Origin of the sequence: Marinimicrobium sp. C2-29 (genome assembly GCF_038419845.1) — a bacterium.
GTDB lineage: Bacteria > Pseudomonadota > Gammaproteobacteria > Pseudomonadales > Cellvibrionaceae > Marinimicrobium.
Genome location: NZ_JBCAQT010000016.1, coordinates 57,672 through 115,342, shown reverse-complemented (window position 1 = coordinate 115,342; position 57,671 = coordinate 57,672). Strand labels below are relative to the sequence as shown.

Below are 57,671 nucleotides of genomic sequence, written 5' to 3'. Positions count from 1 at the left end.
TGCCGGGTAAGGGGCCGGACAAGCAGGACTGCCTGATCAATCGGGTGGTGCGGGCCTACCCGAATGCGCGGATTGTGCATCGGCTGGATCAGGCGACGTCGGGGCTGGTGATCATCCCGTTGGGGTATGAGCCGCAGAAGCACCTCTCGCGGCAGTTTCAGCAACAGCAGATGAGCAAGCTCTACACCGCCGTGGTCGGCGGGGTCGTCGCCGAGGACGAGGGCGAGGTGGATTTGCCCCTGATCTGCGACTGGCCCAATCGGCCCAGACAGAAAGTTGACCATACCGAGGGCAAGTGGGCCTTGACCCGTTACCGGGTGTTGGCGCGGGAGACGACCCATACCCGGGTGGCTCTGACGCCGGTGACCGGCCGCTCTCACCAACTGAGGGTGCATATGCTATCCTTGGGACATCCGATTCTGGGGGATGACCTTTACGCCACTCCGGAATTGATCGCCCGCTCTGAGCGACTCCTGCTGCACGCAACACGACTGCAATTTTCCCATCCAAGGACTGAAGAAACCGTCACCTGTGAGTCGGAACCCCCGTTCTGACGCGGGAATCTGCGGTTTTTATGGCAATAAATTAGAGCTGAGCGCCGCTCAAGACTGTTTTGCAATAAGTGCTATAGCGCTTATTGCAAGAATTTATATATTAGGTCAAACTTCAATCATTGACGCTTTTTTACCTTGGTGTTTCCCAATTCAGGTCCAGTTGTTATGAGAAAAACACTCCTCAGTCTCGCTCTTGTCGCCGCTTCCGGTTCCGTCGCCGCGAGCGATTACTTCAATGGCCGTTTGACCGGCATGTCCGGTGCCGGCTATGCCACCGGTGGTTATGCCGATGGTGTTGTCTTCAACCCCAGCCTCGGAGCCGGGTTTGGTGAGCGGGATGATTTCGCGCTCGTGGCCAACCTGGGCGTTCTGGGCGAGGACGAAGATGAGCTGGTGGATGGTCTGGAAGACCTGTCCGATTATTTGACCGAACTGGAAGAAACCACGGCCTACGACGTTTTCGACGAAGTAGGCGGCTTTGATCCCAACAACCCGGATCAGTTCGAGCGCGACGTGCGCGCGCTGCAGCAAGAGCAGGCCGACGAGGCGATTGCCCGTCTGGAAGCGGTCGCCAACAAGACCGCCAACGTTGGACCGGGTGGCAGCCTGGTACTGTCGATTCCCAACAACTGGCTCTCCCTGAGCCTGGTGGGCAAGGTCCGCGGCGAAGCAGCGGTACGCTCCGTGGTGGATGAGAACGACTACCAGGTGATTCGCGACGCCGTAGGCGAAACCAACTTTGATCCGAGTGTCCTGCAATCCTACGGCGTGGGTCGGGGTGCGGTCGTTGCCGAAGGGGGCCTGGCCATGGCCAAGAGCCTAAAGACCGGTGAAGACTCTAAGCTGCTGCTCGGGGTAACCCCCAAGCTGATGCATGTGACCACGTTCGTGTACACCGCGACCGTGGACAGTTTTGAAGAGGATGACTTTGACGCCGACGATTACAGTATCGACAACACCGATGCCAACGTCGATCTGGGCGCGACCTATATCAGCGGCAACATGCGCTATGCATTGACTGTGAACAATGCCATCAGCCGCTCTTACGAGACAATCGAGCCCGGTGACCACATCGAAATAAAGCCCCGTGCCACCACCGCCCTTGGCTACAAGAGTGACTGGTTCACAGCTGAAGGCGCGGTGGACCTGAACACCAGCCCGAATTTTGCTACCGGGCAGGAAACACAGTACGCCCGCGCCGGTATTGAGCTCAACGCCTGGCAGTGGGTTCAGGTACGGGCCGGCTACCGCATGGACCTGGAAGACAACATCGGAGATACCTATTCGGTGGGTCTGGGGCTGTCGCCCTTCAATGTGGTGAACCTCGATATTGCCGCTTTCAGCGGGGAAGGCAACACCATGGGCGCCTCCGCCCAACTGGGCCTGCGATTCTGATCTGATATCAGTAGCGCGCGAAGGGGGCCACTGGCCCCCTTTTTTTGGTCCGGCTTTTACGAATTCGCCAGAGACGCCAGCGCATCGGCCAACTCACGCTGCACGTCAGCCAGGGGCTGACCGGCATCCACCAAGGCATAACGCTCGGGCGCCCGCTCGGCCAGCCCCCGGTAAACCGCTCGTACCCGCTCGAAAAAAGCCAGGGTCTCGCCTTCAAACCGGTCCGGGTCGCTGCGTTGGCTGGCACGACTCAGGCCTTCCTTTACATCGATATCCAGCACCAGGGTCAGATCCGGTCGCAAACTACCCTGCACCAGATCTTCCAGCTGGGCGATCACCTGCTGATCAAAGCCCCGTCCGCCGCCCTGATAGGCATAGGTGGAGTCGGTAAACCGGTCGCACAGCACCCAGGTGCCGCGCGCCAGCGCGGGTTTAACGACCTGCTCGAGATGCTGCGCCCGGGCCGCGAAGATCATGAGCAGTTCGGTCATGGGCGTGACCGGCTCCTCCCGAGGGCTGAGCAGCAGCGTGCGGATGTCCTCCGCCAGCGGTGTGCCGCCCGGCTCGCGGGTCACCAGCACCCGCTGGCCGCGCGCTTCCAGCCACTGGCGGATGAACGCCAGATTGGTACTTTTACCCACCCCTTCGGTGCCTTCAATGGTAATAAATCGGCCCTGGTTCACAGTCGTCTCGTATTGGTGGTGAATCTCATTTGCCCCGCCATGAGGGCAAATCGTCGTGTTCAATTGAGGGCGCAGTTTAGCACTTTTACCCGGTTTTAGGATGGTCAGGCCTCCGTCCCGACCAGAGCCCCACGGCCACACCCTGCGCGAGCTCTATGGTACTATTGCCGCTTTTCAACAAAGCCAAGGGATACTCCATGAGCGCTGAATCGACCGTTACGCTGCACACCAACTATGGTGATATCACCATTGAACTGAACCACGAAAAGGCGCCCAACACGGCGGCCAATTTCAAGCAGTATGCGCAGGAAGGTTTTTTCGATAACACCATCTTCCACCGTGTGATCAGCAACTTCATGATCCAGGGTGGCGGCATGACCCGGGACATGCAGCAAAAGCCCACCCGCGAGCCCATTGAGAACGAAGCCGATAACGGCCTGGGCAACGTCATTGGCAGTGTCGCCATGGCGCGTACCGGCGACCCGCACAGTGCATCGTCGCAGTTTTTCATCAATGTGCAGGACAACACCTTTCTGAACCACCGCGACAAGAGCATGCAGGGCTGGGGCTATTGTGTGTTTGGCAAGGTCGTGGAAGGCATGGATACGGTGAGCAAGATCAAGGCCGTGGAAACCGGTAACCAGGCCGGCCATCAGGATGTGCCGGTGGAGCCGGTCATTATCGAGAAAGCCACGGTCAGCGAGTAACGGCTGATATGACACGGCTTTTTATTTCGGATACGCATCTGCACGAATCCCGCCCGGCGGTCACGGAGGGGTTTTTCCGCTTTCTGCAGGACCGCGCCGCCGGCGCCGAAGTGCTCTATATTCTGGGTGACTTTTTTGATGCCTGGATTGGCGATGATGAGGACAGTGACCTGTCCCGCGAGGTCATTGCCCGGGTGCGGCGGCTCGCCGACAGCGGCACCCGCATTTACCTGATGCACGGCAATCGGGATTTTCTGATCGGCGAGCGGTTTACCCGCGCGCTGGGCGCGGAGTTGCTCTCCGACCCGAGCATGATCAATCTTTACGGCTGCCCTACCCTGTTGATGCACGGTGACAGTCTGTGCACCCGGGATCAGGAGTATATGGCGTTCCGCCGCAAGGTGCGCTCGGCGCATTGGCAGGCGGAGGTGTTGGCATTGCCGCTGGATGAGCGGCGGGAGCTGGCCCGGCAGTTGCGCACGCAGAGCCGGGGCATGAACAGCAACAAGGCTCAGGACATTATGGATGTGACGCCGGATGAGGTGAGCCGGATGATGCGCAGCCAGGGGGCGAAGCTGTTGATTCACGGCCATACGCATCGCCCGGCCCGCCATCCGGTGTTGCTGAATGGCGAGTACGGTGAGCGTATTGTGTTGGGTGATTGGCACGATCGCGGTTGGTGTTTGCGCGCGGAGCCGGAGGGGTTGCAATTGGAATCCTGGGAGTTGTAGTTTTTCCTCCTTGGGTTGCGGCGGATGCGCCTTAGGCTTATCCGCCCTACGTATAGCACGGAGGTGGCGTAGGGCGGATAAGCGTCAAGCGCATCCGCCGTTCACTTCCATTTCCGTCCTTTACGCCAAACTCTTACTCACCACCTCGTACACATCCTTCGACAACTTCGGCTCGGCTTTGATGCGCTCAAGCTGCAGGTGCATCTGTTTGCGTTGCTCTTCGGGGTACTTGCGCCAGCGGGTGAGCGGCGTCAACAAACGCGCGGCTATCTGCGGGTTGGTGCGGTTGAGCCGCAGGATGTGGTCGGCCAGAAAGCCGTAGCCCTCGCCCGAGGGCACGTGGAAGTTGATCGCATTGGCATTGGCAAAGGCCGCGACCAGGGCGCGGATTTTGTTGGGGTTGTTGCGATCAAACGCCGGATGTTTTTCCAGGGCCCGGACTTTTTCCAGCGCATCCGACTGTTTGGTGGTGGACTGCACTCGCAGCCATTGATCGACCACCAGCGGCTCGTCTTCCCAGCGTTCGTAGAAGTCCGCCAGCGCCCATTCGCGTTTGGCCTGGGCTTCCGGTGCGGTGCTTTCCACCAGTTGGGTCAGGGCCGAGAGCGCATCGGTCATGTTGTTGGCGTCGCGGTACTGTTGCTCGCAGGCTTCGATGATGGCCGGCTCGTTAAGCAGCATCAGGTAACCCAGCGCCATGTTTTTCAGGCTGCGATCGGCAATGTCATCGGCCGACGGCTTATAGGGTTTGCTGTGATCGTACTGCTGGTAGATGGGCCGCAGGTCTTCGGCCAACGCTTTGGCCAGAGCCACACGTACGGCTTCACGGCTGTGGTGAATGGCCTCCACCTGAATTTCATCGGCCTGCTCGCCCAGATAGGCTTCCGAGGGCAGGCTGAGCATCAGCGCGACCATGGCCTTGTCGAGCGATTCGTCCTGCAGCAGACGGCGGTAGGCGTCGATCAGGCGCTGGTCGATTTCCACCGAACCCAGATCCTCGCCACGGTTGTAGGCGGCCATCACATCGTCAATCACCTGCGCGGCCAGTTGCTGGCTCGCGTCCCAGCGACAGAAGCCGTCGCTGTCCTGGCTCATCAACAGCATCAGGTCATCGCGACTGTAGTCGTACTTCAGTTTGACCGGCGCGGAAAAGTCGCGCAGCAGTGAAGGCACGGGTTTTTCGGGCAGCCCCTCAAACACAAAGGTCTGCTCCGGTTCGGTCAGTTCGAGCACCTGGTGGGTGTTGTCGCCGGTTTCCGGGTTGGGCTCTTCGCCTTTGAGCTTCAGTGGCAGAGAACCAGCGCTGCCCAGCAGCCCCATGGCGACGGGAATGTGGAACGGCTTTTTGGTGTCGCTCTCCGGCGTGGGCGGGCAGCTTTGCTTGATGGTCAGGTGATATTCGCCCGCCGCTTCGTCGTAATGGTCGGTCACCTCCAGGCGCGGGGTGCCGGCCTGGGAGTACCAATTTTTAAATTGGGTCAGATCGCGGCCGGAGGCATCTTCCAGGGCCGCGACAAAATCTTCGGTGGTGACCGCTTCGCCGTCGTGCCGATCAAAATAGAGGTCGGTGCCCTTGCGGAACAATTCGGGCCCCAACAGGTTGGCCAGCATGCGGACGATCTCGCAGCCCTTGATGTAAATGGTGAGGGTGTAGAAGTTGGAGATCTCGATGTAGGAGTCGGGCCGTACCGGGTGCGCCATCGGGCCGTCGTCTTCGGAAAATTGCGCGGTGCGCAGCACGGAAACGTCTTCCACCCGCTTGACCGTGGGCGAGCCCATGTCGGCGGAGAAGGTGGCATCCCGGTAGACGGTAAACCCTTCTTTGAGGCTCAGCTGGAACCAGTCGCGGCAGGTGACGCGGTTGCCGGACCAGTTGTGAAAATATTCGTGCGCGACCACGCTTTCCACCCGCTGAAAGCCGGCGTCGGTCGTGGTTTCCTGTTTGGCCAGCACGCAGGAGGTATTGAAAATATTCAGGCCCTTGTTTTCCATGGCGCCCATATTGAAATCATCCACGGCGACGACCATGAAGATGTCGAGGTCGTATTCCCGCCCGTAGGTGTCTTCGTCCCAGCGCATGGCATTTTTGAGCGAAAGCATGGCGTGATCGCATTTGTCGATATCTTTGCCTTCGACAAAAATACGCAGGGTGACTTCGCGGCCGGATTGGGTGACGAATTTGTCTTCAATGTGCTCCAGGTCGCCAGCGACCACGGCGAAGAGGTAGGCGGGTTTTTTGAACGGATCGTGCCAGGTGGCAAAATGCCGGCCTTTTTCAGCATCGCCCTGCTCAATCAGGTTGCCGTTGGAGAGCAGTGTCGGGAAGCGCTTTTTGTCGGCAACGATGGTGGTGGTAAATTCGCTCATCACGTCGGGGCGATCGAGGTACCAGGTGATTTTACGGAAGCCCTCGGCTTCACACTGGGTGCAGTAGAGGTTGCGGGATTTGTACAGGCCGTCCAGTGCTGTGTTGTTCTTCGGGTCGATTTCGCCGACGGTTTCCAGCTCGAATTGCTCGGGCGGGTTGCGCAGAGTGAGCCCTTCGTCGTCGAGGCGGTATTGGTCTTTGTCCAGCGGCTTGCCGTCGATGGCGACGGAGATGAGTTTGATTTCCTGGCCGTGGAGGGTGAGTTCGGCTTCGCCTCCGCTGATGTCGGGGTTGCGTCGCAGTTTGAGGGTGCCGGTGACCCGGGTGTTGTGGTCTTCCAGATCGATTGTCAGGTGGGTCTGGTCGATGAGGTATTCGGGCGGTTGGTAGTCTTTGAGCTGTATGGCTCTGGGTTGTGCGTCGCGTGCGGACATGGTGTCGTGCTCCATCGAATGAATTTGATTGCTGCTTGCGTATCTTTCTAGCGTGTTCTTTTCTGGGTCCGGGCCGCTTCGGGGTAAAGGCATCCCGGACACGGCGTGAACCCATCCCTGGGGCCTCTCCACCGACATCCTGTCGGTGACGGTCCGGGATGCCTTTACCCCAAATCGGCCCTCCGTGGTTGGCTGAACGTTTGGGGTCCTTTAGATAGCCTGCAAAGACTCTAAAGTGTGCCCGTTTAGAGTGAACGTCAGCGCCACTTTACGGGTTGTTCGGCGTCGGCTACTTCGCCTTCTCCGCCACAGTGGGTGTGGGGTTTGGGGGGGATGTAGCCGGTGCGCTCTTCCGGGGCGATGTTCTGGTGTTCGTAGGCGATGACCGCTTCGATGCACTGTTGCCGCTGTTCGGGGGTGAGTGCGCGGCCGTCGGGCCATTTGCCCAGTTCTACGGCGCTTTTGAGCCGGTTGTAGATGTCGGGTGTTAAGGACTTGAGTAAGTCTTGGTAGTTCATGACTTTTGCCTTGGTGTATTCAATCACTTGAGTATAACAAATGTACGTCGCCGCGAGGGGTTAACCTCGGGTGGTATCCGGTGGGCGGAGCCCACCCTACCGGAGCGATTGGGGCGCCGTCGTGTGGCCTATTGGTGGGCGGAGCTCACCCTACCGGAGCGGTTGGGGCGTTGTCGTGTGGCTTTTTGGTGGGCGGAGCCCACCCTACGGGTGGATTTGGTGCCATCCGTAGGGTGGGCTTTGCCCACCGAAAGAGCGGTAGGGTGGGCTCTGCCCACCAACTAGGCTCTGGAGGCTTTGCCGTAGGTGCCCAGGATGGCCCAGGCCATGCCGGCGAGCAGACCGCCGACGTGGGCGCCGTTGGCGACTGAGCCCTGGATGAACTGGTCTACGATGCCGGTGAGGCAGAGGATCAGCCAGACGAGCATGAAGCCGATGATGCCCGGGGGCACGGCGAGTACGGGGTGCGGGGCGAATTTCTGGCGCATCCAGAGGTAGCCGATGAGGGCGTAGACGACGCCGGACATGCCGCCGAAGACCGAGGGGCCGCCGGCGAATTGGGAAAAGTTGGCGGCGATGGCGGTCACGGCGACGAACAGGAGGTAGTGTTGCCAGCCGAGCACGGCTTCCAGGCGGCGGCCGAGTTCCCAGATCCAGAGGCCATTGAACAGGATGTGGAAGACGCCGAAGTGCAGAAAGGCGGGGGTGAGCAGGCGCCAGACTTCGCCCCGCCCCAGGGCCTCGGTCCAGGAGCCGAATTGTGCTCCCTGATAGGACATCTCTGTGGGCTGGAAGGTGAGCCAGGGGATGAGGTCGGCGCCGACGATGCGCATGCCGATCAGGGCGCCGATGGCGCTCAGTACCAGCAGGGCGATGGTGGCCGGGAACTGGGTCGCACTGGGTGTTCCGGGGTGCGCCCGGCGGCCGCGTGGGCCTGTTTCGCCCTCGGTGCTGGCCTCGGGTATTTCAAATTCACCGGCGAGCCAACGGTCGGTCAATTCGGCCATCGGTTCCACCAAGGCAGGGTCCTGCACCCAGATCTGTTGATGGGCACCCTCTTCGGTGATGCGGTGCACCAGGCCGCGCTGGTGCAGAAAACGGCTGAGTTGGCTCAGGTCCCGATGGACCGGCAGTTGTTTTACAGGTATCCAGTTCACTGACTCTCACTTGTGGTTGTTGCAAACAATACGGGTTATGGATCGACATAACTCCAGACAAATTTTTCCGGCATCAGTTGCCTTTCGTCGTCCAGGCGGTAGGCCACCAGACGGCCGAACTTCACCGCGCTGTAGTCCAGGCAGGCGATATTGGAGGCGATGGGCTCGGGAGAACCCTTGAGCCAGTAGTGGCCGACAAACAGCAGCTTTTCCGCCGGACCGTAGGTGACCATTTCTTCCCGATGCTCCGGCTCGATCGGCTTGCGGGCCACGCCCTCGGGTAAGGGGTCGGGCTGAAACAGCAACTCTCCGTAGGTACTGGCATCGGGTGCCCAGAATTTGGTGCGGAAGTTCTGGCGCTCTACGCCGTCGCTGGAGACAATGCTCATGCCCTCCGGCAGTGGCAGGTCAACACCGCTGGTGAGCCGCTGCTTGGTTCGGGCCGCCAGAGTTCCGCGCTGGGCGGACTCTACCAGAAATTGTCGATCGAAATGGCCGCCGCCGCAGCGGGCCCGGTGCCGTTCGATCAACTCCGCGTCCCAGCAGGCGTGAACCACGCGAAAATGCGGCCATTCGATGAACAGTGGCAGGCGCTGAAACCAGTCCAGGTAATCGGCCCACTCGGTCGGGTGATCGGCGAACTGCTCCAGGGTTTCGGCCATCTGCCGGGCGTTGCGCGGGGTGTGCGGGCGCAGGTAGTCACGTTCGAACTCCGGGGGCGCCGGGGTGCAATAGGCCAGAGCGTTGAATTCGTGGTTACCCAGTATCATCCGCGCGGCCCCGGAGTCCACCATGGCGCGCACAATCGCCAAAGCCTCGCGAATGCGCGGCCCGCGATCGATGATGTCGCCCAGAAAGACCGCCTGGCGCTCCGGGTGCCAGTAGCCCTGGTCACTGCGGCGGTAGTGCATTTTTTCCAGCAGGCGCGCCAGGGTTTCGCCACAACCGTGAACGTCCCCGATAATATCGTAGCCTTTAAAGCGACGGCCTTGCGGTACTGCCTCACTGCTCATCATTCAGTCCAGCAGATGTCCGCCCCACCCCAACTTGGAGCGGCAGCGCTCATAGAAATTGTGGTTGCGCGGGTGAATCAGCGTCAGCTCCTGGGGCTTTTTGGTGATGATCACTTCGTCGCCCGGATGGGTCATGAAGTGAATCTGGCCATCGCAGGTAACCTGAGGATTGGTGGTGTTGTTCTCACCCAGAAGAATCTTGATCTCGCTATCGCCCGGAACCACCATCGGACGGCTACTGAGGGTATGCGGGTTCATGGGCACCAGCCCGATGGCATCCAGCCGTGGATGCAGAATGGGCCCGCCGCCGCTCAGGGCGTAGGCCGTGGAGCCGGTGGGGGTCGACACGATCATGCCATCGGAGCGTTGACTGGTGACGAAGTGCCCATCGATGTGCAACTCAAATTCGAGCATGCGGATGAACTCGCCGGGGTGCAGTACGACATCGTTGAGCGCATTGCCGCCACTGACCATCTGCCCGCGGTGCATGACTTTCATTTCCAGCAAAAAGCGCTTTTCGGCCACATAGTCACCGGCGAGCACTTCGGCCACCTTCTCCTCGATGTCTTCCGGGGTGATGTCGGTGAGAAACCCCAGGCGACCGCGGTTGATGCCCAGCAGCGGCACGCCGCTGTCCACCAGTGCTCGGGCCCCGTTGAGCATACTGCCGTCACCCCCGACCACCATGGCCAGGTCGCAGTGGGAGCCGAGCTGCTCAAGGGTGACCACCTGCGCCGCCTCCTTGGCCATCAATTCGTCGGTCAACAACTCGGCGGTGGCATCTTCCAGCACAAACGCCCGCCCCTGGCTCTGCAGAAAGCGGATTAGTCGCTTCAGGGAGTAAACGGCGCGCTCACTGTTCTGGCGGACGATCAGGCCAATAGTGGCGAATTCAGACATTGAGACTCTCTCTCATAGTGCGTTGATGACGGGCGAGGCCCTTCTGCGAGTATACCGAAGGTCTACCGCGATGGGGGCACTCGGGGAAAGATGGAATGAAGATGAAATAGAGGAAAGAGAGAGACCGGCTAGCGTCTCTCCGGTTGTGGGCGCCCCTCGCGCAACACCTGGGGGGCATTGTGCACGAGTTCATCGCGCCATTCGGGGTCGGTGAACAGGCGCGGGCAATCGGCCAGTGAGCGCGCCCGGTAACCCTGCTGACGCAGCAAATGGGCGGTGGCGCGGCTGCGCCGGCCGGTGTCGCAATAGCACAGGTATTCCACCGGATCGGCCAGCAACCGGGATTTGATGGCCAACAGGCTCAGCGGGATGTTGGCCGCTTCGGGCAGGTGGCGCTCGCTGTATTCCTCTTCGCTGCGGGTATCGAGCAGTACCGCCCCACGTTGACGCGCCGCGTTCAATTCGCTGATCGGTACCGAGGGCACTTCCGGCTCTTTCAACAAATGATAAAAGTCCTGCTTGTCGAGCACCATCAACACCCCGTCAGTGCGCATCTTTACCCGGGCATTGCGGGGCGCATCGTTCACCAGGGCGTCCTCCCCGAAACACCGGCCCGGTCCAATATCGGCCAGGTGGGTCCAGTGACCGTCATTGTGACGGTCCACGGAGGCTTCACCCTCCTTGATGAAGTAACAGCAATCGCCAATTTCCCCCTGGCGGATCACGGTGTCACCGGCATGCACCACGCGCGCCTCAAGCCGGTAAAAAATCTGCTCCACATTGAGCGGCGGCACTTTGAAAAACAGGTTGGAGCGAAGCACTGTGGTCATCCAGCCAATGTCTTCATCGAGATCGCGCTGCCGAGAGATGTTCAGTTGGAGGTAATCCGACACCTGACTCCAGGTCAACAGCTGGTCCAGGCGTTCGCTGTCGATGCGCAGCAGGCTAACGTCGGTCTCGGCGATGGCGGTCACCTGCCTGGGCTGGACGTGGGCGAGCGGCATCAGGGTCGAACGGCCCTTGACCTGCTCTTCACCCGAGTCCGACTGGAGAATCACATCGCCATGCAATAGATAGAGGTGTTGCCGATCGTAGTCTCCGGCTTCGAACAGTGTCTGCCCGGCAAAGAACACCTCGGCCTGACTGTTTGCCAGCAGATCCAGCAAGTGGCTTTCGCTCATGTCTTTCAGGGGGACCAGCGAGCGGGTGAGAGCCAGATCGAATTCCATCGCCGGGGAGGCTTCTGCGGGCTGCGATAACAACATGGGTTGCGTTCCTTTCTATGACTCAAGCTATGACTCAACGGGCTATGACTCAGCGGGCGGCGAGCGACCTGATTATTGTGGTTTATAAGAAATATTGTGCGCCATTTGCGCTATTGTGCCAAGCGTTGGTTGACCACCATCTGATGCTGCGAGCACCGGTCGCTTTCGCCCGGATGAAAGTCCGCCGGGCGGGCCACCTGGGGCAGCGGATGGCCGCAGGGCTTGCCCTCCTCATCCTGAGCGCCGCACTCGGGCCGCCGGGAGTGTTTCAGCCAGCGCTTGTACAGCTCCGTTCCGACGCCGGCGGTGTTGGCGGCAAAGGCGTCCGGGTCATCCAGATAGGCGGACATCTGTGACACCGGCACCGTCAGCTGGCCCACGCCGGGATGGAAGGCCACAAAACTGATGCCGGCCTGATCCAGCCGGTCGAGCAGTTGACCGCCTCCCTGCCCCATCAGTTTCTGGTTTTCCTGCCGCAGTCGGGCGATTTCCTCTTTCAGGTTGCTCTCTTGCTGGTGCCGGTAGAACAGCTCCATTTCGCGCATTTCCAGGCGCTCCTCCAGCTCGGAGGTGGCACTCTGGACCCGAGCTTCGAGCTCCATTTCGTAGTTTTCCTGCAGTGCCTGCAGCTGGAGGTTTTCGTCCTGGTGGGCCGCGCGCAGTTTGTGCCCGAAGTATTCGCGCATGCCCTCGATTTTCTGCACCTGGGCGTCAAAATTCTCTTTGAGCGTGTCCAGCTTCCGGCTCAGTTCGCTCTTCTGTTCCTGCAGCTGGCGCACCTTGTCCCGGTAGGCCTGCAGCCGCTGCTGGTGTTCATGCTGAAGGGCGTCGACCTTGCGGGCCTGTTCGCTGGAGAGGGTGGCAATGCGCAGCCGCTGCTCCTTGAGCATGCGGGCCATGCGGTCGCGCATTTCCTGGGAGTAGTGTTCGTGCAGCTCACGCTTCAGGCGTTGAGTGGACAGTCTGTCGGGCTCCGGCTCTCTGGCCCCCGACACGTCGCTCTCCTCCGGTTCCTGCACCACCAACCCCAGACGGTTGCGGCGGACGGCCTTGCGCATCAGCACAAAGCTGTTGCGTCCGGGCTCCATCTGCGGGTCCCAGAGCTGGTTCTGCAGCCAGCCGACCGGACACTGGCTGAAACACACCAGCCTGATCGGCCCCGCCCCGAGATCGGGGCCTCGCGAGGCCTGCTGCAGGAGCTGCTCGACCGGCAGATTCCAGCGGGGGTCCGCCATGCCCCGTTCGTCAAAGTCGATGACAAAAAAGACCAGGGCCGAGAGGTTGAGTTGACCGTCAATGGTGGCATAGACGGCCTTGGCCGTGGTGCCGGCGTATTCGGGAACGGGCACAAAGCCATCCAGAATCGCTTCGAATTCCGGGTACCGCATTTCCCGGGCGAGGGTGTCGCCGGAAAACAGAAAAACGGCTTCGGTGTGCTCAGGGGGTCGGCTGGACATAATTAGGACCGGCAGATTGCAACGTATCGGTATCAGTTAACGCCAAAAAGCGCTGACACTCAAGCATTTCGGAGGATTATGACGCCTGATCGGCACCAACTCTGTGATGTAGTCGGCAGAATGTGGGGTTGGTGCGAAAGTGAGGGGTATTTCGGAGGGTAGAATTCAGGATTTTCGAAAAACGGGGCTCAGAGGTCTGAGTAGTCCTCTGCGCCATCGTCTTCGGTAAATTCCACGCTCAGTTCGAGCAGGTCTTCAAGATAGTCTTCCACGGTGTTTCTCCTGTGGCTGGTTGGGTTTGAAAGAAAGAGTCCTTTCCCTGCGCCGATCCGTCATAGTGACGATAGCGCGGGAATGTGACAGCCTGATGATACAGACCGCCATGTTTGAATTTTGTTCAACCCCGCGTGCCCAACCTATCCGTAGGGTGCGGTAAGCGACAGCGCACCCACCTTTGCGTCACGTCCGGCCCGCTCAGGGGTAAGGTCTTCCGCACCCCGTAGAACCCGCCGTGGGGTCTCGTAGGTCTGGTCGGTCCGACGTTTCGGAGCGACAGCGCACCTGACAAATAGGGTATCCATCACCAAGCTGTTTCTGGAGGGATAGTCTCTACAAGGCTCGAGGACCGATTTGGGGTGGACCGTTCCAAGACCGTCAACCGCGGGACTAGTGTTGACGAGTTACAGGGATGTACTCGCCACGTGTCTTGGAACGGTCCAGCCCGAAGCGGGCCGGACGTGAAGCTGCGGCATCACGTCCGGAAAAGGTGGGTGCGCTATCGCTTACCGCACCCTACGGGGAGTTACATCAGAATTTGGAGGCGGTTTCTTACAGGCATAAAAAAAGCCCCAACGTTGTGGGGCTTTTTTCGTAATATGGCGGACCGGACGGGAATCATGAATGCCATCCCTGGCATTCACCCTGCGGGCAGCCTTCGGCTGTGCCAATCCGTTCCCGACGGATTAGTCGAACCCTGAGGTTCGAGCCCCGTCCGCACCCGGGCCACGGCGGCTTTTTACGGGCATAAAAAAAGCCCCAGCGATGTGGGGCTTTTTCGTAATATGGCGGACCGGACGGGACTCGAACCCGCGACCTCCGGCGTGACAGGCCGGCATTCTAACCAGCTGAACTACCGATCCGCGTTACCTCTGGCGAGGGGCTTTCTCCAACTCTTGAAAGAGATGGTGGGTGGTACAGGAGTCGAACCTGTGACCTACGCCTTGTAAGGGCGCCGCTCTACCAACTGAGCTAACCACCCTCGCCATGGGCTGCGCATTCTACCGAATTCCCCTCGGGTGTCAAACACTTTTAAACCAATCGAACAAAAAAAGCCAAGATATTGATTGTTGGGCATTTTTTGATCATATCGGCATTCGGGATTAGAGTTTCCCACCCGCTGGCGCTAGACTATGAAGCGCGGGATATATCCGCCACCTCTTCGACCACAATGGGAGCCACCGGTGAGCCGAGATCACGATTGCACAAGCGGCCGGCGCGGCGGGCCTTCCCTGCCGGCGCTACTGGCACTGTGTCTGTGCTCACCCCCCGCCTGGGCGCAGAACGGCGATGCCCGCTGGCCCCTGCTGGTCTGGATTGCGATTGCCATCTTTCTGGTGTTCCAGACACTGCTGATCATCGGGCTGCAACGCAGCCGCCTGAACAATAAGCGGGCGCGCAAGGCATTGAAACAGACCCAGCGGGAGCTGGAGCAGCGGATTGTGGAGCGGACCGAGAGCCTGAACCAGATCAATAACCAGCTTCAGGATGAAGTCGGCCAGCACCAGGCCACCGAGATACTGCTGCGCGAAACCCAGGATTACCTGCACAGCATCATCAACTCCATGCCCTCCATCCTGATCGGCGTGACCCCCGATGGCACCGTCACCCACTGGAACACCGCCGCCGAACTCAGTACCGGCCTGACGCCGGACCAGGCGCTGGGCAAGCCGCTCAATCAGGTTTACCCGCGCCTGCCCATCTCCATGGACACTGTCAATCGCACCATCCGAAGTGGTGTGCCCTACGTCAACGAAAACATTCAGGAAGGCCACGGCAGTGACGCCCACTACACCGACCTGAGCATCTACCCGCTGATTGCAGTGCAGGCCATTGGGGCGGTGATCCGCATGGATGACATCACCAAACGCGTGCGCATTGAAAACATGATGATCCAGAACGAAAAAATGATGTCACTGGGCGAGCTGGCGGCGGGCATGGCGCACGAGATCAACAACCCGCTGAGCACGGTACTGCATGGCGTTCAGAACATCGGGCGGCGCCTGTCACCGGATCTGGCGCAAAACCGGGCCGCCGCGCAGGAGCTGGACCTGGAACTGGGCAAAATCAATGAGTACCTGGACCGGCGGCAGGTGTCCCACTTCCTGACCGATATCCGCGAAGCCGGTGAGCGCTCAATGCATATCGTCAGCAATATGCTGGAGTTCTCGCGCGGCAGCAGCCGGGTGCACGATCATTTTGATCTGCTCAGGATTGTGCAGCACAGCCTCGAGCTGACCGACAACACTCTGAACCTGCAAACGGCCGGCAGCCGACGCCGGCCGGGCGTGATCACCGAACTCGCCCCTTCGATTCCGCCAGTGCTGGGCTCGGCGGCGGAGATCCAGCAGGTCATTCTCAATCTGCTGCGCAATGCCGTTCAGGCGTTTCACAGTGAAGAGTCGGACCGCGACCCGGTCATCAGCCTCAGAGCCTATGCCGAACCCAACAGCGCCGTGCTGGAGATCGAAGACAACGGCCCCGGCATGAAAGAAGAGGTACGGCGTCACATTTTTGAACCTTTCTTCACTACCAAGGAGGTCGGCCAGGGCACGGGGCTGGGATTATCTGTATCCTATTTCATCATCACCGAACACCACTCCGGGACCATTGAGGTCGACTCAGTGCCCGGTGAGGGAACACGCTTTATCATCCGACTGCCTCTGGCCCGGCGCACCGAATCGGGCTCCGAGGCGACCAACCCGGGATATTGATTTATGAGCATCGCAAGTCAACGGCTATTCCGCCCTATCCAGCGCATGGCGCTGCCCATTATCACTGCCGCCTTATTGGCGGCCTGCGCCAGTCCGGAAATCGCTCCTCCGACGGATGACGAGCTGAACCGGGTCTCTATGGGGCTGCTGGAAAACGCCGTGTACACCGATAGCATTCTGCGCGAGTGCAGCCGGGTCGGACCCGAGGCCAAGGCCTACGGCGCGGACCTGCGGGAGGTGTGGCAGAGTCTGCACGGCGATGCACTGAGGGGCGCTGACGAGCAATACCAACGCTACCTGCAGGCCGGAGTGGTCGAGTATCGAGGCCGCACGTTGGCGCTCAATGCCATCCACTTTGCCCATGAGCACCAGGGCCGGGCGCGCGAGGAGCTGCGCCTGAACACCCGCAGTGATACCAACCAGCGGATTGTGTGCGAACGCCGACTGGAGGAACTGGAGCAGACCATCGACACCCGGGATTACATTGACTCCGAACGCGACCAGCTGGCCCTGGCACAGCTGCGAGAGGCTTCAACCGGCGAGCTCGCACTGAGCGACGTCCCCACTCTGGCCGGCGGCGTGCCTCTGGAGCAGGACCCCGGACGCAGCTACCGCGAGGTCGAGGCGAAGGCCAAGGAGCAATGCACAGGACAATCTGAACTGGTGGTCATTCACACCGACTGGCCCTACGAGGCCTATGGCGCCTTTTGCCAGGATGAACCACGCGCCTTTATCGAGTGTGAGTGGGGGCAGTGCCGAGAGCGTTGAACACTGTTACAATCGCGCCCTTTTCATCCGGCGGCGTTGTGACTATGGCCATTCACCAGGTATTTCCCGAGCAGTACGAGCCACAGCTCGAGCAGAAACTGGCACAATTGAAGCGGGATTTTGCCCGTTTTACCCTGCCTGAGATCGAGGTGTTCCGGTCGCCGCCGGAGCACTATCGACTGCGCGCCGAGTTCAAAATCTGGCATGAAGGCGACCGCGCCGATTACGCCATGTATCAACCGGGGGAATACAAAAAACCCTTCCTGATTGAAGACTTCCCCGTTGCCTCCCGACTGATCAACGACCTGATGGGGCCACTCCTGTCAGAACTGAACGCCGACCCGGTGTTGCGCCACAAGCTCTTTCAGGTCGAATTTCTGACCACCCTCTCGGGCGAGGCCCTGATCACCCTGCTCTACCATAAACGGCTGGATGAGCAATGGGAGGAAAAAGCCCGCCCCCTGAAGGAGCGCCTGAACGTTGACCTCATCGGGCGCAGCCGCAAGCAGAAAGTGGTGATGGACCGGGATTACGTGATCGAGAAACTGCAGGTGGGTGAGCAGACCTTTCAATACCAGCAGGTGGAAACCGGCTTTACCCAGCCCAACGGCCGTGTCTGCGAGAAGATGTTGACCTGGGCCGTGGAGCACAGCCGTGAGTTTGGCGGCGACCTGCTGGAGCTCTACTGCGGCAATGGCAATTTCACCCTGCCCCTGGCGCAGAACTTTCGACAGGTGCTGGCCACCGAGCTGGCCAAGAGTTCACTGGCCTCGGCCGAGTACAATCAACGATTGAATGGGGTCGAGAACCTGACCCTGGTACGAATGTCGAGTGAGGATTTTGCCCAGGCACTGGACAAGGTCCGCCCCTTTCGCCGGCTACGCCATGTGGATCTGGACAGCTTCGAGTTCAGCACGATCTTTGTCGACCCGCCCCGGGCCGGGCTCGACCCGCACACGACGCGCATCACTCAGCGCTTCGACAACATTCTGTACGTCTCCTGTAACCCTGACACCCTCAGGCACAACCTCGACAGCATTACCCAGACGCACCGCATCAAGCACTTCGCCGTGTTCGACCAGTTCCCCTACACCCACCACCTGGAGTGTGGTGTGGTGCTACAGCGGAAATAATCAGAAACGGCGGCCACGAATTCGCTGGGCCGCTTCCACCACCGCCTTTTCGTAAAACTGCTCCTGGGTGCTCCGATCCCGGTTGTACTCCAGCTTTTTCTTTTTGGGCAACTCTTTCCAGGCGTCCAGTATGGGAATGTGGCTGGTCGCCTCGGCCAGCTGATAAAAAGCCGCAAACTCCTCACGCACCGAGTCCTCTACCGACATACTGTCGAGCAACACGCTGATGCGGATACTCGCCTCGGTCAGCGACAGATCGTCGGACCCGACCGATTGCGCCAATATCTGGATGCTCTTGTTGAGCCGTTCCCGCTGGGCGTCACTGTCGGCCTGCTGCTGTTGCGCCACAGCCTGGCGCGCCTGTTTCTGGAGATAGACCTTGTATTGCAGTACCGCCGCTACAACGGCGAGTGCCATGACAATAATCACGGCCAGAATGATCAATAGATTGGTCAGGGTCATACATCGTTCCTGTTTAATCGAAAATATTCAAAACGCGACTGATCAGTGTGTGAATCGTCAACATAAAGTGCGCGGCTATTCATTGTCGCCCCCTTGGCTCGAGGCCGCTTCGAGCTCGGCGCGACGCTCATCGACGTCGGGCGCTTCAGACTCTGAGGCCTCATCGCCCTCGTCGGCGTCTTCCACCCGGTCGCGGGCAATGGTCTTTTTGGTTTTGGCGCCCAGGCGCCGGATGTTGTCGACCCGCCGCAACAGATTGCCTTTGCCGGTCGACAACCTTTTGTGGGCGGTATCAAAGGCTTCCTGCGTTTTGCCGATATGCGCGCCCACGGTTTCCAGCGACTCGAGCAGCAATACAAACTGATCGTGCAGGCCACCGGCATCCCGGGCGATCCGCTCGGCGTTTTTGTTCTGCTTCTCGTAGCGCCAGATATTCTCCACCGTGCGCAGAATCGCCAACAGCGTGGTCGGGCTGGCCAGAATGATGTGTTTGTCGTAGGCGTCGCTATAGAGCTTGGGGTCCTGCTGCAGCGCGAGCATGAAAGCGGCTTCAATCGGTACAAAAATGAACACGAAGTCGAGGGCGCGCACGCCTTCGAGCCTTTCATAGTCTTTTACGCTCAGATTGCGGATATGGTTGCGTAGGGACTGAACATGCTGCGCCAGAAACTGATCGCGCTCGCTCTGGTCTTCACTGTTGCAGTACTTTTCATAGTCCACCAGTGAGACCTTGGCGTCGATGATGATGTCCTTGTTCTCCGGCAGACGCACGATCACATCGGGCATGCGCCGGCTGCCGTCGGCGCCGCTGAAGCTGACTTGGGTTTCGTATTCACGCCCTTTCTGCAGGCCCGACTGCTCCAGCAGCCGCTCCAGCACCACCTCGCCCCAGTTGCCCTGGGACTTGGTATTGCCCTTGAGCGCCTGCGCCAGGCTGACCGCATCCTGGCCGATCTTCTGGGCCTGTTTCTGCAGCTCCACGATCTGCCCGGCGAGGCGGCTGCGCTCGGAGTTTTCCTTTTCGTACACGTCCTCGACCTTGCGGCGAAACTCGGTCAGTTGCGACTTGAGTGGATCGATGGTGGTTTCGAGCAGATTTTTGCTGCTATTGGAGAACTGTTGCTGCTTGCTGTCGAAAATCCGGTTGGCCAGGTTTTCAAACTCGCCGGTCAGCTGCTTTTTGGCATCCTGCAGCAGTGCCAGTTGCTCTTCAAAGCGCTCGCGTTCCTGTCCCAGCCGGGTCTGCAGCTCGGTCACCTGGCCTCGCGCCTCGGACAATTGCTGCTCGCGCGCCCGCAGGTCCTCGTGCAGGCGGCTCTGGTATTGCACTTTCTCCCGCGCGGCCGCCAGTTCCTGCTGAACCTCGCTCAGGCGGGTGCGCAGTTGATCCGACTGCTGGCGAGCCTCGCGCAGCTGCTGACGCTGCTCCGTCAGCTGTTCGCCCGCATCGCTCAACTGTCGCTGCACCTGGAGCCGTTCATGCTGCAGGCGCGCTTCGGTCAGTGCCCAGTCGCCTTCCCGGCGCTGCAACTCATTTTCCAGCTCCCGGGTGCGGGCCGAGACCGCCTCGCGCACCCGTCCGCGGAACAGCAGCAGGGCCATCAGCAGGCCGAAGGAAAAACCACCGGCGGCGGTCAGGGGCAGTATCAGTTCAGTCAATTGCAAGTGTCGATTCCCATTTTCCGGTTTGCCCGCTTGTGTCGGGCCTCTTGTGTCAGGCCTCTTGTGTCCGGCCAAAGGGCAAAATACAATCTCGTTCCAACTAGTGTGCTGTAACACCCTATATGGACCTATCAGAGCCCCCCGAAAGTGTCAGGACAAGGCGCAGTGCGCAGGCAATGGCGGGCCCTTGTCAAGCACTGCAACGCCGTCATGGCGCTTTCGGGGGGCTCCCTTCGGGCGAGCCGCTGGCCGGCCATCTGCGGTGTTGCGCTTGTTTGAAAGGGAATGACCCTTCCGGCACAAGCGCGCCTTGCATCTGACCGGCCAGCGACTCGCTGATAGGTTCATATAGGGTGTTACAGCACACTAATTCTATCAAGGCCGGAGCCTTGTCTCATACGGCCCAAGGGTATGAGCCAGACCAGCCGCCTCAGTCAGCCGGAGAAACGCCAGTGCCAACCGATTCACACGATCGCAACCCGCGCGTCCTGGTGTTCGATTCGGGCGTGGGCGGCCTGAGTGTGGTGGCCGAAATCCAGCGCCAGCTCCCCGGTTGTGATCTGATTTACGCCTCCGACAATGCCGCCTTTCCCTACGGTACCAAAAGCGAGGCGACGCTGATCGAACGGGTCGATGTCGTCCTGCACCGGCTGCTGGCCCGGGAGGCGGTGGACATCATTGTGGTCGCCTGCAACAGTGCCAGCACCCTGGCTCTGCCGGCGATCCGGGCGCGCTTCAGCCAGCCCATCGTGGGCGTGGTGCCCGCCATCAAACCGGCAGCGGCTCTGTCCAGCACCCGGGTGATCGGCTTGCTCGCGACCCCCGGAACGATTGCGCGCCAGTATACACGGGATCTGATCCGCGAATTTGCCAGTGACTGCGAGGTGATTTCGTTGGGCTCTTCCGAACTGGTGCAGATGGCGGAGCAGCACCTGCGCGCTCAGCCGCTGGCGCCAGGCGCACTGGCGCGCATCCTGGCGCCGCTGCACAGCCACCCGCGCGGCGCCGAGATGGATACGCTGGTGTTGGCCTGCACCCACTTTCCGCTGTTGCGCCAGGAGCTGCGTGACGTGCTGGGAGAGACGGTGCGCCTGGTGGACTCGGGAGAGGCTATTGCCCGGCGCGTCCAGCACTGGTTGGCGACCCTGCCATTATCCGCCGGGGCGCGGCCTGTCCACCACGAAGCCTGGTTCACCCGGGATACGTCCGAGGTGCGGGCACTGGCGCCCGCGCTGGCGCGCTTTGGAATTCAGGATCTGTCGGTGGAGCCGGTCCCGTTTGCCGACTCGAACAACAGCTGCATCAACTGATCGGCCGGCATGGGGCGATGGAAATAATACCCCTGCGCATAATTGCAGCCGCAGCGGCGCAGAAACCGCAGCTGGGGCTCGGTTTCAACCCCCTCGACAATCACCTGATAGTTCAGACTGGCGGCCATCGCGACAATCAGCGAAGTGATGGCCCGGTCCTCCTCATCGTCAGGCAGATCCTGCACAAAGCTGCGATCGACTTTCAGACAATTCACGGGCAGGCGTTTGAGATAGCTCAGTGACGAATAGCCGGTGCCGAAGTCGTCAATGGCCAGCCCCACACCCAGCCCGCGAATGGCGTGCAGGTGCGCCAGTGCCACATCCGCATCGGCCATCAGGGTGCTCTCGGTCACTTCCAGCACCAGGCACTCGGGGTTGATCCCGCTGTCGGCAATTACCGCCTTGAAGTCAGAGACAAACTCACGATCGTTAAGCTGGCGCGCGGAGATGTTGATCGATACCCTAACCCCCTTGAGCTTTGCTTTCTGCAGGCAGCGGGCCTGTTGGCAGGCACTGCGCAGGACCCACTTGCCAATGGGCACGATCAGGCCGCAATTTTCCGCGATGGGAATGAATTGATCGGGCGGTATCAGGCCCCGCTCGGGATGATTCCAGCGAATGAGCGCCTCCGCTCCGATCACCTTTCCCGTACTCACATCAAGCTGGGGCTGGTAGTAGAGCTCAAACTCGTGCTCTTTCAGCGCGCGCCTCAACTCACGCTCCATTCTGATCCGGTGCTCCACCTGAAAATTCAATTCCGGGCGATAGAACTGGAAGATGTTGCGCCCCTGATACTTGGCCTGGTACATGGCCAGGTCGGCGTTTTTCATCAGGGTATCGATGTTTTCACTGTCATCCGGCGCCAGGGTAATGCCGATACTGGTTCCAACCACCACTTCCTGCGCCCCCAGATGAATCGGGTCGCGCAGGGTTTCTATGATTTTTCCGGCCACCACAGAGGCATACTGCCCTTCCCCGATGTGGCGCAGCAGCACGGCAAACTCATCGCCCCCCAGACGGGCAACCGAGTCCTCCTCGCGCAGACACAGACACAGCCGACGCGCCACCTCGACCAACAGCTTATCGCCCGCTTCGTGGCCCAGGCTGTCATTGATGTCCTTGAAGTGGTCCAGATCCAGATAGAGCAGCGCCACATGGTTGTTCTCGCGCATCGCGCTGTGCAGGGCGGTGCGCAGTTGCTCCTTGAATAACAGGCGGTTTTCCAGGCCGGTCAGCTGGTCGTAATAGGCGAGCTTTTCCATATCCTGAATACTGGTGTTGAGCCCGCTGAACAGCTCATTGATCTTGTCGAGCATCCGGTTGATGCCCTGCGCGAGTTGGCTGATTTCGTCATTGCCTTTCTCACTCACCCGCAGCGTCCAGTTATCCGAACCGATGCGACCGGTGAACTGGGCCAGCTTCAGAATCCGGTGGGTCACCAGCCATTTGAGCCCATAAAACAGGGCCACCACCAGAAACAACACCATGCCGAAGATATTTTTGTATATCACCGCCATGGTATCCCGGTATTTGGCGGCGATTGTGGATTCGGGGTAAAACAGGCTGACGTGCCAGTCCAGGTTGGGCATTTTGCGATAGGTGATCCGATGCGTCGTTCCCTCGAAATCGCGCGAGTACACCTGCCCCGGCTCCACCTCGTCATTGACCACCGACAACAGGTAGTCTTCCTGATTGGCATCGGCCCCGCCACGGAACAGCTCATAGTGGTCAAGCACGTCCTGCGGTCGCTCCGGGGGCTTGGAGCTTTGCAGTATCACCTCGCCGTCGGCGCTGAAAATGAACGCTTCGAGCCCATCAAAATCCGCTTCCAGCTGGTTAAGCTGCTCGAACAGAAACGCCATTTCCAGATCGGCCCCCATGACCCCAATAAACCGGTCATCGCGATACATCGGGACCAACAGGGACGTGGTCCAGGCATGAGAGTAGACGTCAAAATAGAGCGGGGTCCAGCAGGGTTCCCGCTCGGGATTGTTCTCCGGGGCCGCCTTGGTATAGAAAATCTCCCGGGTGACATCGTGATCCGGCCGGTGGCCGGCAACCAGGCTGGCGGGCCAGATCCGGCTGACCCGGTTCGGCGTGATGAAGTAGAAAGCCACAAACTGTGATTTGAGCAATGGCTCGATATTCAGCCAGGTGTTGTTGGTGTGATAGACAAAGCGTCGGGTCCACTGATCGATTTCCGTGTCCCGATGAACGAAAACGCCGGACTCTCCGAGGTAATTACGGTGCGCGCCATCGGGATCTTCATCCAGTGAAAACGCCAGAGGCACCGGCTCAGTCTCGCTGCGCTGTAGCGCCGCTTTCATCGAATCACGGGCCGCCACCAGCAATTGCTGTCGCTCAGCCATGGCCGTACCAATCCGGTCCCGATAGCGCCCACTGAGCGCGTCGAGCCTCTGATCATAGGATTGCTGTAGGCGTCGGTATTCCTCCGCCCCCTGCCACAGCCCGATCAACAATCCACTAAGCGCAACGAAAAACACCACGATCAGCAGCAGCTTGGTGTTGAGCGATTGTATCACTGGCATGCATCTACCTCAGGAGCGGCGAGCCGTGGAGCCGCTACCACGACCTTTTCGTTATCTCGTTGTAATGTCACCTGCGTCTTTTGAGACTAGCACAAATTCTGGCATCCATTTCCCTTTGGATGGAGAGCGTACCCTGTCGGTCGCGTGCTATCCTTCGCTCTTTGACCCGCGCTTCGCACCCGACGGGCGCGCTTCGACCACCCGACGCCGGAAACCGACCCCATCGCCATGGTTCAAGCCCTCTTTGATCTGCACCCGCTGCTCCCTGCCCTGGAAGCCGACGAGCCCATCATTACCGCCAATGACCGCCTGCGCCGGCACCTGGTCAAGGCCTGGGATGAACACCAGCTGGCTCGGGGCAAGCAGGCCTGGCCGGCCCCAAGCGCGACCCCTCTGAACCGCTGGCTGGAAAACCACTGGCAGACGCTGGTGGAACGGGGCTACCCGGGTTGCCAGTTCGCGCTGGCGGGTCGTCCCCAGCGCCAGTTGCTCTGGGAGCAGGTCATCGCCCAGTCGGATGAAGCCAGCCAGTTGCTGCAGGCCGAGCCGCTCGCGCAACAGGCCGATGCCGCCCTGCGCAGCCTGACGCTCTGGCAGATTGACATTGAGCAACTGAGAGCCGACTCCTATACCAGCGGGAATACGGAGAGCTTTTTGCGGTGGCTGGCGGTGTTTGAACAACGGCTGGAAGCGCGCGGGCTGATCACCCCCGAGGCGGCGCATCAGATTGTGGCGCGCGCCTTTGACGATGGCGCCCTGCCCCGCCACTCGCGACTCTGGCTGACCGGCTTTGATGACCTGCCACCCCTGCACCGGCAGATCATCGAGTCGGCCTGTGATGGCTGGGTTGAACAGGCCGGCGGGATGGCGAGCGCCTCGGAGCCACAGCGGGTCCAGCTGCCGGACGCGGAAACCGAGCTGCGCGCCGCCGCACTCTGGAGCTTTGAGCAGCTGCAACAGACGCCGGACGCAACCCTGGGCATCATCGTGCCAGACCTGGGGCAGCGCCGGGATCAGGTCGAGCGGGTCTTTGCCGAGGTGTTCGAGCCCACCGCGGCGCTGCCCGATCGCACCCGCTACACCCTGCCGTTCAACTTCTCCGCCGGGATCCCCCTGGGCGGGACACCCCTGGTGCACAGTGGCCTGAGCCTGCTGGAGCTGCTGCGCGACCATTGGCCGCTGAACAACCTCTGTACCCTGTTGCAGTCGCCCTTCTGGGGCGATGCCGAGGCCGAGCTGGTGCTGCGCACCCAACTGTGCGAGCGTTTGCGGCGCCTGGGCAAGTTCGAGCTGACCGGCAGCGATCTGCGCTTTTACAGCCAGCAGCTGACCGAGAAGCAGCCCGATGCCGAGTCGCTACAGCTGGCGCGCCGACTGCAACAGCTGGACGAGCAGCGCCGCCGGCTGCCGCGCAGCACCAATGCCCGCCAGTGGGCCCAGAGTTTTCGCGAGAGCCTGGCACAACTGGGCTGGCCCGGCCCCCGCCGGCTGGACAGCCAGGAGTTCCAGCAGCTGGGTCAGTGGTTCGAGCTGCTGGAGACCTTCGCCACCCTGGAAGCCACCGGCACCGACCTGACCCTGGCCCAGGCGCTCAAGCAGTTGTCGCAACTGGCCGGACAGACCCCCTTTCAGGCCCAGACGCCGGACTCGCCCATTCAGATACTGGGCGCCCTGGAGGGCGCCGGGCTGCGATTCTCCCACTGCTGGGTACTGGGGCTGCACCAACGCCAGTGGCCGCCGGTCCCCGCGCCCAACCCGCTGCTGCCGCTGGATCTGCAACGGCGCGAACAGATGCCCCACGCCACCGCCGAGCGGGAACTGTCCATCGCCCGCAGCCTGACGGAGAATTATCAGCGCTGCGCCGAGCAGGTGGTGTTCAGCTCGCCCAGCGCCGATGACCAGGGCGATCTCAGCCCCAGTCCGCTGATTCGCTCGATGGCCGAGATTCCCCTGGAGGAACTGCTGCCACAACCACAGAGTCATCTGCAGCGCTACCGGCAGGCGCTGCGCCGCTCGGCCCGTTTGCAGCCGGTGCGGTGCGAGCGGGGCCCAACTGTGGACCTGAGCGCCAAAGCGCCAGGGGGCAGCGGTCTGTTCAAACACCAGGCCGCCTGCCCCTTCAACGCCTTTGCCCAGTTGCGCCTGGGAGCGCGCGCGCCCGACGCCCCGGTGGTCGGTCTCTCGGCCGCCGAGCGGGGCACGGTTCTGCACGGCATTCTTGCGGCGATCTGGGGAGAGCTGCGCAACTCTGAGCAACTGCATGCGGCTGAAGAGTCTTACCTGCGCCAGCAGGTGGAGGCCGCCTGTACAGCCAGTCTGGAGCCCATCCGCCAGCGCCGGCCGCGCGAGCTCGGGCCCGAGTACTGCGCCCTGGAGCATGAGCGTCTGACCGACATGGTGTTGCGCTGGCTCGCGCTGGAAAAAACCCGCCCGCCCTTTGAAGTGATTGCCCGGGAGGAGCGGCGCGATATCGATTTTGCCGGCCTGAAACTCACGCTGTTCATCGACCGCATCGATCGGCTGGACAACGGCGAACAGCTGTTGATCGACTACAAGACCGGCGCCGATCTGAATCCCCAGCAGTGGCTGGGCGAGCGGCCGGATGAGCCCCAGCTGCCGCTCTACGCGGTCACCGCCTCGGACGAAGTCAAAGGCGTGGCCTTTGCCCAGCTCAACCCCAAGGCCCTGCAATGGATTGGTCTGGGCGAACTGCAAAGCCCCCTGCCCGGCCTGAAGCCCGCCGACCCGGACTGGGCCGGCCAACGGGCCGACTGGCAGCAGGTGCTGGAGCAACTGGCGGAGGACTTCATTGCCGGCGATGCCCGGGTGGACTTCAAGGACGCCAAATCCCGACGCTACAGCGAAGAGCTGATCCCCCTCAACCGCGCGCTGGAGACCGACACCCTCCAGGACTACCTGCGTCAGGAGGGCCGCTGATATGGAGGACCCGAGCATTCAGGAAGCACTCGATCAACTGCCGCACGGCGATTTCAGCCCCGACAACCCGCCCGACCGGGAGGCGCGCCTGGCGGCGCTCGACCCCACCGGCTCCTTTGCCGTGGCCGCCCCGGCCGGCTCGGGCAAAACCGGCCTACTGACCCAGCGGGTACTGACCCTGCTGGCGCTGTGCGACGAACCGGAAGAAGTCCTGGCCATCACCTTCACCCGCAAGGCGGCGGGCGAAATGCAGGAGCGGATCATGGCCGCCCTGCGCGAGGCGGCGGAGACACCGGAACCAGAGGATCCTCACGCCCGGCGCACCTGGCGCCTGGCCAGCGCGGTCCTCAAGCGCGACCGGGAGCGTCAATGGCAACTGCTGTTCAGCCCTCAGCGCCTGCGCATCCAGACCATCGACAGCCTGTGCCGAGCGATTACCCGGCAACTGCCCCTTGAGAGCCAGTTGGGCGCCCAGCCGGATACCCTCGACACCCCGGAGCTCGCCTACCGGCAGGCCGTGCACCAGTTTCTGGCCCGGCTCGAGACCGACGAGAGCATTCGCGAGGATCTTAAACGCCTGCTGCGCCACCTGGACAGCAACCTGGGGGCGGTGGAAACCCTGCTGATGCGCCTGTTGGCCAAGCGCGACCAGTGGCTGGGGGTGATGCTCGAAGCACGGACCGAGCACGCGCGCTCCTATCTGGAGGCGGTGCTGCAGGATGTGATTGAAGAGCAGCTGCAGGCGGTCGCCGAGCGCATCGGCTACCAGGCCAGCGAACTGTGCCTGCTGGCCGACAAGGCCGCCGCCAATGCCGCCGAGGACAACCCCGAGAGCCCCATCGCGGGCCTGAAGGGCATCACCGGACTGCCCGAATGCGAACCCGCCGCGCACACTCAGTGGTTGGGCCTCGCCGACCTGTTGCTCACCGGCAAGGGCGAGTGGCGCAAACGCCTGACCAAAAAAGAGGGATTCCCGGCCGGTAAACCCGGCGCTGAGCTCAAAGCGCTGTTTGCCGAGGTCGCCGGTCAGTTGCAGGAGCAGAGCCCGGACCTGGCGGAGCAGCTGCACGCGGTGCGGACCCTGCCGCCGGCGGAATACACCGCAAGCCAGTGGCAGCTGCTCGACAGCCTCACCCGCCTGCTGCCCCAGCTGGGCGCCGAACTGACCCTGGTGTTCAAGCAGCTGGGTGCCACCGATTACAGCGCCATTGCCCAGGCCGCCAGCCTGGCCCTGGGCGACCCGGACAACCCCACCGATATCGCCCTGAAACTGGATTACCGCATCCAGCACATTCTGGTCGATGAATTTCAGGATACCGCCGCGCCACAGTTGCAGCTGCTGGAACAGCTCACCGCCGGGTGGCAGCCGGACGATGGCCGCACGCTGTTTATTGTGGGCGACGGCATGCAGTCCTGCTACGGCTTCCGCGACGCCAACGTTGGCCTGTTTCTGGATGCGCGCGAACACGGCATCGGCCAGGTACCGCTGACCGCGCTCGATCTGCAGGTCAACTTCCGTTCCCAGACTGAAGTTGTGCGCTGGGTCAACCGGGTGTTTCAACAGGCCTTTCCGGCACGGGACGACATCGGCCGGGGCGCGGTCCGCTATGCCCCCTCCATTGCCTTCAACGCGCCGCTGGAGGGCGAGGCGGTCCAGTTTTACGGTTGCCTCTACCAGAATGAGACCGACCAGTCGGACCCCGAGGTGCTCAATCCCGAGGCCAGCCCGGACCGGACCCTGGCCCAACTGCAGGAAGCCGAATCCGTGGCCCGGATTGCCGAACAGTCGCTGGCCGATAATCCCGAGGGAGAGGTGGCGATTCTGGTAAGGGGGCGCCCGCATCTGAGCTGGATATTGCCCGCTCTCGCGCGCCGGGGACTGCACTGGCAAGCCACCGAAATTGACCGCCTGGCGACGCGCATGGCCATCGTCGATCTAATGTCCCTGACCCGGGCCCTGCTCAATCCGGACGACCGGATCGCCTGGCTCTCGCTGCTGCGCGCCCCCTGGTGTGGCCTGGACCTGCACGACCTGCACCGGCTGATCACCGCCGATCTGGGCGAAGCCAGCCCGCGCCAGCGCGGCGGCTGGCCCGTGATCTGGCAGCAGCTGCGCCAGCGCGAGCAGATCGAGGGGCTGAGCGCGTCCGGCCGCCAGTGTCTGGACCGGCTCATGGCTGTGCTCGAGCCGGCCTGGCGGGAGCGCCAGCGCAAACCATTGCGACTCTGGCTGGAAGGCATCTGGCTGGCCCTGGGCGGCCCGGCCCTCTTGCTGGACCCGGCGGACGATGAAGATATCCCCAGCTACTTCGCCCTGATCGAGCGGCATCAACTGGGCACCGGCCTGCGCGACTGGGAGAGCTTTGAGCGCGCGGTCCAGGGCCTGTTTGCCGCGCCGCGCCCCGACGCCGACCCGCGCCTGCAGGTGATGACCCTGCACAAATCCAAAGGGCTGGAATTCGATACCGTGATCATCCCCGGCCTGGACCGGGGCGGCAACAGCGATGACAAAGAGCTGTTGCTCTGGCAGCAGCGCATCAACCACCAGGGCGAGCGGCAGTTATTGTTGGGCCCTCTCGCACCTATCGGCGCGGATGTCGATCCGCTCTACCAGTTCATGCGCGACGAGGCCAAGCGGCGCGACAGTTTCGAGGCCACCCGCCTGCTCTACGTGGGCTGCACCCGGGCGGTCAAGCGCCTGCACCTGCTCGCCTGCGTGGGCCTGGACCCGCGCAGTGGCAAGGCACGGGCCCCGAGGCAGGGCTCGCTGCTGCGCACCATCTGGGAACCCATCGAGCCGGAGATGCAATCGGCCCCGGCGCCCATCGTCGAGTCCACCGAGCCGCCGGAGTCTGCCCCGGATCAGCGCCCCGGCCTGCAACACCTCTTGCGCCTGCCGCCGGACTGGCACGCACCCGAGCTCGAAGAGGTCACGCTGCTGGAGCGCTACCGGGGGCACGAGTACGACGACGAAGAGAACCTTCCCGAAGAGGAAACCCCCGGCGCGCGTCTGGCCCGGCACACGGGCACGGTGCTGCACGGACAGTTACAGCAACTGACCGAGAGCGGGATGAACGAATGGTCGGAGGCCTGGGCCGACACCCGGGAGCCCTTCTGGGCGTTGCAGCTGCGTCAGTTGGGCTGGGAGCGGGACACGATTGATCAGGCACTCCACAAAATCCGGACCGGCCTGCAACGGACCCTGAACGACCCGGACGGACGCTGGCTGCTGGACCCCACTCACGAGGGCAGTGTGTGTGAGTGGGCGATCCGCCATCGAGTCGGTCAACGGGTTCAGGAGTCGGTGATCGATCGGAGCTTCATCGACCGGGGCGAGCGCTGGATTGTGGACTATAAAAGCAGCCAGCCCGAGAGCGGCGAATCGACGGAGGCCTTCATCGCCCGGGAGGTCGACAGCTATCGCGAGCAGTTGCAGCGCTATGCGCGGGTACTCGAGGCCTTGGGCGAAGATCGTCCGCTCAGGACCGCGCTCTACTTCCCACTGCTGGATCGGCCCCAGCGGTTGGTTAAGGTAGAGCATAGTGGGTCCTGATTAATAAAGGACCCCAAAAATAATAGATTGATGCTATGGACGCCATCGCTAAAAATCTCCCAAAAAGCACTCTAATTTCAGTAGAATAGAGCTGAATTCTCAATAAATCTCTATGGATTGACCAGCTAATGACCAATACTCAAATAGACGATCTCAATGTAGTCTCCCAGGAGCTGCTGATCTCGCCGGATGACCTCAAGCGCGAGTTGCCCATGAGCGACAAGGCTCGGGAGGTTGTCACCCAGGGCCGGGAAACCATTCGCAATATCCTCGATCGCAAGGACCACCGGATATTCGTGGTGATTGGCCCCTGCTCCATTCACGATGTGGAAGCCGCCAAGGACTATGCCCAGCGGCTGAAAAAGCTCGCCGATGAGGTCAGCGATACCATCTATATCGTGATGCGCGTCTATTTTGAGAAGCCCCGGACCACCACCGGCTGGAAAGGTCTGATCAACGATCCCTACCTGAACGACTCCTTCAAGATTCAGGAAGGGCTGCATATCGGCCGCAAGCTGCTGCTCGATATCGCCGAAACCGGCCTGCCCGCCGCCACTGAGGCGCTGGATCCGATTTCGCCCCAGTACATGCAGGATCTGATCAGCTGGTCGGCCATCGGCGCGCGTACCACCGAATCCCAGACCCACCGGGAAATGGCCAGCGGCCTGTCCGGCGCGGTGGGCTTCAAAAACGGCACCGACGGCAGTCTGACGGTGGCGATCAATGCGCTCAAATCCGTTTCCAAGCCCCACCGTTTCCTGGGCATCAACACCGGGGGTCAGGTCTCCATTGTGCATACCCGGGGTAACTCCTACGGCCACGTGGTGCTGCGCGGCGGCAACGGCAAACCGAATTACGATTCGGTCAGCGTCACCATGTGCGAACAGGAGCTGGAAAGCGCCGGCGTCAACCCGCCCAACATCATGGTCGATTGCAGTCACGCCAACTCCAACAAGAACCATGAGCTGCAGACGCTGGTGATCGACAATGTCGCCAACCAGATCATGGAGGGCAACCAGTCCATTATCGGGCTGATGGTCGAGAGCCACATCGGTGCCGGCAATCAGAAGATTCCGGACGATCTCAAGGACCTGAAGTACGGCGTGTCCATTACCGATGCCTGCATTGATTGGGATACCACCGAGAAAGCCATCAAGGGCATGCGCGACAAGATCAAGGACCACCTGAAAAAACGGGTCTGATGCCTGTTTTTATCGTCTCGCACGCTTCTGAAAAGCGCCCCCACCGGGCGCTTTTTTTTATACAAGAAACTTCTGTTTTCCTGCATTCGGGCCCTAGCACGGCCGCCCACGCCCTCTCCCCCCTCAATTTGACGCAACAGCAGATCGTGTTAGTCTGAAAAAACAGTTTTGCAATCACGTTACGTTTTTCTCCCATTTTTATTGTCTTTGATCCAATCAAAGGGGCATAGAGTCATGGCAGAAAAGAAGGAGCCAACACCCGCAAACAAACCGTATGTATTGATCACCGGTGCCGCTGGCGGGATAGGAACAGCCCTGACCCGTGCTCTGCGCGATCAATATCGCATCATCGCGCTGGATATGTTCGAGACCGATGAGGCTGACGCCAGCTATACCTTCGATCTCACTTCTCTGGACTCAGTCAAACTGGCATTGCAGACAATCGCCGACGATCATACCCGGGAGCTTGCGGCCGTTGTGCACCTGGCCGCTTACTTTGACTTCTCCGGCGAACACTCTCCGATGTACGACAAGGTCAACGTCGAGGGTACGAAGAATCTCCTCGAAGCACTGCAGGCATTCAATGTCGAGCGGTTCATTTATTCAAGCACCATGCTGGTCCATCGCCCCACCTATCCGGGCCAGAAGATCACTGAGGACTCACCCATTGGTCCGCGCTGGATTTACCCTCAATCCAAGGCCGATACGGAAGCGGTCATTGAAGAGAACGCCGGCGATATTCCCTACACCCTGTTGCGTCTGGCGGGCCTCTATGATGAGAACAACTGCGTTCCCACTCTGGCTCATCAGATTGCCCGCATTTACGAACACAATCTCAAAAGCCATCTGTATGCCGGCAACACCGGCGTCGGTCAGGCCTATGTTCACAAGGAAGACATGATCGACGCCTTTCATCGAACCATTGATCGGCGAAAGGAGCTGCCCAAAGCAGACGCCATTCTCGTGGGGGAAGAGCGTAGCGACACCTACGAAGCCATACAGAATCGTCTGGGTGAACTGCTTCACGGCAAGGAAAAGTGGGCGACGGTGTCGGTCCCCAAACCCGTCGCCAAAACCGGAGCGCTGGTGGAGGAGAAGTCCGAGCCGGTGGTACCTGATGATTTCGATAAGGGCGAAAAGCCGTTCATTCGCCCCTTCATGATTGATCTGGCCAGTGACCACTATGAACTGGATGCCAGCCGCGCCCGGGAGCAACTGGACTGGAAGCCCAGGCACAGCCTGTTCGACACCCTGCCCGCCATCGTGGACAACCTGAAAAAGGATCCACACGGCTGGTATGAAAGCAACGGGGTCACGCCGCCCGACTGGCTCGCCGAGGCGGACGAACGCGGCCACCACCCCGAGCGGGTACTCAAGCAACATCACCGTCAGTTTCTGAGCCAGCACAATCAGAACCTCTGGGCGCATTTCGTCAATATGGTGCTGGGTCTGTGGTTGCTGTTCTCCCCCGCCCTGCTGGGCTACACCGATACGGGTCTGGCCTACAGCGACTGGGCCTCCGGGGCACTGCTGATCGGCTTTGCCGGGCTGTCGCTTTCCTGGAAGCTCGCCTGGGCACGCTGGGTGTGCGCCGCCATCGGCCTGTGGGTGCTGTTCGCGCCACTCGCTTTCTGGACCGAGAGTGCGGCCGGGTACCTCAACAGCACCCTGGTCGGGATGCTGGCCATCGGCTTCGCCGCCGCGCTGAGGCCCGCCCCCGGCGTCTCGCCCGTGGCCGCCACCACCGGGCCGACTACGCCGCCGGGCTGGGACAACAACCCCTCCAGCTGGCTTCAACGGGCGCCGGTCATTGGCCTGGCGCTGGTGGGTTTTTTCCTCTCACGCTATATGGCCGCACTTCAGCTCGGTCATATTGACGCCGTCTGGGATCCGTTTTTCGCCGGGCTCGGCGGAGCGGGCAATCAGAACGGAACCGAGGCGGTCATCACCTCGGACCTGTCCGAATCCTTTCCGGTGTCCGACGCCGGGATGGGTGCCATTGTCTACGCTCTGGAAATTCTCATCGGCCTGATCGGGACGACTCAGCGCTGGCGCACCATGCCCTGGCTGGTGGCCTCCTTTGGTGTTCTGATTGTTCCCCTGGGTGTGGTGTCCATCACCTTCATCATTATCCAGCCAATACTCATTGGCACCTGGTGCACGCTGTGCCTGATTACCGCTGCCCTGATGCTGTTGCAGATCGCTTACGCCTTTAACGAATTTGTCGCTACCGGGGAATTTCTCCACCGGCGGTACAAGGCCGGGGCACCCGTCCTGAAGATTTTCTTCACCGGCGACACTGACGAGGGCAAGTCCGAACCGACCGGGGAAAACTTCCAGAGAAATCCGCTCTGTATCCTGCGCGACAGCCTGGTGACCGGCGTCAATCTGCCGTGGAACCTCGGCCTCTGCCTTCTGATCGGTCTCTGGCTGATGTTTACCCGGGTCACGCTGGGCAATGAGGGCGGCATGGCCGACTGGGACCATCTGATCGGCGCGCTGGTGATTACCCTCGCCGCCATCGGTATGGCCGAGTCCGCACGCCCCGTGCGCTGGTTGATCGTGCCTTTGGCGGCCGTATTGCTGGTAACCCCGTTTATTTACGTCGTGGGCCTGAAGGCCATTGTTTCGAGCATCATCTGCGGTCTCGCCCTGATGGCACTGAGTGTCCGGCGCGGCCCGATCAACGGGCGTTATGGTCGCTGGAGCCGCGCTCTGAAGTAACACAGATCAGCGGAAATACCGAGGGGGTTGAATTCTCGATAAACACCATAAGGTCAAAGGTAGACACAACAGAAAAGAGTTCATCAAGTCCAACACTGATGGACTCTTTGTTTCTACTAATTGCCAATGGAGGTCGAGTTATGCGCACCACCTTGTGCACGATAGGTTTTGTCGCGGCCGCGTCGCTGTCAGGCGCCGCCCTTGCCGCTCCACCCTACCTTGATCCGGACAGTTCCTGGATCACATTGAGCGGGGAAGTCTCCAGCACCGCCGATGAGAGCTTTACCCTGGACTATGGCGACGGAAACGTGACCGTCACCATGAAAGATTGGGAATGGTATGACAACAATGAGGCCGTGCTGGAAGACGATAGCGTTACGGTGTACGGCAAAGTCAACGACGAGACTTACGAGAAAACGACCATTGATGCCAGCAGTATCTTTGTCGAAGGGCTGGGCACTTACTTCTATGCCAGTGCCGAAGACGAAGAGAGTTTCGAAGACATTGATATAGCGCCCAGTGTTCCCGTGGTGGTCGGTGCCCTCTCCGTGACCGGAACGATCACCGAAGTGGACGGGCGTGAATTCAAAATTGACTCCGGCCTCAGAGAGGTCACGGTCGATACCAGCTCCATGGATTACAACCCCATGGATGAGAGCCGATTCCAGACTCTGGAACAAGGTGACCTGGTTACGGTCACGGGCGATATCAATACCGGCGTGGGAATCTTCTCGAACCGGAAACTGATGGCAGAGCACGTGATGACGCTGTCAGATGAAAGCGCCAATTAGGCCGGTCCGTTATGCGGCTTAAAAAGACGGTGGGCGGAGCCCACCCTACAACCTGAAAAGCCCGCTTTTGACGGCGGGCTTTTTAGATGGGCACCGGCCACCCACGTAGGGAGGGCTCCGGCGTTTTTCTTCGTAGGGTGTGCTCCGGCGCTTTTCTTCGTAGGGTGGGCTCCGGCGCTTTTCTTCGTAGGGTGGGCTCCGGCGCTTTTCTTCGTAGGGTGGGCTCCGCCCACCACAAAGCCCAATACAGGGCGGGCAAGGCGAAGCCTGACCATTGTATTAAATATAGGCGTTGGTGCGATCCGAGTGGTCGGTGACATCGCGGATGCCCTTGAGCTCCGGCAGCTTGTCCATCAGCGCCACTTCCACTCCGTTTTTCAGGGTCACTTCCACGGCGCCACAGCCTTGGCAACCGCCGCCAAACTGCAGAACGGCGTAGTTATCGTCGGTGATCTCCACCAGGCTGACGTTACCGCCGTGGGAGGCGAGCCCCGGGTTGACCTCGTTGTACAGCACGTAGTTGACGCGGTCTTCCAGCGGGCTGTCGTCGTTCACCTGGGGCATCTTGGCGTTGGGGGCCCGGATGGTGAGCTGTCCGCCCATGCGATCCGGTGAGTAATCGACCTTGGCATCTTCCAGATAAGGCAGGCTGCGCCCTTCGAAAAAGGCCTTGAAGCCCTCCAGCTCGACGATTTCATCGTCTTCCTTCTCTTCACCGGGCCGGCAATAGGCAATACAGGTCTCGGCCTGGGGCGTGCCCGGGCTGGCGACAAACATGCGGATTCCGACGCCCTCGCTGTCTTTCTGCTTGTCCAGAAGCTCTTTGAGGTACTGCTGGGCGGATTCTGTGATATCTACATTAACCATGGCGGTAATAGTGATTCTCCGATACCTGATTGATTTACTCAGGTATTTTACGGCATATCGGGGCAGGACACAAAGGGCCAGCAGGACCAATACCTGCGCGCGGCGCCCATATCTGCTAAAATTCCCGCCCTTTTGAATGACTTCGACCCTGAACTTCAATTCCTGTTAATAGGTACTCCATGAGCTCCAATCAAGACCGCACGGCCCGCCTGGACACTCTGCACCGCCTGATCCGCGAGCGCATCCTGATCCTGGATGGGGGCATGGGCACCATGATCCAGAACCTCAAGCTCAGCGAGGCGGAGTACCGGGGTAAGCGGTTTGCGGACTACCACCAGGATGTGGCCGGCAACAACGACCTGCTGAGCATCACCCAGCCCGTCATGCTGCGGGAGATCTACCAGGGGTACCTGGACGCCGGCGCGGACATCATCGAGACCAACACCTTCAACTCCACCCGGGTGTCCATGGCGGACTACGATATGGAAGATCTCGTGCCGGAGCTCAACCGGGAGGCCGCCCGGTTGGCGCGGGAGATTGCCGATGACACCACCGCTGACAACCCGGACAAACCCCGCTTTGTCGCCGGGGTGCTCGGCCCGACCAGTCGCACCTGCTCCATCTCCCCGGATGTGAACGACCCGGGGGCGCGCAACGTCACCTTCGATCAGCTGGTGGAAAACTACCTGGAAGCGGTAGAAGGCCTGGTGGAAGGTGGCTCTGACCTGATCCTGATCGAGACGGTGTTTGACACCCTGAACGCCAAGGCGGCCACTTTCGCGGTGCAGAAGTACTTTGACCGGCTCGGCTTTGAGCTGCCGCTGATGATCTCCGGCACCATTACCGATGCCTCCGGCCGGACCCTCTCGGGACAGACCACCGAGGCCTTTTACAACTCCCTGGCCCACGCTACGCCCTTCTCCATGGGCCTGAACTGCGCCCTGGGCGCGGAAGAGCTGCGCCCCTACGTGCAGGAGATGTCCCGGGTGGCGGAGTGCTTTGTCTCCGCCCACCCCAACGCTGGCCTGCCCAACGAGTTCGGCGAGTACGATCAGTCGCCGGAAGAGATGGTATCGGTGGTGGAAGAATTCGCCGCCAGCGGCCTGGTCAACATCATCGGCGGCTGCTGCGGTACCACCCCCGAACATATCAGGGCCATTGCCGAGGCGGTGGCCAAGCACCCCCCACGCCGCCTGCCCGAGATTGAGCCGGCCTGTCGTCTCTCGGGCCTGGAACCATTCAACATCACCAAAGACTCCCTCTTTGTGAACGTGGGCGAGCGCTGCAACGTGACCGGCTCAGCGCGCTTCAAGCGCCTGATCATGGAGGAGGACTACACCACCGCCCTGGAGGTGGCCCTGCAGCAGGTTGAGGGCGGCGCCCAGATCATCGACGTCAACATGGACGAGGCGATGCTGGACTCCGAGAAAGCCATGGTGCGCTTTCTCAACCTGATCGCCGGCGAGCCCGACATCGCGCGCGTGCCGGTCATGGTCGACTCCTCCAAGTGGAGCGTCATCGAAGCCGGCCTCAAGTGTGTCCAGGGCAAGGCCATCGTCAACTCCATCAGCATGAAAGAAGGCGAGGAAGAGTTCATCGAGCGCGCCCGTCTGTGTCGTCGCTACGGCGCGGCCGTGGTGGTGATGGCCTTCGACGAAGATGGCCAGGCCGACACCGCCGCGCGCAAAAAAGAAATCTGCGAACGCTCCTACCGGGTACTGGTGGACAAGGTCGGCTTTCCGCCCCAGGACATCATTTTTGACCCGAATATTTTCGCCATTGCCACCGGCATCGACGAGCACAACAACTACGCGGTGGACTTCATCGAAGCCACCCGCTGGATTCGCGACAACCTCCCCCACGCCGGTGTCTCCGGCGGGGTGTCCAACGTGTCCTTCTCCTTCCGGGGCAACAACCCGGTGCGTGAAGCCATTCACTCGGTGTTCCTGTACCACGCCATCAAGGCCGGCCTGAACATGGGGATCGTCAACGCCGGTCAGTTGGCCGTGTACGATGACCTGCCCGCCGAGCTCAAAGAGAAAGTCGAGGATGTGATCCTCAACCGCACCGACAACGGCACCGAAGCCCTGCTGGATATCGCTGAAAAGTATCGCGGCGACGGCAGTACCGGTGAGAAAAAAGAAGACCTGGAGTGGCGCAGCTGGACGGTGGAGAAACGCATCGAGCATTCGCTGGTCAAGGGCATCACCACCTTCATTATCGAGGATACCGAAGAGGCGCGCGAGAAAGCCGACAAACCGCTCGAGGTCATCGAAGGCCCGCTAATGGACGGCATGAACGTGGTGGGCGATCTGTTTGGCGAAGGCAAGATGTTTCTGCCTCAGGTGGTCAAATCCGCGCGCGTGATGAAGCAGTCGGTCGCCTACCTGCAGCCCTACATCGAGGCGGAGAAAACCGAAGCCAGCAAGCCCAACGGCAAAATCCTGATGGCCACGGTCAAGGGCGACGTGCACGACATCGGCAAGAACATCGTGGGCGTGGTACTGCAGTGCAACAACTACGAAGTGCTCGACCTGGGCGTGATGGTCCCTACGGAGAAAATCCTGAAAACCGCCGTGGAAGAAAACTGCGATATCATCGGCCTGTCCGGCCTGATCACGCCCTCGCTCGATGAGATGGTCAACGTCGCCCGGGAAATGCAGCGCCAGGGCATCGACAAGCCCCTGCTGATCGGGGGCGCGACCACCTCCAAGGCGCACACGGCGGTCAAGATCGACCCGGCCTTCAACCTCAACCAGGTGGTGTACGTGCCCGACGCTTCCCGCGCGGTGGGCGTAGCCGGCAACCTGCTGTCGGACGTCAACCGGGGCAAGTTTGTCGAGGACCTGGAAGCCGAGTACGAAAAAGTGCGGGTGCGCAACGCCAACCGCAAACCGCGCGGCACCCTGCGCGCCTACCCCCAGGCCATCGAGCACGGGGTCAAATTCGATTGGGATAAATACACCCCACCGGCGCCGACCTTTACCGGTCTGAAAGTGTTCGACGACTACCCGCTTGAAGACCTGCTGGATGTTGTCGATTGGACACCCTTTTTCATGAGCTGGGACCTGGCCGGCAAGTACCCGAAGATTCTGGACGACAAGGTTGTCGGCGAAGCCGCACGCAGCCTGTTCGACGATGCCCAGAAAATGCTGCGCAAGCTGATCGATGAAAAGCGGCTGAAAGCGCGTGGCGTCATCGGCTTCTGGCCCGCCAACCGGGTCAACCACGACGACATCGCCGTCTACAATGAGGCGGGCGAGCAGATCGATACCCTGCATCACATCCGCCAGCAACAGCAGAAGCCGGGCAACGACGCCGCCAACTATTCACTGGCCGACTTTGTCGCGCCCAAAGAGAGCGGCAAAACCGACTATGTCGGCGCCTTTGCGGTCACCGCCGGTATCGGTGCCGAGGAGCTCGCCCAGGAGTACGAAAAGGCCGGTGACGACTACAACAGCATCATGGTCAAGGCTCTGGCCGACCGTCTGGCAGAAGCCTTCGCCGAACACATGCACCGGCGCGTGCGCAGGGAGTTCTGGGGTTACCAGCCCGAAGAGCAGCTGAGCAATGAGGAGCTGATCCGGGAAAAATATCAGGGCATCCGCCCCGCCCCCGGCTACCCGGCCTGCCCGGACCACACGGAAAAAGCCACCCTCTTCCGGCTGCTCAACGCCGAAGAGAACAGCGGCCTGGAGCTCACCGAAAGCTTCGCCATGTACCCCACCGCCGCCGTCTCCGGCTGGTACTTCTCCCACCCGCAGTCCAAGTACTTCAACGTGGGCAAGATCCAGAAGGACCAGGTGGAAAGCCTGGCCGAGCGCAAGGGAATGGACATCGTGGAAATGGAGCGCTGGCTCAGCCCCGTCCTGGGCTACGAACCCGGCGCCTGAAAAAGGGGACGGAGGGAATATTTTTTGATCAATTTGATCAAAATTAAATCCCTCCGTCCCCTTTTTTGCGGTGGGCGGAGCCCACCCAAAAAAAAGGCCGGCAAATGCCGGCCTTTTTTAATGGAAAACGCAGACTGGAACTTAGTCTTTGTTTTTCATTTGCGCCTTGATCAGGTCGCCCAGTGTGGTCGGGGAGGCTTGCTCCGCTGACTTGGCACTGTGCTCCTTGACTGCGGCCTTCTCTTCAACCACGTCTTTGGATTTCACAGACAGGTTGATGGAGCGGTTCTTGCGGTCAGCACTGATGATCTTGGCTTCGACTTCGTCACCTACGTTCAGAACGTTGCGCGCGTCTTCGACTTTCTCGCGGCTCAGTTCAGAGGCTTTCAGAGTCGCTTCCACGTCTTCGGCCAGGGTCACGATCGCCGCTTTGGCTTCCACTTCCTTCACGATGCCTTTAACCACAGAACCTTTGTCGTTCTCGGCCAGGTATTCGGAGAAGGGATCGGTTTCCAGCTGCTTGATGCCCAGGGAGATGCGCTCGCGCTCCGGATCGATGGCCAGTACCACGGTTTCCAGCTCGTCGCCCTTCTTGTACTTGCGTACGGCTTCTTCTCCGGTTTCGTGCCAGGAGATGTCGGACAGGTGAACCAGACCGTCGATGCCGCCGTCCAGGCCAATGAAGATACCGAAATCGGTGATCGACTTGATCTTGCCGCTGATCTTGTCGCCTTTGGCGTAAGTGCGCGCGAAGACGTCCCAGGGGTTTTCCTGGCACTGCTTCATGCCCAGCGAGATACGACGACGCTCTTCGTCGATGTCCAGGATCATGACTTCAACTTCGTCACCTACCTGTACCACTTTGGAGGGGTGGATGTTCTTGTTGGTCCAGTCCATTTCGGAGACGTGAACCAGACCTTCCACACCTTCTTCCAGCTCGGCAAAGCAGCCGTAGTCGGTCAGGTTGGTCACCACGGCCTTGACCTTGGTGCCTTCCGGATAGCGACCGGTGATGTTGACCCAGGGATCTTCACCCAGTTGCTTCAGACCCAGAGATACGCGGTTGCGCTCGCGGTCGAACTTCAGAACTTTCACATCAATGTCGTCGCCGACATTCACGATTTCGCTCGGATGCTTGATGCGCTTCCAGGCCATATCGGTGATGTGCAGCAGGCCGTCAACACCGCCCAGATCGACGAAGGCGCCGTAATCGGTCAGGTTCTTGACGATACCCTTGATGGTCATACCCTCTTGCAGGGTTGCCAGCAGCTCTTCACGCTCTTCAGAGTTGGCCTGTTCCAGCACGGCACGACGTGAGACCACGACGTTGTTGCGGCGCTGATCCAGCTTGATTACCTTGAATTCCAGCTCTTTGCCTTCCAGGTGAGTGGTGTCGCGCACGGGGCGTACATCCACCAGGGAGCCGGGCAGGAATGCGCGGATGCTGGAAACGTCGACGGTAAAGCCACCTTTGACCTTGCCGTTGATGACGCCTTTAACCACTTCGTCCGCAGCGTGTGCCGCTTCCAGAACTTTCCAGGATTCGGCACGCTTGGCTTTTTCACGAGAGAGGCGGGTTTCACCGAAGCCGTCTTCGACGGATTCCAGTGCTACTTGTACTTCGTCGCCAATTTGCAGGTCCAGTTCACCTTCTTCGTTCAGGAACTGGTTGGCGGGAATGACACCCTCGGACTTGAGGCCGGCGTGTACGGTGACCCAGTCCTTGTCAATGTCGATTACAACGCCGGTCACGATGGTGCCGGGCTGCATATCAACGGTTTTTAAGCTCTCTTCAAATAGATCAGCAAAACTTTCACTCATGGTCATTAATAAAGCTACCTGTTTAGTTACCCGGTTGCGCCGCGAGTTCTGTTGGTGCGGGCATTGGCCGGGTTTACCGTACTGCCAGTGGTACGGGCCGGTGAATGAACAGTGGGGGCTACTCCCGTGCTGGCGGTTGTTAAAGTAGGCCCACCGATGCCGGTCAGGACAAATACACTGTCCAGCAAGCGCGGCAGGCTAGCAGATTCGGGGGTGGGAATCAAGGGTGGTGTGGGATTGCGGGCGGTTTGGGGTGTGGAGGAGGCTTTGGGTTGTGGCGGATGCGCTTGACGCTTATCCGCCCTACGTATACCACGGCGGGATCCGCAGGGTGGATCGGTCCGACGTTTCGGACAATCAAGCGCATCCACAGCCACCCAATTCATCCGTAGGGCGGATAAGCGTCAAGCGCATCCGCCGCTGCCGGGGTCAGACCCGCCCGTAGTTGTCGTCGAAGCGCTGGATGTCGTCTTCGCCCAGGTAGGGGCCGGACTGGACTTCGATGATTTCCAGGGGGATCTTGCCCGGGTTGCTCAGCCGGTGGCGGGTGCCCACGGGGATGAAGGTCGACTCGTTCTCGGACAGGAGGCGGACCTGGTCGTCCAACTCCACTTTGGCAGTGCCCTTGACCACGACCCAGTGCTCGGCCCGGTGGTAGTGCATCTGGCGTGACAGGCTGGCGCCCGGCTTTACCGTGATGCGCTTGACCTGGTAGCGGGTGCCCTCGTCCACCGAGTCGTAGCAGCCCCAGGGGCGGTAGACTTCCCGGTGCTGGAGGTGCTCGGTGCGGTTCTGCCGCTCGATCTCGGCAATGACCTTCTTGACCTGCTGGGCGGAGCCCTTGTCCGCCACCAGCACCGCGTCGGGGGTATTGATGACCATCAGGTTGTTGACGCCGATGGTGGCCACCAGCTTGTCGTGCGAGAACACCAGGGTATCGGTGGAATCGATATCGATGCTGTCGCCCACAAAGCTGTTGCCATTGGCGTCCTTGTCCGACAGCTCCCAGTAGGATTGCCAGCAGCCCACATCGCTCCAGCCGGCGGTAAATGGTACGCACACCACCCGCTGGCTCTTCTCCATGACCGCGTAGTCAATGGAGATGTCCGGCGCTTCGGCGAAGGCGTCGCGGTCAATCCGGACAAAGTCCAGATCCACGGTGGCGCGCTCGAAGGCCAGTTGCGCCGAGTCCAGCACGCCGGGGGAGTAATGCTGAAGCTCTTCCAGAAACGACTGGGCCCGGAACACGAACATGCCGCTGTTCCAGTAGTAGCCACCCTCGGCCAGATAGCGCTCGGCGGTGGCCAGATCCGGCTTTTCGGCGAACTCTTCCACCGGGTGGCTCTCGGCGCCGGGCGACTCGGCCCGGGCCTTGATATAGCCATAGCCGGTTTCCGGCCGGGTGGGCTGAACGCCAAAGGTCACCAGTTGGTCGGTCTTTGCGGCGCGCACGGCCTGGTCGATGGAGCGGTGAAACGACTCGATGTCCTGGATCATGTGATCGGCGGCCAGCACCAGCAGAATCGGGTTGTCCACCAGGGAGCGGGCCTTGACCGCCGCCAGTGCCAGCGCGGGCGCGGTATTGCGCGCGACCGGCTCGAGCAGGATGGAGGCCCGGGTCTGCCCTATTTCGTGCAGCTGCTCGGCCACCATGAAGCGGTGCTCTTCGTTGCAGACCACGATGGGCTCGCCCAGGTCGCTCACGCCGTTCAGCCGCAGCAGGGTCTGCTGGAGCATGGTGCTGTCGCCAAACAGCTTGAGCAGCTGCTTGGGGTAGTGCTTGCGCGAGAGCGGCCAGAGGCGTGAGCCCGAGCCGCCGGCCAGGATAACGGGAATAATCAAAGGAATCGGTCTCTTCTCTTGGCGGTTGTCAGTTATCGGTTTTTCAGGTATTCGTCGAAATCGGCACCCAGCTCACTGTGCCGCACGCCGTATTCGACATTGGCCTTCATGTAGCCCAGCTTGGAGCCGCAGTCGTGGCTTCGGCCGGTCAGCCGATAGGCTTCGACGGTTTCATCGGTGACCAGCGCATCGAGCGAGTCGGTCAGCTGGATTTCTCCGCCGGCACCGGGCTGGGTTTTGGCCAGCAGGTCCCAGGTCGACTTGGACAGTACGTAGCGACCGACGATGGCCATGTTGGAGGGGGCCACGTCGCGCTCGGGTTTTTCCACCATGCCTTTGACCGGTGCATATTCGCCCTGCTTCAGATCGGCGCCATCGCAATCGACCACGCCGTATTTGTTGACTTTCTCCCAGGGCACTTCTTCGACAAGGATCTGGCTGTTGCCGGTTTCGTTGAAACGGCGGGTCATGCCGGCCAGGTTGTCGGTGCGCAGGTTGCAGAAGTGTTTGTCGACCAGCACGTCGGGCAGCATGACGGCAAAGGGTTCTTCACCGACCACGGGGCGCGCACACAGGATGGCGTGGCCCAGGCCTTTGGCTTCGGCCTGGCGGACGGAGATGATGGTGAGCCCCGGCGGTGTGATGGAGCGCACTTCTTCGAGCAGTGAGCGCTTGAGGCGCGCTTCGAGCTGGGCTTCGAGTTCAAAGCTGGTGTCGAAGTGGTTTTCGACGGAGTTTTTGCTGGCGTGGGTGACGAGGACGATTTCTTTGATGCCCGCGGCCGCCGCTTCTTCAATGACGTATTGGATGAGGGGGCGGTCGACGACGGGCAGCATTTCTTTGGGGATGGCTTTGGTGGCGGGCAGCATGCGTGTGCCCAGGCCGGCAACGGGTATGACGGCTTTTTTGATCTGCATTACTTACTCCTTTGAGTATTTGAATCAGGGTCAGGTTCGAGGACTGAACGGTACTCGCTGTGTCAGACGGTTTGGTCAGGGTTACGGCGGATGCGCCTTTGGCTCCGAAACGTCGGACCGATCCGCCCTACACAAACCTTGGTGCCTGGCCTTTGGCGGATGCGCTTACAGCTTATCCGCCCTACAGATCCGACCGTAGGGGGGATCGGTCCGACGTTTCGGAGCCGGAGGCGCATCCGCCAAAACTGTCATTTATTGATTCAACAGCGCCAGTATTTCGTCGGTTTTTTCCTGTACCAGTTTTTTATCACCGCGGCTTTCGGCGTTCAAGCGCACTACCGGTTCGGTGTTGGACATGCGCAGGTTGAAGCGCCAGTTGTCGAATTCCATGGTGACGCCGTCGGTGCGGTCGATGTTGTTGGCCTGGTCTTTGTACTGTTCGTAGACGCGGTCGATCGCGGCGGCGGCATCGTCTACTGTGCTGTTGATTTCGCCCGGTGAGGGGAAGCGCGAGATGCAGTCTTCCAGCTGTTGCGACAGGGTTTGGCCTTTGCGGCCGATCAGCTCGGCGACCAGCAGCCAGGGGATCATGCCGCTGTCGCAGTAGGCGAAGTCACGGAAGTAGTGGTGGGCGCTCATTTCGCCGCCGTAGATGGCGTCTTCGCTGCGCATGCGCTCTTTGATGAAGGAGTGGCCGGTTTTTGACTGGATGGCGGTGCCGCCGTGCTTTTCGCAGATGTCGATGGTGTTCCAGGTCAGGCGCGGGTCGTGGATAATTTTGCTGCCCGGTACTTTCAGCAGGAAGGCTTCGGCCAGCAGGCCGACGATGTAGTAGCCCTCGGTGAAATCGCCCTTCTCGTCAAACAGGAAGCAGCGGTCGAAGTCCCCGTCCCAGGCCACGCCCATGTCGGCACCGTGCTTGATCACGGCGTCGCTGGTGGCGGCGCGGTTTTCACGCAGCAGCGGATTGGGTATGCCGTTGGGAAAGGTGGGGTCCGGCTCGTGGTGGACCTTGATGAATTCGATCATCGGCAGATGCGGCTCGATGGCATCGATGACGTGGCCGGCCGCGCCATTGCCGGCGTTCACGACCAGCTTCAGGGGCTTGAGCTGGTCCTTGTCGATGTAGCTCAGCAGGTGTTGAACGTAATCGTCGAGGATGGACTCTTTGCGGTAGCTGCCGCGCTTGCTTTCGTCGACCATCGGGAAGTTGCCGGCTTCGGCCATGGCCTGGATGTCGTTCAGGCCAGTGTCGCCGCTGATCGGGCGCGAGCCCTCGCGCACCATCTTCATGCCGTTATAGTCGATGGGGTTATGGCTGGCGGTCACCACGATGCCGCCGTCGGTTTTCAGGTGACTGGTGGCGAAGTAGATTTCTTCGGTGCCGCACAGGCCGATGTCGATCACATCGGTGCCCGCATCGCGCAGGCCGCGCGCCACGGCGTCTTTGAGGGTTTCGCTGGTTTCGCGGACATCGCCGCCCACCACGACGGTTTTGGGCTTGAGGTATTCGGCAAAGGCGCGGCCGATACGATAGACGATGTCTTCGTTCAGTTCTTCGCCCAGTTGGCCGCGAATATCGTAGGCTTTGAAGCAGGTCAGTTTCATCTTCGTTCCATCCATCCAATCATGTGTTGTCGCAAACAACGTTCAGGTCGCCCCACCCGTTGTCTTGCGCTGCTATTGCCGGGATTGGGCCACCCGGTTGAGAATCTGTTCCAGCACCTGGTCGATACCCAGCTCCGTGCTGTCCAGTTCGTACGCGTCCCTGGCGGGTTTGAGCGGCGACACGCTCCGCTCGCTGTCGCGTTGGTCCCGATCGCGAATGTCCTTTACCAGGGCTTCCATGTCCACCTTCTCGCCCTTTTCCAGCAACTGGAGGTAGCGCCGCTCGGCACGCGCCTCAGCGCTGGCGGTCAGGAAGATCTTGACCTCCGCATCCGGAAACACGGTGGTCCCCATATCCCGGCCGTCGGCGACCAGACCCGGAGCCTGCCGGAAGTCGCGCTGACGCTGCAACAGCGCCTCGCGCACCGGCGGATAGGCCGCGACCCTGGAGGCGTTCATGCCGACCGCCTCGGTGCGGATGGCGTTGGACACATCCTCTTCATTGAGTATAACAGCGGTTTCGTCACCTGCGGCGTCAAAACGGACATTGAGATGACGGGCGACCTCGGCGGTGGCTTCCGCATCGCCCAGGTCGGCGCCCGCCTGCATCGCCGCCAGGGCGGTGAGTCGGTACAGCGCCCCACTATCGAGCAGGTGGTAGCCCAGACGGTTGGCCACGAGGCGGCTGAGGGTGCCCTTGCCGGCGCCACTGGGGCCGTCAATGGCGATAACGGGGATGCGTTGGGGTTCGCTCAAAATCGGTCAGATCCTCTTTCGGTCTCGTGTTTCATCGGGCTGTTTCGGGGCTCGACAATGCTCTCCCGCTATACCCGGATGCTCTCGGCAATCTCGCGGCAGCGCGCCACCGGGTCGGGCGCCCGGGTGATGGGCCGGCCCACCACCAGGTAGTGGCTGCCGGCGGCAATGGCCTGCTCCGGCGTCAGGGTCCGGCGCTGATCGTCAGCGGCGCTGTCGGCCGGTCGAATGCCGGGCGTCACCAGACAGAAGTCCTCACCGAGCCGATCGCGCAGGGTGCCCGCCTCTTGTGCCGAGCATACCACACCGTCCAGGCCGCTTTGATGACTCAGGGTTGCCAGATGCAGGACCTGTGCCAGGGGGTCTCTCGACACCCCCGTGGCACGCAAATCTTCTTCTGTCATGCTGGTCAGCACGGTCACGCCAATCAGCAGAGGGCGTCGCCCGGACTGTTTGTCCAGCGCTTCGCGCGCGGCCACCATCATGCGCTCGCCCCCGCTGGCGTGCACATTGACCATCCAGACACCCAGGTCAGCCGCCGCTTTGACGGCCCCGGCCACGGTGTTGGGGATATCGTGAAATTTCAGGTCCAGGAAGACGTCGAAGCCAAGCTCGACCAGCTGTTCCACCACGGCCGGTCCGCCCCGGGTAAACAGCTCTTTGCCGACCTTGAGTCGACAGACCTCGGGAGACAGGCGACGAGCCATGGTCATACAATCACCCGCGTTGTCATAGTCCATGGCAACGATGATTCTGGGCGCATCGGGTGTGGGCATAGTGTTTCTCTCTCAACCTGACTCGACATAAAAAGGCCCGGGTCTCGTTCGAGCCCGGGCCGCTATTAAAGCAAATTTGACGCTAAATTGCAGCGTCAAATCATTCCAACGTCATGGCGTCGCGATTGGCGTCGATAGTGGCTTCACCAATGCCGTCGACTTCAGCCAACTGCTCGACGCTGACAAACTCGCCGTTCTCCTCACGCCAGGCCACAATCGCCTGCGCCTTTACCTCACCGATTCCGTCCAGTTGCGCGAGCTGTTCGACATCGGCGGCGTTGAGATTGACCGCTTCGTCGGCCAGAGCCAGGGAGGCACTGAACAGCAGCACGAGGGAACAAACGAAAGAAAGGATGGTTTTCATGGTGAACTCCTTTTGCAAAAGTATGGATTGGTTTTACACGCGACTTCCCGACTGCGTGTGTGCGCAGGGTAAGAAAACTCCCCTGCCCGGCTCCAGTCCGGTTTGTCTGAAAAGCCTGTAGGAAATTTCTTACATTTGCGTTAAATGTGAGCGGGTTCACGGGTTGGTGGCGTGAGAAATTACAGGGGTGGGCAAATTGGTGGGCGGAGCCCACCCTACATCAGGAGAGTCAGACGACACGGTCGCCCCGTTTCCGGTGCGACCGTGTCGTCTGATTGCTAAAGATACCTCAGAGCTTGGAGATATCTTTGGCGCCCCAGTGCGGGTAATGCTTGCGCACAAACGCATTCAGTTCCAGCTCAAATTCGCTGTAGTGCTTGTTCTGGGTTTTGGTGCCCTTCAGGCCCTGGATCACCATGCCGGCGCCGACCGTGAGGTTGGTCAGGCGGTCGATGACGATGAACGAGCCGGTCATGCGATGGCTCGGATAGGCATCGACCACGATGGGCTGACTGAGGGTAACATCGGCCACCGCAATGTCGTTCAATTGAAGTTTGTCCGAGGGCTTGTGCTCCTGGGTGTTGACGTCAATGCGGTAATCGACTTCCTCGATGCTGCCGGTGGTCACCTTGCTGGCAAACTTGAACAGATACTCCTTGCCGGTGTGACCGGGGTCTTCGTTCATCCAGACGATGTGCGCCTTGAGGTGATTGGTCTGCGTCACCTTGTCGTCCGCATGCACGATCATGTCGCCGCGGCTGACATCGATCTCGTCTTTCAGGGTCAGGGTGACGGCCTGATCGGCAAAGGCTTCCTGAAGATCACCGTCAAAGGTGACAATGGATTCCACTTCGCTGGTTTTACCCGAGGGCAGCACTTTCACCTTATCACCGGGCTTTACAACACCGGAGGCGATGGTGCCGCAGAAACCGCGGAAGTTCAGGTTCGGGCGGTTCACGTACTGCACGGGCAGACGGAAGTCGGTGAAATTGCGCGCAGACAGAACCGGCGCGTTCTCCAGAATTTCCATCAGTGTCTGGCCGGTGTACCAGGGCGAGCGCTCGCTGCGGTTTACCACGTTATCCCCTTCCAGCGCCGAGATGGGCACGAACTGGACGTCGGGCATGGCAATCTTGTCGGCGAAATTCAGGTAGTCCGCCTTGATATTCTCGTACACTTCTTCACTGAAGCCTTCCAGGTCCATCTTGTTGATGGCCACCACGATGTTCTTGATGCCCAGCAGAGAGGCGATGTAACTGTGACGGCGGGTCTGGGTCATGACGCCGTGACGCGCATCAATCAGGATGATGGCCAGATCACAGGTGGAAGCGCCGGTCGCCATGTTGCGGGTGTACTGTTCGTGCCCCGGGGTGTCGGCGATGATGAATTTGCGCTTGGAGGTGGAGAAGTAGCGATAGGCCACATCAATGGTGATGCCCTGCTCCCGCTCGGCCTGCAGGCCATCCACCAGCAGGGCCAGGTCGACTTTCTCACCCGTGGTTCCGTATTTGCTGCTGTCGGCGCCGACAGACGCCAACTGATCTTCGTAGATCATTTTGGAGTCGTGCAGCAACCGGCCAATCAGGGTGCTTTTGCCATCGTCCACGCTGCCGCAGGTGAGAAAGCGCAGCAGCTCTTTCTGCTCGTGCTGGGCGAGGTAGGCATCGATATCGGTTTCAATCAGTTCTGACTGGTGGCTCATAGTCCGTCTCGAATCTTGTCTGTCTTGGTTGTCAGTGTTTGGTGGGCGGAGCCCACCCTACGGGCTGTATTCAAATCTTGGGTGGCGGATTTGGCGCTATGGCGGATGCGCCTTAGGCTTATCCGCCCTACAGAACCTGTTCTGGTTCCCGGTGGGCGGAGCCCACCCTACTTATGGCCTAGAAATACCCTTCCTGCTTTTTCTTCTCCATGGAGGCGGCGCTGTCGTGATCGATCACGCGGCCCTGGCGCTCGGAGGTTTTGGTCAGCAGCATTTCCTGGATGATTTCCGGCAGTGTGGTTGCCTCGGACTCCACGGCGCCGGTCAGCGGATAGCAGCCCAGGGTGCGGAAGCGCACCATTTTTTCCTGCGGCTTCTCGCCCGGCTCCAGCGGCATGCGATCGTCGTCGACCATGATCAGGGTGCCGTCGCGCTCCACCACCGGACGCTTGGCGGCAAAGTACAGGGGCACCAGAGGAATATCTTCCAGGTGGATGTACTGCCAGATATCCAGCTCGGTCCAGTTCGACAGCGGGAAGACGCGAATGCTCTCGCCCTGGTCCACCCGGCCGTTGTAGATGTTCCAGAGTTCGGGACGCTGATTCTTCGGGTCCCAGCGGTGGTGCTTGTCGCGGAACGAATACACACGCTCTTTGGCCCGGGATTTTTCCTCGTCCCGGCGCGCGCCACCAAAGGCGGCGTCAAACTTGTACTTGTTCAGCGCCTGCTTCAGCGCCTGGGTCTTCATGATGTCGGTATGCTTGGCACTGCCGTGGGTGAAGGGGCCCACACCCATCTGCACACCCTCTTCGTTGATGTGGACAATCAGATCCCACCCCAGCTCTTTCAACCGGTTGTCGCGAAATTCGATCATCTCGCGAAACTTCCAGGTGGTATCAATGTGCATCAACGGGAACGGCGGTTTACCCGGATAAAAAGCCTTCTGGGCCAGGTGCATCATCACGGCCGAGTCTTTACCGATGGAGTAGAGCATCACCGGGTTGTCGAATTCGGCGGCGACTTCGCGGATGATGTGAATACTCTCCGCTTCCAGTTGTTTCAGATGGGTCAGGTTATATTGGTCAGACATTCCACTCACACTGTCAGGTGATCAAAGTTGGTTTCAGGTTAAGCTGGGCGCATTATAAAGTAATATGTACCGCTTCTCTAACGATCGATTACTTCTAAGGATATTCCAGTCTGTTTCGCCAGCTCGACAAACGTCGGGAAAGACGTGGCCACATTGGTGGCGTCTTTCACGCGGATGGGCTGACTGGCCCGCAGCGCCGCGATGGCAAATGACATGGCGATGCGATGGTCGTGATGGGTTTCCACCTCACCCCCGCCCATAGGGCCACCCACAATCACGATGCCATCCTCTGTAGGCTGAGCGTCGATGCCCAGGGTGTGCAGACCATCGGCCATGGCCTGGATGCGGTCGCTCTCCTTCACGCGCAGCTCGCCGGCGCCGGTGAGTACCGTCTTGCCTTCGGCGCAGGCCGCCGCGATAAACAGCGCCGGAAACTCATCGATGGCCAGGGGGACCTGGTCTTCGGGGATGTGGATGCCCTTGAGCGGCGCGTACCGTACACGGATATCCGCCACCGGTTCACCGCCCACGGTGCGCTCGTTGCTCAGGGTGAGATCGGCGCCCATGGCCTGGAGAATGTTGATCACGCCGATACGCGTGGGGTTGATACCCACATGGGTCAGCGTCAGATCCGAACCCGGCGCAATACTGGCCGCGACCATATAGAAGGTGGCCGATGAAATATCGGCGGGCACTTCAATTTTGGTGCCGGTGAGCTTACCGCCCCCGGTCAATTCAGCCACGGCGCCGTCGCGCGACACGGAATAGCCGAAGCCGGTGAGCATCCGCTCGGTGTGATCCCGGGTGGGCGCCGGCTCGGTGACCCGCGTGGTGCCCTCGGCATAGAGGCCGGCGAGCAGTACGCAGGATTTCACCTGGGCGCTGGCCATGGGCAGGTGGTAGTCGATGCCCTTGAGCGGCTGGCCGCCCTTGATCTTCAATGGCGGGCGGCCACCCTCGGCGGTATCCACCACAGCACCCATTTCCCGCAGGGGGTTGGCCACCCGATCCATGGGGCGCTTGGCCAGAGAGACGTCACCGCTGATTTCACTGTCGAACGCCTGCCCCGCCAGAATGCCGGACATGAGGCGGATGGTGGTGCCCGAGTTGCCGATATAGAGCGGCTTTTTGGGGGCCTTCAGGCCCTGCAGGCCCACGCCGTGGATTTTTACCCGGCCTTCACTCGGGCCTTCGATGACCACACCCATATCGCGAAAGGCCTGGAGCGTCGCCAGGGCGTCCTCCCCTTCCAGAAACCCCTCCACCTCGGTCACACCTTCGGCCAGTGAGCCGAGCATGATCGAGCGGTGAGAAATGGATTTGTCACCGGGGACGCGAATGGTGCCGGTCACCTGGCCGCCGGGCTGAAGCAGGTAGTCTATTTTCGCAGTGGTCATGGCAGGTACGAACGCCCTCTTGGCTAAGATATTGGTAAAGTGATCCCGCGCCGCCTTGGCCCGGGTAAATACGCCCAGCAGGTATTCACCATCTTCCCGATCGATGGCGCCGCGCAGGCGGGTCAGATTGTCAATGAACAGGTCCAGTGAATCGAGCACCGCGCCCCGGTTGGCCTTCATGATGTCGTGCCACATCACCGGGTCGCTGGAGGCGATACGGGTGAAATCGCGAAAGCCACCCGCCGCGTAGCGGAAAATATTCGGGTTGCCGATATCCTCCGCCAGGGTATCCACCAGCGAGTAGGCAATGGCGTGAGGCAAATGACTCGTGGCGCCCAGCACCTGATCGTGTTCGGCCACCGACATCTCCAGCACTTCCGCGCCCACCGCCTGCCAGATATTGCGCACGCGCTCCCGGTGCTCGACTCCGGTTTCCGGCAGTGGAGTCAGGATGACACGATGCTGTTCGTACAGGTCGGGATTGGCGGCGGTCACGCCACTGCGCTCGGAACCGGCAATGGGATGGCCGAGCACAAACTGCGGGGGCATGGCGCCGTAGACTTTCTCCACGGCGCGTTGGACACTGCCCTTGACGCTGGCGCCGTCGGTCACAGTCACCGTATCGGCCACGCAGTCATGCAGTGTCTGCAGAACGCTCTCTACCGAGAGCGTGGGCACGGCGATAAAGACCACATCGCCCTCCCCCAGCTCCGGCGCCAGCTCTTCCAGCGACGCACTGACCCGATCAACCACGCCCAGCTCCAGCGCCTTGCGCCCGGTCTCGGCGCGGCGAACCACACCAATGGTCTCCCGGCAGGCACCACGCAATTTCAATCCGGCGGCCAGACTGCCGCCGATCAGGCCCAGGCCCACCACGACCAGCTTGCCAATAACGGGCTCGCCGCCCGGGGGCGATGTGGGCGATGCAGGGAAGGCTGAATCACTCATGTCGAGGTCCCAGACATAAAGAGGCTAAAGTACCGCTTTGGGATAGGAGCCGAGCAGCTTCAGATCCGCCGCACGGGAGGAGACTTCCTTTAGCACCTTGCTGACCACCGGATCCCCGGCATGGCCGCTGAAATCGATGAAGAACACATAGGTCCAGGCGCCGGTGCGGGACGGGCGGGATTCCACCCGGGTCAAGTCAATATCGTGCCGGTGAAAGGGCTCGAGCAGATTGTGCAGCGCGCCGGGCTCATTGCGCATCGCCACCACCAGCGAGGTTTTGTCATCGCCGCTGGCCGGGACGGATTCGGTCCCGATGATCAAAAACCGGGTGGAGTTGTCCGGCTCGTCTTCAATTTTTTCGGCCAGAATTTTCAGCTCGTACAATTCGGCCGCCATCCCGCCGGCAATGGCCGCGGCGTTCCACTCGCCCTTCAATCGCTTGGCCGCTTCGGCGTTGCTGCTGACCGCGACCCGCTCGGCTTTGGGATAGTGCGCATCCAGCCACTTACGGCACTGGGCCAGTGACTGAGCGTGAGAGTAGATGCGGGTAATGCTCTTGACGTCGGTGACGTCGGAAATCAGCAGGTTCTGGTGGATGCGCAGCTCCACTTCACCGCAGATTTTCAGGTTGGAGGTCATGAAGTTGTCGAGGGTGTGATTGACCACCCCCTCGGTGGAATTTTCCACTGGCACCACGCCGTAATTGACCGCGCCGGCTTCCACTTCGCGAAAGACTTCGTCGATGGCCGAAAACGGCATGGCCACCGCCGAGTGACCAAAATGCTTCAGTGCGGCCTGCTGGGTGAAGGTGCCCTCCGGGCCGAGAAATGCGACCTTGATCGGTTGCTCCAGGGCCAGACAGGCGGACATGATCTCGCGAAACAGACGCGCCATTTCCTCATTGCTGAGCGGGCCTTTATTGCGCTCCATGGCCTTGCGCAACACCTGGGCTTCGCGCTCCGGGCGATAGAAGGTCTGGCTGGCATAGGCGGTGCCCAGCTCGGCCTTTTTCACATCGGCCACTTCCTGGGCGCAGCTGGCGCGCTCGGAAATCAGCTGTCCGATTTGCTCATCAATCTGGTCAATGCGATCGCGCAGCTGCCGCAGTTTCTTGTCTTCACTCATAACTCGGGTTTCGTCACTTAGGGGCTTCGTCGTCTTCCACCAGGGATTCACCGCTCTCTTCGTCTTCTTCAATCCGCTCGATGCCAATCAGGTGTTCATTGGCCTTGAGGCGAATCAGACGCACACCCTGGGTGTTGCGACTGAGGACCGAGACTTCATCCACGCGGGTGCGGACCAGTGTGCCCTGGTCGGTGATCAACATGATTTCTTCACCGTCGAGCACCTGCACGGCACCCACCAGCGCACCATTGCGGTCGGTTGTCTGCATGCCGATCACGCCCTGGGCACCGCGTCCCTTGGTGGGGAAGTCTTCCACCGGGGTGCGCTTGCCGTAACCCTGCTCGCTCACGGTCAGCACCTGACCGTCTTCCTGCGGGATCAACATACCCACCACCTGGTGGTCGTCGTTCATGCGGATACCGCGCACGCCGCGGGATACCCGGCCCATGGAGCGGACGGTGGTTTCCATGAAGCGTACTGCCTTGCCGCTGCTGGAGAGCAGCATGATTTCCTTGCTGCCATCGGTGACGGCGGTAAACGCCAGGGAGTCGCCCTCGTCCAGCTCGATCGCTTTCAGGCCGACACTGCGCTGACGTGAGAACTGATCCAGCGGGGTCTTCTTGACGGTGCCGCGACGGGTCGCCATGAAAATGAAGTGGTCGGCGTCGTAGTTTTTCACCGGCAGGATCGAGGTGATCCGCTCGTCATTTTCCAGCGGCAACAGATTCACCACCGGTCGACCACGCGACTGTCGGCCGGCCACCGGAATCATGTACACCTTGAGCCAGTAAACCTTGCCGGCGTTGGTGAAGCACAGAATCGTATCGTGGGTGCTGGCAATCAGCAGGTGTTCAATAAAGTCTTCGTCTTTGACCGAGGTGGCCGACTTGCCCATGCCGCCGCGGCGCTGGGCCTGGTAATCGTCCAGCGGCTGACTCTTGGCGTAGCCGTTGTGGGAGATGGTGACCACGCGGTTTTCTTCGGCAATCAGGTCTTCGGTGGTCAGATCCAGAGTCGAGGCGGTGATTTCGGTGCGACGCTCGTCGCCGTAATCGGTGATCACCTGTTCAAGCTCTTCGCGAATCACTTCCAGCAGGCGCTCGGGACGGGACAGAATGTCCAGGTAGCCGGTGATCTGCTCCAGCTTCTCTTCATACTCGGCCAGCAGCTTGTCGTGCTCCATACCGGTCAGGCGGTGCAGGCGCAGATCCAGGATGGCCTGGGCCTGGGCCGGGGACAGGTAGTAGCTGCCGTCGTCGTGCAGACCAAAGCCGGGGCCCAGGTCTTCGGGCTTGCAGGCGTCGCCGCCGGCGCGCTCGAGGAAGGCGCTCATGTGGGTGGTATCCCAGCCACGCCCCATCAGGCCCTCTTTGGCTTCGGCCGGTGAGGCCGAGGCTTTGATCAGTTCGATCACCGGGTCGATGTTGGCGATGGCCATGGCCAGGCCTTCGAGGATGTGCCCCCGCTCGCGCGCTTTGCGCAGCAGGTAGACGGTACGCCGGGTGACGACTTCGCGCCGGTGGCGAACGAAGGCTTCGATCAGGTCCTTCAGGTTCAACAGCTTGGGCTGGCCATCCTGAAGCGCGACCATGTTGATGCCAAACACGTTCTGCAGCTGGGTCTGGGCGTAGAGGTTGTTGAGCAGCACCTCGGCCGACTCGGCGCGCTTGACTTCGATGACGATGCGCAGGCCGTCTTTGTCCGACTCGTCGCGCAGCTCGCTGATGCCATCGATTTTCTTGTCTTTGACCAGCTCGGCGATTTTCTCGATCAGACGCGCCTTGTTCAGCTGGTAGGGAATTTCGTGAACAATGATGGTTTCGCGCCCGGTTTTGGCGTCGACTTCGATTTCCGCCTTGGCGCGGATGTAGATGCGTCCGCGACCCGTGCGGTAGGCCTGCACGATGCCCGCGCGGCCGTTGATGATGGCGCCGGTGGGGAAGTCGGGGCCGGGTATGTGTTCCATCAGTTCGTCGATGGTAATGTCTTCGTTGTCGATGTAGGCCAGGCAGCCGCGCACGATTTCCCGCAGGTTGTGGGGCGGTATGTTGGTGGCCATACCCACGGCGATACCCGAGGAGCCGTTGACCAGCAGGTTGGGGATGCGGGTGGGCAGTACGTCGGGGATGCGTTCGGTGCCGTCGTAGTTGTCGACGTAGTCGACGGTTTCTTTGTCGAGGTCGGACAGCAGGTCGTGGGCGATTTTGGCCATGCGCACTTCGGTGTATCGCATGGCGGCGGCGCTGTCGCCGTCGATGGAGCCGAAGTTGCCCTGCCCGTCCACGAGCATGTAGCGCAGGGAGAAGGGCTGGGCCATGCGTACGACGGTGTCGTAGACGGCGGAGTCGCCGTGCGGGTGGTATTTACCGATGACGTCGCCGACGACGCGGGCGGATTTCAGATAGGATTTGTTCCAGTCGTTTTTGAGTTCGCTCATGGCGAAGAGGACGCGTCGGTGGACGGGTTTGAGGCCGTCTCGCACGTCTGGAAGTGCTCGCCCGACGATGACGCTCATGGCGTAGTCGAGGTAGGACTTTTTGAGTTCGTCTTCGATGTTGACCGGTGAAACTTCTTTCGCTAATTCGCCCATGGACTCGCTGAGTTCCTTATTATCAAACGTCGGTTAAACAACCGCGGGTTGTCGCGCGGCTGGTTCTGGTACTCCAAACAATCACTTGAATTCAGTTTGTGCCGGTATTCAAGGTCGGCCCGCTTCGGGCGTTTGCTTTCCAGGACACGTTGCAAGTACGTCCCTGTAAACTCGAGAGCGCTAGTCCCACGGCTCACGGTCCTGGAAAGCAAACGCCCAAATCGGGCCTACGAGCTTCGTAGCGCCCGAACACCTACAGAGCCTCCATGGGCTCGCGTGCGAGCTTTTGCAGCTACCACATAAAGCGCAGAATTCTACCATAAAAACCGGCTAAGGGGGTGATTCTACAGTGGTTTTGGGTCCCGGGGGCGGCGGTGGCGCCCGGTGGAGGGTGTCGTGGGCGGTAAGCCGTGCCGGGCCTGCAGAATGGCGGGTTTTCGGGGTATACTGCCCGCCTTTGGAGATTTTTCTCAGGATTTGTTGTTATGGCAGCCCCAGAAACGGTGAATTTGCTTATCAAGGCGCGCTGGATTGTGCCGGTGGTGCCCGAGAACCGGGTGTTTGAGAACTGTGCCCTGGCCATACGCGGCGGTGTGATTCAGGCGCTGGTGCCGCAGTCGGAGGCGGATAAGCGGTTTGAGGCCGAGCAAGTGATCAACCTGGGCAATCATGTGCTGATGCCGGGTCTGGTGAATGCTCATGGGCATGCGGC

39 protein-coding genes and 2 tRNA genes (2 of these 41 cut by a window edge) are annotated in these 57,671 nt (G+C 60.7%); 15 read left to right on the top strand and 26 right to left on the bottom strand.

Going from position 1 to position 57,671, the window contains the following annotated elements:
• Together AAE484_RS15365 and traF are read left to right on the top strand one after the other, a co-directional pair.
• Positions 1-554: the 3' portion of an RluA family pseudouridine synthase gene (locus tag AAE484_RS15365; RefSeq protein ID WP_341939306.1), read on the top strand. It extends 82 nt beyond the left edge of the window; 554 of the gene's 636 nt are visible here — the last part of the coding sequence; its start codon lies beyond the left edge, outside the window; it ends in the stop codon at positions 552-554.
• A gap of 165 nt (positions 555-719) precedes the next feature.
• On the top strand, positions 720-1,949 hold the full coding sequence (traF, locus tag AAE484_RS15360) for a conjugal transfer protein TraF (protein WP_341939305.1): 1,230 nt from the start codon (positions 720-722) through the stop codon (positions 1,947-1,949).
• Between the two features lie 56 nt (positions 1,950-2,005).
• On the opposite strand, the gene tmk is transcribed toward traF, so the two are convergent.
• Positions 2,006-2,632 carry a dTMP kinase gene (gene tmk, locus AAE484_RS15355; protein ID WP_341939304.1) on the bottom strand — a complete coding sequence of 209 codons (627 nt, stop codon included), beginning with the start codon at positions 2,630-2,632 and terminating at the stop codon, positions 2,006-2,008.
• A 197-nt stretch (positions 2,633-2,829) separates the two neighbouring features.
• Here tmk and AAE484_RS15350 point away from each other — a divergent pair, with 197 nt between their 5' ends.
• Positions 2,830-3,339: a peptidylprolyl isomerase gene (locus AAE484_RS15350; RefSeq protein ID WP_341939303.1), complete on the top strand. Its 510-nt coding sequence runs from the start codon at positions 2,830-2,832 to the stop codon at positions 3,337-3,339.
• Between the two features lie 8 nt (positions 3,340-3,347).
• Positions 3,348-4,070 (top strand): UDP-2,3-diacylglucosamine diphosphatase, encoded by a 723-nt coding sequence (locus AAE484_RS15345; RefSeq protein WP_341939302.1) that lies wholly within the window; start codon positions 3,348-3,350, stop codon positions 4,068-4,070.
• Between the two features lie 120 nt (positions 4,071-4,190).
• Here the strand turns inward: AAE484_RS15345 and pepN are convergent, their stop codons facing one another.
• The 9 genes from pepN to AAE484_RS15300 all read right to left on the bottom strand — a co-directional run bounded on the left by pepN (position 4,191) and on the right by AAE484_RS15300 (position 14,440).
• Positions 4,191-6,872 (bottom strand): aminopeptidase N, encoded by a 2,682-nt coding sequence (pepN, locus tag AAE484_RS15340; RefSeq protein ID WP_341939301.1) that lies wholly within the window; start codon positions 6,870-6,872, stop codon positions 4,191-4,193.
• A 257-nt stretch (positions 6,873-7,129) separates the two neighbouring features.
• Positions 7,130-7,390, bottom strand: a complete 261-nt coding sequence (locus tag AAE484_RS15335) for a YeaC family protein (RefSeq protein WP_341939300.1) — start codon at positions 7,388-7,390, stop codon at positions 7,130-7,132.
• Between the two features lie 281 nt (positions 7,391-7,671).
• Entirely contained in the window at positions 7,672-8,547 is an 876-nt protein-coding gene (locus AAE484_RS15330) for a rhomboid family intramembrane serine protease (RefSeq protein WP_341939299.1), read from the bottom strand.
• 35 nt (positions 8,548-8,582) lie between these two features.
• Positions 8,583-9,563 (bottom strand): metallophosphoesterase, encoded by a 981-nt coding sequence (locus AAE484_RS15325; protein WP_341939298.1) that lies wholly within the window; start codon positions 9,561-9,563, stop codon positions 8,583-8,585.
• A complete protein-coding gene (locus AAE484_RS15320; RefSeq protein WP_341939297.1) occupies positions 9,564-10,460 on the bottom strand; it encodes an NAD(+) kinase in 897 nt (298 codons plus the stop codon).
• Between the two features lie 128 nt (positions 10,461-10,588).
• The gene (locus AAE484_RS15315) at positions 10,589-11,725 is read right to left on the bottom strand and encodes a cyclic nucleotide-binding domain-containing protein (RefSeq protein ID WP_341939296.1); all 1,137 of its coding nucleotides are present in this window, start codon (positions 11,723-11,725) and stop codon (positions 10,589-10,591) included.
• 110 nt (positions 11,726-11,835) lie between these two features.
• Positions 11,836-13,182: a hypothetical protein gene (locus AAE484_RS15310; protein WP_341939295.1), complete on the bottom strand. Its 1,347-nt coding sequence runs from the start codon at positions 13,180-13,182 to the stop codon at positions 11,836-11,838.
• A 1,062-nt stretch (positions 13,183-14,244) separates the two neighbouring features.
• A tRNA-Asp gene (locus tag AAE484_RS15305) sits at positions 14,245-14,321 on the bottom strand.
• A gap of 43 nt (positions 14,322-14,364) precedes the next feature.
• Positions 14,365-14,440, bottom strand: a tRNA-Val gene (locus tag AAE484_RS15300).
• Positions 14,441-14,642: 202 nt separating this feature from the next.
• On the opposite strand from AAE484_RS15300, the gene AAE484_RS15295 reads away from it, so the two are divergent.
• The 3 genes from AAE484_RS15295 to trmA are packed head-to-tail and all read left to right on the top strand — an operon-like array spanning position 14,643 to position 18,073.
• A complete protein-coding gene (locus tag AAE484_RS15295; RefSeq protein ID WP_341939294.1) occupies positions 14,643-16,172 on the top strand; it encodes a two-component system sensor histidine kinase NtrB in 1,530 nt (509 codons plus the stop codon).
• A 3-nt stretch (positions 16,173-16,175) separates the two neighbouring features.
• Positions 16,176-16,940, top strand: a complete 765-nt coding sequence (locus AAE484_RS15290; RefSeq protein ID WP_341939293.1) for a hypothetical protein — start codon at positions 16,176-16,178, stop codon at positions 16,938-16,940.
• A gap of 44 nt (positions 16,941-16,984) precedes the next feature.
• Complete coding sequence (gene trmA, locus AAE484_RS15285) at positions 16,985-18,073, top strand: tRNA (uridine(54)-C5)-methyltransferase TrmA (protein ID WP_341939314.1); 1,089 nt, start codon at positions 16,985-16,987, stop codon at positions 18,071-18,073.
• Here trmA and AAE484_RS15280 read toward each other — a convergent pair whose 3' ends face one another.
• Both AAE484_RS15280 and rmuC read right to left on the bottom strand, forming a co-directional pair.
• Positions 18,074-18,535, bottom strand: coding sequence for a DUF2489 domain-containing protein (locus AAE484_RS15280; protein ID WP_341939292.1), 462 nt, complete (start codon positions 18,533-18,535; stop codon positions 18,074-18,076). It abuts the gene before it with no gap.
• A 75-nt stretch (positions 18,536-18,610) separates the two neighbouring features.
• Complete coding sequence (gene rmuC / locus AAE484_RS15275; RefSeq protein ID WP_341939291.1) at positions 18,611-20,200, bottom strand: DNA recombination protein RmuC; 1,590 nt, start codon at positions 20,198-20,200, stop codon at positions 18,611-18,613.
• Positions 20,201-20,649: 449 nt separating this feature from the next.
• On the opposite strand from rmuC, the gene murI reads away from it, so the two are divergent.
• Positions 20,650-21,507 (top strand): glutamate racemase, encoded by an 858-nt coding sequence (murI, locus tag AAE484_RS15270; RefSeq protein ID WP_341939289.1) that lies wholly within the window; start codon positions 20,650-20,652, stop codon positions 21,505-21,507.
• On the opposite strand, the gene AAE484_RS15265 is transcribed toward murI, so the two are convergent.
• The gene (locus AAE484_RS15265; protein ID WP_341939288.1) at positions 21,447-24,056 is read right to left on the bottom strand and encodes a bifunctional diguanylate cyclase/phosphodiesterase; all 2,610 of its coding nucleotides are present in this window, start codon (positions 24,054-24,056) and stop codon (positions 21,447-21,449) included. The genes murI and AAE484_RS15265 overlap by 61 nt on opposite strands.
• A 228-nt stretch (positions 24,057-24,284) precedes the next feature.
• On the opposite strand from AAE484_RS15265, the gene AAE484_RS15260 reads away from it, so the two are divergent.
• From AAE484_RS15260 to AAE484_RS15240, 5 genes are all read left to right on the top strand, one after another.
• Positions 24,285-26,993, top strand: coding sequence for a PD-(D/E)XK nuclease family protein (locus AAE484_RS15260; RefSeq protein WP_341939287.1), 2,709 nt, complete (start codon positions 24,285-24,287; stop codon positions 26,991-26,993).
• Position 26,994: 1 nt separating this feature from the next.
• Positions 26,995-30,546 (top strand): UvrD-helicase domain-containing protein, encoded by a 3,552-nt coding sequence (locus AAE484_RS15255; RefSeq protein ID WP_341939286.1) that lies wholly within the window; start codon positions 26,995-26,997, stop codon positions 30,544-30,546.
• 128 nt (positions 30,547-30,674) lie between these two features.
• Positions 30,675-31,748, top strand: a complete 1,074-nt coding sequence (locus AAE484_RS15250; protein WP_341939285.1) for a 3-deoxy-7-phosphoheptulonate synthase — start codon at positions 30,675-30,677, stop codon at positions 31,746-31,748.
• Positions 31,749-31,982: 234 nt separating this feature from the next.
• Positions 31,983-34,472, top strand: a complete 2,490-nt coding sequence (locus tag AAE484_RS15245; protein WP_341939284.1) for an NAD-dependent epimerase/dehydratase family protein — start codon at positions 31,983-31,985, stop codon at positions 34,470-34,472.
• Between the two features lie 140 nt (positions 34,473-34,612).
• A complete protein-coding gene (locus AAE484_RS15240; protein ID WP_341939283.1) occupies positions 34,613-35,263 on the top strand; it encodes an OB-fold nucleic acid binding domain-containing protein in 651 nt (216 codons plus the stop codon).
• A 279-nt stretch (positions 35,264-35,542) separates the two neighbouring features.
• Here the strand turns inward: AAE484_RS15240 and nfuA are convergent, their stop codons facing one another.
• Positions 35,543-36,130 (bottom strand): Fe-S biogenesis protein NfuA, encoded by a 588-nt coding sequence (gene nfuA, locus AAE484_RS15235; RefSeq protein ID WP_341939282.1) that lies wholly within the window; start codon positions 36,128-36,130, stop codon positions 35,543-35,545.
• A 179-nt stretch (positions 36,131-36,309) separates the two neighbouring features.
• Here nfuA and metH point away from each other — a divergent pair, with 179 nt between their 5' ends.
• On the top strand, positions 36,310-40,023 hold the full coding sequence (gene metH, locus AAE484_RS15230) for a methionine synthase (RefSeq protein WP_341939281.1): 3,714 nt from the start codon (positions 36,310-36,312) through the stop codon (positions 40,021-40,023).
• A 141-nt stretch (positions 40,024-40,164) separates the two neighbouring features.
• On the opposite strand, the gene rpsA is transcribed toward metH, so the two are convergent.
• The 12 genes from rpsA to gyrA form a co-directional block, all read right to left on the bottom strand.
• Complete coding sequence (gene rpsA, locus AAE484_RS15225; RefSeq protein WP_341939313.1) at positions 40,165-42,018, bottom strand: 30S ribosomal protein S1; 1,854 nt, start codon at positions 42,016-42,018, stop codon at positions 40,165-40,167.
• A 255-nt stretch (positions 42,019-42,273) separates the two neighbouring features.
• Complete coding sequence (locus tag AAE484_RS15220) at positions 42,274-43,686, bottom strand: mannose-1-phosphate guanylyltransferase/mannose-6-phosphate isomerase (protein WP_341939280.1); 1,413 nt, start codon at positions 43,684-43,686, stop codon at positions 42,274-42,276.
• A gap of 32 nt (positions 43,687-43,718) precedes the next feature.
• On the bottom strand, positions 43,719-44,603 hold the full coding sequence (gene galU, locus AAE484_RS15215; RefSeq protein ID WP_341939279.1) for a UTP--glucose-1-phosphate uridylyltransferase GalU: 885 nt from the start codon (positions 44,601-44,603) through the stop codon (positions 43,719-43,721).
• 252 nt (positions 44,604-44,855) lie between these two features.
• Complete coding sequence (locus AAE484_RS15210) at positions 44,856-46,211, bottom strand: phosphomannomutase CpsG (RefSeq protein WP_341939278.1); 1,356 nt, start codon at positions 46,209-46,211, stop codon at positions 44,856-44,858.
• A gap of 72 nt (positions 46,212-46,283) precedes the next feature.
• Entirely contained in the window at positions 46,284-46,967 is a 684-nt protein-coding gene (gene cmk, locus AAE484_RS15205; protein ID WP_341939277.1) for a (d)CMP kinase, read from the bottom strand.
• 68 nt (positions 46,968-47,035) lie between these two features.
• Positions 47,036-47,743, bottom strand: coding sequence for an orotidine-5'-phosphate decarboxylase (pyrF, locus tag AAE484_RS15200; RefSeq protein WP_341939276.1), 708 nt, complete (start codon positions 47,741-47,743; stop codon positions 47,036-47,038).
• Positions 47,744-47,843: 100 nt separating this feature from the next.
• A complete protein-coding gene (locus AAE484_RS15195) occupies positions 47,844-48,107 on the bottom strand; it encodes a ComEA family DNA-binding protein (RefSeq protein WP_341939275.1) in 264 nt (87 codons plus the stop codon).
• A gap of 289 nt (positions 48,108-48,396) precedes the next feature.
• Positions 48,397-49,809 carry a sulfate adenylyltransferase subunit CysN gene (gene cysN / locus AAE484_RS15190; protein ID WP_341939274.1) on the bottom strand — a complete coding sequence of 471 codons (1,413 nt, stop codon included), beginning with the start codon at positions 49,807-49,809 and terminating at the stop codon, positions 48,397-48,399.
• A gap of 178 nt (positions 49,810-49,987) precedes the next feature.
• Positions 49,988-50,899: a sulfate adenylyltransferase subunit CysD gene (cysD, locus tag AAE484_RS15185; protein ID WP_341939272.1), complete on the bottom strand. Its 912-nt coding sequence runs from the start codon at positions 50,897-50,899 to the stop codon at positions 49,988-49,990.
• A gap of 77 nt (positions 50,900-50,976) precedes the next feature.
• Positions 50,977-53,244, bottom strand: a complete 2,268-nt coding sequence (locus AAE484_RS15180) for a bifunctional prephenate dehydrogenase/3-phosphoshikimate 1-carboxyvinyltransferase (protein ID WP_341939271.1) — start codon at positions 53,242-53,244, stop codon at positions 50,977-50,979.
• Positions 53,245-53,268: 24 nt separating this feature from the next.
• Positions 53,269-54,369 (bottom strand): prephenate dehydratase, encoded by a 1,101-nt coding sequence (pheA, locus tag AAE484_RS15175; protein ID WP_341939270.1) that lies wholly within the window; start codon positions 54,367-54,369, stop codon positions 53,269-53,271.
• Between the two features lie 13 nt (positions 54,370-54,382).
• On the bottom strand, positions 54,383-56,959 hold the full coding sequence (gyrA, locus tag AAE484_RS15170; RefSeq protein ID WP_341939269.1) for a DNA gyrase subunit A: 2,577 nt from the start codon (positions 56,957-56,959) through the stop codon (positions 54,383-54,385).
• A 485-nt stretch (positions 56,960-57,444) separates the two neighbouring features.
• Here gyrA and AAE484_RS15165 point away from each other — a divergent pair, with 485 nt between their 5' ends.
• Positions 57,445-57,671 carry the 5' end (the start) of a TRZ/ATZ family hydrolase gene (locus AAE484_RS15165; RefSeq protein ID WP_341939268.1) on the top strand. 1,096 nt of this gene lie beyond the right edge of the window, so 227 of the gene's 1,323 nt are visible here — the first part of the coding sequence; the start codon lies at positions 57,445-57,447; the stop codon falls past the right edge of the window.

Bases quoted from the DNA above. Each gene is read 5' to 3' on its own strand.
- traF (WP_341939305.1), top strand. From the start codon at position 720: ATGAGAAAAACACTCCTCAGTCTCGCTCTTGTCGCCGCTTCCGGTTCC.
- AAE484_RS15350 (WP_341939303.1), top strand. From the start codon at position 2,830: ATGAGCGCTGAATCGACCGTTACGCTGCACACCAACTATGGTGATATC.
- AAE484_RS15345 (WP_341939302.1), top strand. From the start codon at position 3,348: ATGACACGGCTTTTTATTTCGGATACGCATCTGCACGAATCCCGCCCG.
- pepN (WP_341939301.1), bottom strand. From the start codon at position 6,872: ATGTCCGCACGCGACGCACAACCCAGAGCCATACAGCTCAAAGACTAC.
- AAE484_RS15335 (WP_341939300.1), bottom strand. From the start codon at position 7,390: ATGAACTACCAAGACTTACTCAAGTCCTTAACACCCGACATCTACAAC.
- AAE484_RS15325 (WP_341939298.1), bottom strand. From the start codon at position 9,563: ATGATGAGCAGTGAGGCAGTACCGCAAGGCCGTCGCTTTAAAGGCTAC.
- AAE484_RS15320 (WP_341939297.1), bottom strand. From the start codon at position 10,460: ATGTCTGAATTCGCCACTATTGGCCTGATCGTCCGCCAGAACAGTGAG.
- AAE484_RS15315 (WP_341939296.1), bottom strand. From the start codon at position 11,725: ATGTTGTTATCGCAGCCCGCAGAAGCCTCCCCGGCGATGGAATTCGAT.
- AAE484_RS15310 (WP_341939295.1), bottom strand. From the start codon at position 13,182: ATGTCCAGCCGACCCCCTGAGCACACCGAAGCCGTTTTTCTGTTTTCC.
- AAE484_RS15290 (WP_341939293.1), top strand. From the start codon at position 16,176: ATGAGCATCGCAAGTCAACGGCTATTCCGCCCTATCCAGCGCATGGCG.
- trmA (WP_341939314.1), top strand. From the start codon at position 16,985: ATGGCCATTCACCAGGTATTTCCCGAGCAGTACGAGCCACAGCTCGAG.
- AAE484_RS15280 (WP_341939292.1), bottom strand. From the start codon at position 18,535: ATGACCCTGACCAATCTATTGATCATTCTGGCCGTGATTATTGTCATG.
- AAE484_RS15265 (WP_341939288.1), bottom strand. From the start codon at position 24,056: ATGCCAGTGATACAATCGCTCAACACCAAGCTGCTGCTGATCGTGGTG.
- AAE484_RS15260 (WP_341939287.1), top strand. From the start codon at position 24,285: ATGGTTCAAGCCCTCTTTGATCTGCACCCGCTGCTCCCTGCCCTGGAA.
- AAE484_RS15255 (WP_341939286.1), top strand. From the start codon at position 26,995: ATGGAGGACCCGAGCATTCAGGAAGCACTCGATCAACTGCCGCACGGC.
- AAE484_RS15250 (WP_341939285.1), top strand. From the start codon at position 30,675: ATGACCAATACTCAAATAGACGATCTCAATGTAGTCTCCCAGGAGCTG.
- AAE484_RS15245 (WP_341939284.1), top strand. From the start codon at position 31,983: ATGGCAGAAAAGAAGGAGCCAACACCCGCAAACAAACCGTATGTATTG.
- AAE484_RS15240 (WP_341939283.1), top strand. From the start codon at position 34,613: ATGCGCACCACCTTGTGCACGATAGGTTTTGTCGCGGCCGCGTCGCTG.
- nfuA (WP_341939282.1), bottom strand. From the start codon at position 36,130: ATGGTTAATGTAGATATCACAGAATCCGCCCAGCAGTACCTCAAAGAG.
- metH (WP_341939281.1), top strand. From the start codon at position 36,310: ATGAGCTCCAATCAAGACCGCACGGCCCGCCTGGACACTCTGCACCGC.
- galU (WP_341939279.1), bottom strand. From the start codon at position 44,603: ATGCAGATCAAAAAAGCCGTCATACCCGTTGCCGGCCTGGGCACACGC.
- AAE484_RS15210 (WP_341939278.1), bottom strand. From the start codon at position 46,211: ATGAAACTGACCTGCTTCAAAGCCTACGATATTCGCGGCCAACTGGGC.
- pyrF (WP_341939276.1), bottom strand. From the start codon at position 47,743: ATGCCCACACCCGATGCGCCCAGAATCATCGTTGCCATGGACTATGAC.
- AAE484_RS15195 (WP_341939275.1), bottom strand. From the start codon at position 48,107: ATGAAAACCATCCTTTCTTTCGTTTGTTCCCTCGTGCTGCTGTTCAGT.
- cysN (WP_341939274.1), bottom strand. From the start codon at position 49,809: ATGAGCCACCAGTCAGAACTGATTGAAACCGATATCGATGCCTACCTC.
- cysD (WP_341939272.1), bottom strand. From the start codon at position 50,899: ATGTCTGACCAATATAACCTGACCCATCTGAAACAACTGGAAGCGGAG.
- AAE484_RS15180 (WP_341939271.1), bottom strand. From the start codon at position 53,244: ATGAGTGATTCAGCCTTCCCTGCATCGCCCACATCGCCCCCGGGCGGC.
- pheA (WP_341939270.1), bottom strand. From the start codon at position 54,369: ATGAGTGAAGACAAGAAACTGCGGCAGCTGCGCGATCGCATTGACCAG.
- gyrA (WP_341939269.1), bottom strand. From the start codon at position 56,959: ATGGGCGAATTAGCGAAAGAAGTTTCACCGGTCAACATCGAAGACGAA.